Annotated in this window: 60 protein-coding genes, 3 tRNA genes and 1 pseudogene (1 of these 64 running past the window's edge); 27 read left to right on the plus strand and 37 right to left on the minus strand. The window is 63.9% G+C overall.

Annotated features, from left to right (window positions below; genetic code table 11):
- Window positions 1–645 precede the first annotated feature (645 nt).
- Window positions 646–1,818, plus strand: coding sequence for an acetylornithine deacetylase (gene argE, locus K408_RS0121985; protein ID WP_024340674.1), 1,173 nt, complete (start codon window positions 646–648; stop codon window positions 1,816–1,818).
- Between the two features lie 328 nt (window positions 1,819–2,146).
- On the opposite strand, the gene K408_RS0121990 is transcribed toward argE, so the two are convergent.
- A complete protein-coding gene (locus tag K408_RS0121990) occupies window positions 2,147–3,205 on the minus strand; it encodes a phosphotransferase family protein (RefSeq protein WP_024340675.1) in 1,059 nt (352 codons plus the stop codon).
- 139 nt (window positions 3,206–3,344) lie between these two features.
- Window positions 3,345–4,580: an acyl-CoA dehydrogenase family protein gene (locus tag K408_RS0121995; RefSeq protein WP_024340676.1), complete on the minus strand. Its 1,236-nt coding sequence runs from the start codon at window positions 4,578–4,580 to the stop codon at window positions 3,345–3,347.
- A 205-nt stretch (window positions 4,581–4,785) separates the two neighbouring features.
- Between K408_RS0121995 and K408_RS0122000 the strand changes: the two genes are divergently transcribed.
- Window positions 4,786–5,457, plus strand: coding sequence for a TetR/AcrR family transcriptional regulator (locus tag K408_RS0122000; RefSeq protein WP_024340677.1), 672 nt, complete (start codon window positions 4,786–4,788; stop codon window positions 5,455–5,457).
- A gap of 80 nt (window positions 5,458–5,537) precedes the next feature.
- On the opposite strand, the gene K408_RS0122005 is transcribed toward K408_RS0122000, so the two are convergent.
- From K408_RS0122005 to K408_RS44130, 5 genes and pseudogenes are all read right to left on the minus strand, one after another.
- Window positions 5,538–5,753: a hypothetical protein gene (locus tag K408_RS0122005; protein ID WP_024340678.1), complete on the minus strand. Its 216-nt coding sequence runs from the start codon at window positions 5,751–5,753 to the stop codon at window positions 5,538–5,540.
- Between the two features lie 184 nt (window positions 5,754–5,937).
- The gene (locus K408_RS0122010) at window positions 5,938–7,167 is read right to left on the minus strand and encodes a CaiB/BaiF CoA transferase family protein (protein WP_024340679.1); all 1,230 of its coding nucleotides are present in this window, start codon (window positions 7,165–7,167) and stop codon (window positions 5,938–5,940) included.
- 239 nt (window positions 7,168–7,406) lie between these two features.
- The gene (locus K408_RS42835; RefSeq protein ID WP_196232390.1) at window positions 7,407–7,577 is read right to left on the minus strand and encodes a hypothetical protein; all 171 of its coding nucleotides are present in this window, start codon (window positions 7,575–7,577) and stop codon (window positions 7,407–7,409) included.
- Between the two features lie 42 nt (window positions 7,578–7,619).
- Window positions 7,620–7,823 carry a hypothetical protein gene (locus K408_RS0122020; protein WP_028145980.1) on the minus strand — a complete coding sequence of 68 codons (204 nt, stop codon included), beginning with the start codon at window positions 7,821–7,823 and terminating at the stop codon, window positions 7,620–7,622.
- Between the two features lie 228 nt (window positions 7,824–8,051).
- Window positions 8,052–8,282 (minus strand): annotated as a pseudogene (locus tag K408_RS44130) (DUF2231 domain-containing protein); the annotation flags it as partial.
- 119 nt (window positions 8,283–8,401) lie between these two features.
- Here K408_RS44130 and K408_RS0122030 point away from each other — a divergent pair.
- Both K408_RS0122030 and K408_RS38440 read left to right on the plus strand, forming a co-directional pair.
- Window positions 8,402–9,265, plus strand: a complete 864-nt coding sequence (locus K408_RS0122030) for a formate/nitrite transporter family protein (protein ID WP_024340680.1) — start codon at window positions 8,402–8,404, stop codon at window positions 9,263–9,265.
- 93 nt (window positions 9,266–9,358) lie between these two features.
- A complete protein-coding gene (locus K408_RS38440; RefSeq protein WP_024340681.1) occupies window positions 9,359–9,565 on the plus strand; it encodes a hypothetical protein in 207 nt (68 codons plus the stop codon).
- Window positions 9,566–9,626: 61 nt separating this feature from the next.
- Here the strand turns inward: K408_RS38440 and K408_RS0122040 are convergent, their stop codons facing one another.
- The 10 genes from K408_RS0122040 to K408_RS0122090 form a co-directional block, all read right to left on the minus strand.
- The gene (locus K408_RS0122040) at window positions 9,627–10,322 is read right to left on the minus strand and encodes an ABC transporter ATP-binding protein (protein WP_024340682.1); all 696 of its coding nucleotides are present in this window, start codon (window positions 10,320–10,322) and stop codon (window positions 9,627–9,629) included.
- Window positions 10,322–11,071: an ABC transporter ATP-binding protein gene (locus tag K408_RS0122045; protein WP_024340683.1), complete on the minus strand. Its 750-nt coding sequence runs from the start codon at window positions 11,069–11,071 to the stop codon at window positions 10,322–10,324. Before K408_RS0122045 ends, K408_RS0122040 begins: the two co-directional genes overlap by 1 nt.
- The gene (locus K408_RS0122050) at window positions 11,068–12,366 is read right to left on the minus strand and encodes a branched-chain amino acid ABC transporter permease (protein WP_024340684.1); all 1,299 of its coding nucleotides are present in this window, start codon (window positions 12,364–12,366) and stop codon (window positions 11,068–11,070) included. The genes K408_RS0122045 and K408_RS0122050 overlap by 4 nt, the downstream gene beginning before the upstream one ends.
- On the minus strand, window positions 12,363–13,310 hold the full coding sequence (locus K408_RS0122055; protein WP_024340685.1) for a branched-chain amino acid ABC transporter permease: 948 nt from the start codon (window positions 13,308–13,310) through the stop codon (window positions 12,363–12,365). Before K408_RS0122055 ends, K408_RS0122050 begins: the two co-directional genes overlap by 4 nt.
- A 115-nt stretch (window positions 13,311–13,425) precedes the next feature.
- The gene (locus tag K408_RS0122060; protein WP_024340686.1) at window positions 13,426–14,658 is read right to left on the minus strand and encodes a branched-chain amino acid ABC transporter substrate-binding protein; all 1,233 of its coding nucleotides are present in this window, start codon (window positions 14,656–14,658) and stop codon (window positions 13,426–13,428) included.
- A gap of 272 nt (window positions 14,659–14,930) precedes the next feature.
- A complete protein-coding gene (locus K408_RS0122065) occupies window positions 14,931–16,196 on the minus strand; it encodes a TetR/AcrR family transcriptional regulator (protein ID WP_162250093.1) in 1,266 nt (421 codons plus the stop codon).
- Window positions 16,197–16,615: 419 nt separating this feature from the next.
- A complete protein-coding gene (locus tag K408_RS0122075; protein ID WP_155248566.1) occupies window positions 16,616–16,924 on the minus strand; it encodes a hypothetical protein in 309 nt (102 codons plus the stop codon).
- A 226-nt stretch (window positions 16,925–17,150) separates the two neighbouring features.
- Window positions 17,151–17,224: transfer RNA gene (locus tag K408_RS0122080), tRNA-Gly, on the minus strand.
- A 340-nt stretch (window positions 17,225–17,564) separates the two neighbouring features.
- Window positions 17,565–17,768 (minus strand): hypothetical protein, encoded by a 204-nt coding sequence (locus K408_RS0122085; protein WP_024340689.1) that lies wholly within the window; start codon window positions 17,766–17,768, stop codon window positions 17,565–17,567.
- 29 nt (window positions 17,769–17,797) lie between these two features.
- Entirely contained in the window at window positions 17,798–17,983 is a 186-nt protein-coding gene (locus K408_RS0122090) for a hypothetical protein (RefSeq protein WP_024340690.1), read from the minus strand.
- Between the two features lie 201 nt (window positions 17,984–18,184).
- Here K408_RS0122090 and K408_RS0122095 point away from each other — a divergent pair, with 201 nt between their 5' ends.
- Entirely contained in the window at window positions 18,185–18,565 is a 381-nt protein-coding gene (locus tag K408_RS0122095; protein ID WP_024340691.1) for a YciI family protein, read from the plus strand.
- Window positions 18,566–18,574: 9 nt separating this feature from the next.
- Here the strand turns inward: K408_RS0122095 and K408_RS0122100 are convergent, their stop codons facing one another.
- On the minus strand, window positions 18,575–19,165 hold the full coding sequence (locus K408_RS0122100) for a TMEM175 family protein (RefSeq protein WP_024340692.1): 591 nt from the start codon (window positions 19,163–19,165) through the stop codon (window positions 18,575–18,577).
- A 128-nt stretch (window positions 19,166–19,293) separates the two neighbouring features.
- On the opposite strand from K408_RS0122100, the gene K408_RS0122105 reads away from it, so the two are divergent.
- The 4 genes from K408_RS0122105 to ppk2 all read left to right on the plus strand — a co-directional run bounded on the left by K408_RS0122105 (window position 19,294) and on the right by ppk2 (window position 24,725).
- On the plus strand, window positions 19,294–21,351 hold the full coding sequence (locus K408_RS0122105; RefSeq protein ID WP_024340693.1) for an ATP-dependent helicase: 2,058 nt from the start codon (window positions 19,294–19,296) through the stop codon (window positions 21,349–21,351).
- 56 nt (window positions 21,352–21,407) lie between these two features.
- Window positions 21,408–22,388: an NADPH:quinone oxidoreductase family protein gene (locus K408_RS0122110; RefSeq protein WP_024340694.1), complete on the plus strand. Its 981-nt coding sequence runs from the start codon at window positions 21,408–21,410 to the stop codon at window positions 22,386–22,388.
- Window positions 22,389–22,484: 96 nt separating this feature from the next.
- Window positions 22,485–23,519, plus strand: coding sequence for an LLM class flavin-dependent oxidoreductase (locus K408_RS0122115; protein ID WP_024340695.1), 1,035 nt, complete (start codon window positions 22,485–22,487; stop codon window positions 23,517–23,519).
- 72 nt (window positions 23,520–23,591) lie between these two features.
- A complete protein-coding gene (ppk2, locus tag K408_RS0122120) occupies window positions 23,592–24,725 on the plus strand; it encodes a polyphosphate kinase 2 (RefSeq protein WP_024340696.1) in 1,134 nt (377 codons plus the stop codon).
- A 198-nt stretch (window positions 24,726–24,923) separates the two neighbouring features.
- On the opposite strand, the gene K408_RS0122125 is transcribed toward ppk2, so the two are convergent.
- Window positions 24,924–25,009: transfer RNA gene (locus K408_RS0122125), tRNA-Tyr, on the minus strand.
- 207 nt (window positions 25,010–25,216) lie between these two features.
- On the opposite strand from K408_RS0122125, the gene rlmB reads away from it, so the two are divergent.
- Complete coding sequence (rlmB, locus tag K408_RS0122130; RefSeq protein ID WP_024340697.1) at window positions 25,217–26,047, plus strand: 23S rRNA (guanosine(2251)-2'-O)-methyltransferase RlmB; 831 nt, start codon at window positions 25,217–25,219, stop codon at window positions 26,045–26,047.
- A gap of 262 nt (window positions 26,048–26,309) precedes the next feature.
- Here rlmB and K408_RS0122135 read toward each other — a convergent pair whose 3' ends face one another.
- Window positions 26,310–26,822 (minus strand): hypothetical protein, encoded by a 513-nt coding sequence (locus K408_RS0122135; protein WP_024340698.1) that lies wholly within the window; start codon window positions 26,820–26,822, stop codon window positions 26,310–26,312.
- Window positions 26,823–26,863: 41 nt separating this feature from the next.
- Window positions 26,864–27,349: a hypothetical protein gene (locus K408_RS0122140; RefSeq protein ID WP_024340699.1), complete on the minus strand. Its 486-nt coding sequence runs from the start codon at window positions 27,347–27,349 to the stop codon at window positions 26,864–26,866.
- A gap of 282 nt (window positions 27,350–27,631) precedes the next feature.
- On the opposite strand from K408_RS0122140, the gene K408_RS0122145 reads away from it, so the two are divergent.
- Together K408_RS0122145 and K408_RS0122150 are read left to right on the plus strand one after the other, a co-directional pair.
- Complete coding sequence (locus K408_RS0122145) at window positions 27,632–28,105, plus strand: hypothetical protein (RefSeq protein WP_024340700.1); 474 nt, start codon at window positions 27,632–27,634, stop codon at window positions 28,103–28,105.
- Between the two features lie 170 nt (window positions 28,106–28,275).
- A tRNA-Thr gene (locus K408_RS0122150) sits at window positions 28,276–28,350 on the plus strand.
- Window positions 28,351–28,389: 39 nt separating this feature from the next.
- Here the strand turns inward: K408_RS0122150 and K408_RS0122155 are convergent.
- Window positions 28,390–29,100, minus strand: a complete 711-nt coding sequence (locus K408_RS0122155; RefSeq protein ID WP_024340701.1) for a class I SAM-dependent methyltransferase — start codon at window positions 29,098–29,100, stop codon at window positions 28,390–28,392.
- Between the two features lie 153 nt (window positions 29,101–29,253).
- Here K408_RS0122155 and K408_RS0122160 point away from each other — a divergent pair, with 153 nt between their 5' ends.
- Window positions 29,254–29,445, plus strand: coding sequence for a hypothetical protein (locus tag K408_RS0122160; RefSeq protein ID WP_024340702.1), 192 nt, complete (start codon window positions 29,254–29,256; stop codon window positions 29,443–29,445).
- A 3-nt stretch (window positions 29,446–29,448) separates the two neighbouring features.
- Here the strand turns inward: K408_RS0122160 and K408_RS42205 are convergent, their stop codons facing one another.
- Window positions 29,449–29,715, minus strand: coding sequence for a hypothetical protein (locus K408_RS42205; RefSeq protein WP_155248568.1), 267 nt, complete (start codon window positions 29,713–29,715; stop codon window positions 29,449–29,451).
- Here K408_RS42205 and K408_RS0122170 point away from each other — a divergent pair.
- A complete protein-coding gene (locus K408_RS0122170; RefSeq protein WP_024340703.1) occupies window positions 29,714–30,088 on the plus strand; it encodes a hypothetical protein in 375 nt (124 codons plus the stop codon). The genes K408_RS42205 and K408_RS0122170 overlap by 2 nt on opposite strands.
- Before the next feature lie 292 nt (window positions 30,089–30,380).
- Complete coding sequence (locus K408_RS0122180; RefSeq protein ID WP_024340704.1) at window positions 30,381–30,635, plus strand: hypothetical protein; 255 nt, start codon at window positions 30,381–30,383, stop codon at window positions 30,633–30,635.
- A 25-nt stretch (window positions 30,636–30,660) separates the two neighbouring features.
- Here the strand turns inward: K408_RS0122180 and K408_RS0122185 are convergent, their stop codons facing one another.
- From K408_RS0122185 to K408_RS0122200, 4 genes are all read right to left on the minus strand, one after another.
- Window positions 30,661–30,903 (minus strand): DUF6719 family protein, encoded by a 243-nt coding sequence (locus tag K408_RS0122185; protein WP_024340705.1) that lies wholly within the window; start codon window positions 30,901–30,903, stop codon window positions 30,661–30,663.
- Window positions 30,904–31,138: 235 nt separating this feature from the next.
- Window positions 31,139–31,846, minus strand: a complete 708-nt coding sequence (locus tag K408_RS0122190; RefSeq protein ID WP_024340706.1) for an outer membrane protein — start codon at window positions 31,844–31,846, stop codon at window positions 31,139–31,141.
- A 262-nt stretch (window positions 31,847–32,108) separates the two neighbouring features.
- Window positions 32,109–32,504, minus strand: a complete 396-nt coding sequence (locus K408_RS0122195) for a hypothetical protein (RefSeq protein WP_035698425.1) — start codon at window positions 32,502–32,504, stop codon at window positions 32,109–32,111.
- Window positions 32,505–32,731: 227 nt separating this feature from the next.
- Window positions 32,732–33,076, minus strand: coding sequence for a His-rich protein BRANT (locus tag K408_RS0122200; RefSeq protein WP_024340708.1), 345 nt, complete (start codon window positions 33,074–33,076; stop codon window positions 32,732–32,734).
- Window positions 33,077–33,324: 248 nt separating this feature from the next.
- On the opposite strand from K408_RS0122200, the gene K408_RS0122205 reads away from it, so the two are divergent.
- Both K408_RS0122205 and K408_RS0122210 read left to right on the plus strand, forming a co-directional pair.
- The gene (locus K408_RS0122205) at window positions 33,325–33,867 is read left to right on the plus strand and encodes a tetratricopeptide repeat protein (protein WP_024340709.1); all 543 of its coding nucleotides are present in this window, start codon (window positions 33,325–33,327) and stop codon (window positions 33,865–33,867) included.
- Window positions 33,868–33,974: 107 nt separating this feature from the next.
- Entirely contained in the window at window positions 33,975–35,363 is a 1,389-nt protein-coding gene (locus K408_RS0122210; RefSeq protein ID WP_024340710.1) for a serine hydrolase domain-containing protein, read from the plus strand.
- On the opposite strand, the gene K408_RS0122215 is transcribed toward K408_RS0122210, so the two are convergent.
- The gene (locus K408_RS0122215) at window positions 35,350–36,918 is read right to left on the minus strand and encodes a S10 family peptidase (protein WP_024340711.1); all 1,569 of its coding nucleotides are present in this window, start codon (window positions 36,916–36,918) and stop codon (window positions 35,350–35,352) included. The two genes, K408_RS0122210 and K408_RS0122215, sit on opposite strands and share 14 nt — an antisense overlap.
- A gap of 249 nt (window positions 36,919–37,167) precedes the next feature.
- On the opposite strand from K408_RS0122215, the gene K408_RS0122220 reads away from it, so the two are divergent.
- The 3 genes from K408_RS0122220 (at window position 37,168) to K408_RS0122230 (ending at window position 39,199) form a co-directional block, all read left to right on the plus strand.
- On the plus strand, window positions 37,168–37,947 hold the full coding sequence (locus tag K408_RS0122220) for an NAD kinase (RefSeq protein WP_024340712.1): 780 nt from the start codon (window positions 37,168–37,170) through the stop codon (window positions 37,945–37,947).
- 99 nt (window positions 37,948–38,046) lie between these two features.
- On the plus strand, window positions 38,047–38,592 hold the full coding sequence (locus K408_RS0122225) for a response regulator (protein ID WP_008549760.1): 546 nt from the start codon (window positions 38,047–38,049) through the stop codon (window positions 38,590–38,592).
- 28 nt (window positions 38,593–38,620) lie between these two features.
- Window positions 38,621–39,199 (plus strand): Hpt domain-containing protein, encoded by a 579-nt coding sequence (locus tag K408_RS0122230; RefSeq protein ID WP_024340713.1) that lies wholly within the window; start codon window positions 38,621–38,623, stop codon window positions 39,197–39,199.
- 136 nt (window positions 39,200–39,335) lie between these two features.
- Here K408_RS0122230 and K408_RS0122235 read toward each other — a convergent pair whose 3' ends face one another.
- From K408_RS0122235 to folE, 4 genes are all read right to left on the minus strand, one after another.
- Complete coding sequence (locus tag K408_RS0122235) at window positions 39,336–40,511, minus strand: DUF2336 domain-containing protein (protein WP_024340714.1); 1,176 nt, start codon at window positions 40,509–40,511, stop codon at window positions 39,336–39,338.
- Between the two features lie 201 nt (window positions 40,512–40,712).
- Window positions 40,713–41,732, minus strand: coding sequence for a transglycosylase SLT domain-containing protein (locus K408_RS0122240; RefSeq protein WP_245265907.1), 1,020 nt, complete (start codon window positions 41,730–41,732; stop codon window positions 40,713–40,715).
- A gap of 191 nt (window positions 41,733–41,923) precedes the next feature.
- The gene (gene hisI, locus K408_RS0122245) at window positions 41,924–42,346 is read right to left on the minus strand and encodes a phosphoribosyl-AMP cyclohydrolase (protein ID WP_024340716.1); all 423 of its coding nucleotides are present in this window, start codon (window positions 42,344–42,346) and stop codon (window positions 41,924–41,926) included.
- Window positions 42,347–42,373: 27 nt separating this feature from the next.
- Window positions 42,374–43,063: a GTP cyclohydrolase I FolE gene (gene folE / locus K408_RS0122250; protein WP_024340717.1), complete on the minus strand. Its 690-nt coding sequence runs from the start codon at window positions 43,061–43,063 to the stop codon at window positions 42,374–42,376.
- A gap of 237 nt (window positions 43,064–43,300) precedes the next feature.
- Here folE and K408_RS0122255 point away from each other — a divergent pair, with 237 nt between their 5' ends.
- Window positions 43,301–43,756: an iron-sulfur cluster assembly scaffold protein gene (locus K408_RS0122255; RefSeq protein WP_024340718.1), complete on the plus strand. Its 456-nt coding sequence runs from the start codon at window positions 43,301–43,303 to the stop codon at window positions 43,754–43,756.
- Window positions 43,757–43,882: 126 nt separating this feature from the next.
- Here K408_RS0122255 and K408_RS0122260 read toward each other — a convergent pair whose 3' ends face one another.
- Window positions 43,883–44,767 carry a COG3904 family protein gene (locus K408_RS0122260; RefSeq protein WP_024340719.1) on the minus strand — a complete coding sequence of 295 codons (885 nt, stop codon included), beginning with the start codon at window positions 44,765–44,767 and terminating at the stop codon, window positions 43,883–43,885.
- Between the two features lie 229 nt (window positions 44,768–44,996).
- Here K408_RS0122260 and yidD point away from each other — a divergent pair, with 229 nt between their 5' ends.
- Both yidD and K408_RS0122270 read left to right on the plus strand, forming a co-directional pair.
- The gene (gene yidD, locus K408_RS0122265) at window positions 44,997–45,329 is read left to right on the plus strand and encodes a membrane protein insertion efficiency factor YidD (protein WP_024340720.1); all 333 of its coding nucleotides are present in this window, start codon (window positions 44,997–44,999) and stop codon (window positions 45,327–45,329) included.
- 86 nt (window positions 45,330–45,415) lie between these two features.
- A complete protein-coding gene (locus K408_RS0122270; protein ID WP_024340721.1) occupies window positions 45,416–45,622 on the plus strand; it encodes a hypothetical protein in 207 nt (68 codons plus the stop codon).
- On the opposite strand, the gene K408_RS0122275 is transcribed toward K408_RS0122270, so the two are convergent.
- Entirely contained in the window at window positions 45,623–46,837 is a 1,215-nt protein-coding gene (locus K408_RS0122275) for a hypothetical protein (RefSeq protein ID WP_024340722.1), read from the minus strand.
- Window positions 46,838–46,839: 2 nt separating this feature from the next.
- Window positions 46,840–48,207, minus strand: coding sequence for an APC family permease (locus K408_RS0122280; protein WP_024340723.1), 1,368 nt, complete (start codon window positions 48,205–48,207; stop codon window positions 46,840–46,842).
- Between the two features lie 326 nt (window positions 48,208–48,533).
- Between K408_RS0122280 and K408_RS0122285 the strand changes: the two genes are divergently transcribed.
- The gene (locus tag K408_RS0122285; RefSeq protein WP_024340724.1) at window positions 48,534–49,871 is read left to right on the plus strand and encodes an alpha/beta hydrolase; all 1,338 of its coding nucleotides are present in this window, start codon (window positions 48,534–48,536) and stop codon (window positions 49,869–49,871) included.
- Between the two features lie 62 nt (window positions 49,872–49,933).
- On the opposite strand, the gene K408_RS0122290 is transcribed toward K408_RS0122285, so the two are convergent.
- Together K408_RS0122290 and K408_RS0122295 are read right to left on the minus strand one after the other, a co-directional pair.
- Complete coding sequence (locus K408_RS0122290) at window positions 49,934–50,302, minus strand: hypothetical protein (protein ID WP_024340725.1); 369 nt, start codon at window positions 50,300–50,302, stop codon at window positions 49,934–49,936.
- Window positions 50,303–50,392: 90 nt separating this feature from the next.
- A complete protein-coding gene (locus tag K408_RS0122295) occupies window positions 50,393–51,565 on the minus strand; it encodes an MFS transporter (protein WP_024340726.1) in 1,173 nt (390 codons plus the stop codon).
- A gap of 186 nt (window positions 51,566–51,751) precedes the next feature.
- On the opposite strand from K408_RS0122295, the gene thrS reads away from it, so the two are divergent.
- The 3 genes from thrS to K408_RS0122310 form a co-directional block, all read left to right on the plus strand.
- A complete protein-coding gene (gene thrS / locus K408_RS0122300; RefSeq protein ID WP_024340727.1) occupies window positions 51,752–53,794 on the plus strand; it encodes a threonine--tRNA ligase in 2,043 nt (680 codons plus the stop codon).
- A gap of 93 nt (window positions 53,795–53,887) precedes the next feature.
- Window positions 53,888–54,451, plus strand: coding sequence for a nitroreductase family protein (locus K408_RS0122305; RefSeq protein ID WP_024340728.1), 564 nt, complete (start codon window positions 53,888–53,890; stop codon window positions 54,449–54,451).
- Window positions 54,452–54,514: 63 nt separating this feature from the next.
- Window positions 54,515–54,854, plus strand: partial view of a serine hydrolase domain-containing protein gene (locus K408_RS0122310; RefSeq protein ID WP_024340729.1) — the start only. It continues 929 nt past the right edge of the window; the window shows 340 of its 1,269 coding nt (coding positions 1–340); the start codon lies at window positions 54,515–54,517; its stop codon lies beyond the right edge, outside the window.

Genomic DNA, 54,854 nt, shown 5'->3' on the forward strand with positions numbered 1-54,854 from the left:
GCCTCACCCTCTGAAATGAAAGAGGGCGCAGGGAAGACCGGGAGCCCGCTGGCACCCGAGGTCCACTGTGCGGAATCTGCGTGGTGAGAAGCTGCACAGCGGCATACAGGTGTAGCCAGGACATCCCGGCCTTCCCTGCGCAGTGGTTGGAACGGCTTATGTCGTGCTCTCCCCGGGGAGCGATGCACTATTGCCCCCGTCGCCTTGCGGATGGCTGGTGCGCGCGTCCGGTCGGACCGCCACATCACCGCAACACTTGGCGCACAGACCCCGGGCGCCAGGACCACACGATTTTGCCGTACGCAGATGGCACCTGTCGCATGCGCGGCGAGCTTGCTCACGGTCTCCCGCCCTGCAAATCCGTTCGCGCCAACGCCATCTGCGTCCACCGCCGCCCGGCCCGCGTTCGTGACGATCGCGATACGCCCCTCTTCCTTGGGCCGGGTTGCGGCGATTCATACGTCTTTTCCGAATTTCGGTAAAGCGGAATCTTTCCGACTTCGAGCATTGACCGACCGCTGGCGTGTTTTGCCCGACAGGCACCTCGATATCTTGTACGACCTGTGTTGATTTGCCCGACCGGGCGCCACATTGGTATGGTGCCTGCAAGCGCTTCAGCCGCCATTTCCTCGACAGAATGAGACAATGCCAAGCTCAAGACCCGATCGCATCCGAAAGCTCCTCGCCGACCTCGTCGGCTTCGACACCATCAGCGACCGCACAAACCTGCCCCTGATTGCCCATATCGAAAGCTATCTCGCCGGGTTCGGCGTCAAGGGTGAGCGCATCGTAGACGAGACCGGGCAGAAGGCCGCTCTCTGGGTCACAATCGGGCCGGAGGACCGGCCGGGCTTCGTGCTGTCCGGCCATACCGACGTGGTGCCTGTCGTGGGCCAGGACTGGAGCCATGATCCGTTCAAGCTGGCGGAGCGGGACGGCAAGCTCTATGGCCGCGGCACCACCGACATGAAGGGATTTGTGGCGGTGTGCCTCGCCATGGTGCCGGAGATGGTGGACGCTAGGCTGAAGACGCCGATTCATCTGGCGATCTCCTATGACGAGGAGATCGGCTGCGTCGGCGTGCGGCCGATGCTGCGCGAGGTCGCCAGGAAGAAGGTCAGGCCACTCGGTTGCTTCGTCGGCGAGCCGACCCAGATGCAGGTCATCATCGGTCATAAGGGCAAGCACGGCGTGCGGGCCACGTTTCGCGGGCTCGCCCGCCATTCCTCGATCGCGCCGGAGGGCGTCAATGCGATCGAATATGCCGCCGAGCTGATCGTCGAAATCCGCCGCCGCGCCATGGCGCTCGCAGCCGCGCACGCGACGGACAGTCTCTACGACGTTCCGCACTCGACGCTGCTCACCAGCATCGTGCACGGCGGTGCCGCGCTCAACATCGTGCCTGATACCTGCACGGTGGAATTCGAGTGCCGCGGCATCGGCATCACCGAGTCGCGCGAGGTCACCGATGCAATCGTCGCCTGGGCCAAGGCCGAACTCGAGCCTGCGATGAAGGCAAGGAATGCGGAGTGCGGCATCGCATTCGAGGAGATCCTCGACTACCCCGCGCTCGACACGGAAGCCGATGCTCCAATCGTCACCCTGGCCAAGAGCCTGGCGGGACGCAACGACCACGCCAAGGTCGCCTTCGGCACCGAGGCGAGCCTGTTCGCCGACATCGCCGATATCCCCTCCGTGGTGATCGGCCCCGGCTCGATCGCACAGGCGCATACGCCGGACGAGTTCGTGGAGATGGCGGAGCTGGAGAAATGCGGAGGCTTCGTGGAGAGGCTGATCGCGCATTGCGTGAAGAGCTGAGCGCCTCCCGTCATTGCGAGGAGTTCCTGCGACGAAGCAATCCAGACTGCCAGTAGAGGGCACACTGATTGCCTCGCGGAGCCTGTCATCGGGCCGCGCTTCGCGCGGACCCGTTGGCTCGCAACGACGGTGGAATGAGTCGCCTCATCACCGCTGTCATGCCCGGCTTGACCGGGGGCGTCCAGCGGGCCGCGGCGTCTCGATTCAAGCACTGGCGTCTCTGAAATGCGGGATTGCTCGCCTTCGCGGACAATGACAGCGAAGGTGTGGGAATGACGCAGCTCCCCATATGCAAAAGGCGCGGCCACCGGCCGCGCCTTCGTCATTTCTACACCGCGCCCGCCTTCTGCGCATATTCCCACGAGGCCTTTGACAGCGGCACGGTGCGTTTGGCGGACTCCAGCGCCTTGGCGTTGGCGGCGGTGCCGTCGCGGACGCGGCCGGCGATGCCTTGGGTAATGCCGGCAAGGCGGAACAGGTTGTAGGCGAAGTACCAGTTGAGATCTGGCACCGTCATCTTGGTGACGTTGCAGTAGATCTGCGCGGCCTCTTCCAGGCTCGGGATGTTGAGCGCCTTGAGGTCGGCGCCCTCGAGGCCCGGCATGATCCACTGCATCAACAGATAAGTGAAGTCGGCCATGGGATCGCCGAGGGTCGACAGCTCCCAGTCCAGCACGGCCTGCACGCGCGGTTCCGTCGCGTGGAAGATCATGTTGTCGAGGCGATAATCGCCATGGACGATGGAGACGCGCGCCTGCTCCGGCACCGTCTTCGGCAGCCATTCGGCCACCTTCTCGAACTCGGGAATGTGCTGCGTCTCGGATGCGCGATATTGCTTGGTCCAGCGGTCGATCTGGCGTGCAAAATAATTGCCGGGCTTACCGAAATCGCCGAGACCGATGGCGTCGGGATCGAACATGTGGAGCTTCGCCAGCGTCTCGATCTTGCTGGTGAAAATCTTGCGCCGGTCGTCCGGCGCCTGGCTCGGCAGCGTCGGATCCCAGAACACACGGCCCTCCTCCATCGACATGATGTAGAAGGCTGCACCGATGACGCTGTCGTCCTGGCAGAGTGCATAGGCGCGCGCGACCGGAAAGCCCTGCTTTCCGAGCGCAGCGATCACGCGATACTCGCGATCGACCGCATGCGCCGACGGCAGCAGTTTGCCGAACGGCTTTCTGCGCATCACGTAGGAGCGGTTCGGCGTGTTGAGGCGATAGGTCGGGTTGGATTGGCCGCCCTTGAACTGGAGCACGACCAGGGGGCCTTCAAAACCTTCGACATGCTCGCGCATCCAGGCTTCGAGGCGCAGCTCGTCGAAACGATGCCGCTCCTCGACCGGCTTGGTACCCGAGAACTCTTCGTCTTTCCTGACGCCGTCCGCCACAGTGACGCTCCCTCTTCAGTCCTGACCATTTCAGGTCGAGCATGATCCTAGTCGGTAACCGCTGACGCACTTGCGTCAAGCGGTCACCGGATCATGCCCTCTCATTCGTCAAGCCGGGAGCGCCTCCAGGCTCTCCCGTCTAATGACCGGGAGAGTTTGCATACTTCCGAACCTCAAGTCTGGCAATGGCGCGGTTATGCACCTCGTCCGGACCGTCGGCGAGACGGAGCGTGCGGATGTGGGCGTAGTCCTTGGCAAGGCCCGCTTCGTCCGAGACGCCGGCGCCGCCAAAGGCCTGGATCGCCTCATCGATGATCTTCAGCGCCATGTTGGGCGCCGCGACCTTGATCATGGCGATCTCGGCCTGCGCGGTCTTGTTGCCGACCTTGTCCATCATGTCGGCGGCCTTGAGGCACAGGAGGCGGGTCATCTCGATGTTGGTGCGGGCTTCGCCGATGCGCTGCTCCCACACGCTGTGCTCGACGATCTTCTTGCCGAAGGCGGTGCGCGAGGTGAGACGCTTCACCATCTTCTCCAGCGCCTCCTCGGCCTTGCCGATGGTGCGCATGCAGTGATGGATGCGACCCGGACCGAGGCGGCCCTGCGCGATCTCGAAGCCGCGACCCTCCCCGAGCAGGATATTCTCCTTCGGCACCCGCACGTTCTCGAGCAGCACCTGCGCATGTCCGTGCGGCGCATCGTCGAAGCCGAACACCGGCAACATCTTCTCGACCTTGATGCCGGGGGTGTCGAGCGGAACCAGGATCTGCGACTGCTGCTGGTGCTTGGCCGCCTTGAAATCGGTCTTGCCCATCAGGATCGCGATCTTGCAGCGGGGATCGCCGACGCCGGACGACCACCATTTGCGGCCGTTGATGACGTAATGATCGCCGTCACGCTCGATGCGGGTTTCGATGTTGGTGGCGTCGGAAGACGCAACCGCCGGTTCCGTCATCAGGAAGGCCGAACGGATCTCGCCGTCCATCAGCGGACGCAGCCACTTGCGCTTCTGCTCCTTGGAGCCGTAACGGATGAACACTTCCATGTTGCCGGTGTCGGGCGCGGAACAATTGAACACTTCCGAGGCCCAGGTGATGCGGCCCATCTCTTCCGACAGCAGCGCATATTCGAGATTGGTCAGCCCCGCGCCGCGGAATTCGTCGTCCTCGTGCTCGGACGGCGGCATGAACATGTTCCAGAGGCCTTCCGCCTTCGCCTTCTTCTTGAGGTCTTCCAGGATCGGGATGACTTTCCAGCGGTCGCCACTCTTGTCCTGCTGGTCGTAGATCGGCACCGCCGGGCGCACGTGCTTGGCCATGAAGGACCGCACGCGGTCGAGCCATTCCTTCTGCTTGGGGGACATATCGAAGTCCATGGGACGCTCCTCGCTTCTTTCAACAGACACTCTTGCGCCGGATTGTCCTCCCGCTCCGCGCTACCCGCAATGGTCGAGAGTGCGGGCGCTTCTGACCAAGCCGCGAAGTTGCGACCGAGTCCGAATGCGGATTGACTTTTCCGGCCTTCAAACGATAGTTTCATACAACTGTTTGATTTGCAACTCCTCCCCTCCGGGACATTTCATGGCCAGCGATCACACCAGGTCCGCCATTCTCGCCGCCGCCGAACGGCTCTACGCCGATCGCGGCTTCGGCGACGTGACGCTGCGCGACATCGTCGCGGCTGCCAATGTCAACCTGGCCGCGGTGAACTATCATTTCGGCTCGAAGGACGAGTTGATCGCGGAATTATTTGTCACGCGCTCGATCGCCACGAACCGCGAGCGCCTGCGCGAATTGAAGGCGGCGGAGGAGCAAGGCGGCGGCCGCGCGCCGATCGAGGCGATCTTGCGCGCCCTCGTCGGTCCGACCTTGCGCGGCTGCCTCGGCCCGGAGACCCAGCGCTCCACCGCCGCGCGCTTCATGATCCGTGCCTCGATCGAATCCGTGCCGCCGATCCGCCGCATCAAGAACCGCGAGATCGACCATTTGCGCAAATTTGCCGGCGCGATGCGACGGTCCCTGCCCGATCGGAGCGAGGTCGATATCTATTGGGGCCTCAACTTTGCGCTCGCGATGGCGCATCACACCATCCGCGAGAGCGAGCGACTGACGAAATTGTCGGAAGGCAAATGCGATCTCGATGACGTCGAGGACGTGGTCGCACGCGTGGTCAGCGTGGCGACGATGGCGCTGACGGCGGGAAAGGGCGAGGCCAAAGCCCCCGCGCGCGCACTCGCACGGGACGCGCGCTGATCAATGAGCCCGGTCGAAAGCCGGCGCGAGGTCAGTTCGGCGTGGCGGAAAATGCCTGAATCTTGCGGCTAACGCGGCGGCTAGACCCGCTGCGGCATCTCCTCGGCCTCTTCCTTGGCGAGCAGCAGCAGCATCTCGATACCCATCTCGCCTTCCTGCGGCGAGCGGATGAACTTTATTTCGTCCGCGCTCTGCCGCAGCGCGGCAATGATGGCGACGGCCTGATTGGCGGTGGCCGCCTCGGTCGCCAGAATGGACTTCTGGTCCTTGGCCTGGAACCCGATCGTGTAGGACATTCGCTTCCCTCCCGAACTCAAGTGCAGGGATCGAATCAGAGTCGCGCGCGAAGCGGAAGCCTGTGCGACTACGGACCGGGATTATCTGGGGATTGCGCGCAAGCTTCACGCAAGCCCCGGCATGCGGGCGTCCTGCACGACCAGGCACATTCCCCGGCGCTCCACGGGAGAGGCTAGGAACGCGCTAGATGATCCCCAGCTGCTTCAAGGCCGCGATCTTCTCCGCGTCAAAGCCGAGCTTGCCGCCGAGCACCTCCTGCGTGTGCTCCCCAAGCAGCGGCGGCGCGCGGTACTCCTTGATCGGCGTCTCCGACAGGGTCAGCGCATTGCGGACCAGCGACAGATCCGGCTCGAAAGGATGTTTGACCTTCACGCGCATGCCGCGCGACTGAACGTGCGGATCGGAGAACACCTGCTCGAAATTGTTAATCGGACCTGACGGCACGCCGGCCTCCTCCAGCTTCTCCAGCCAGTAAGCCACCGGCTTCTTCAGGAACAGGCCGGCGAAGATGGCCATGATCTCTTTGCCGTGCACGACGCGGTCGTTGTTCTTGACGAAGCGGGGATCGTTCGCGAGCTCCGGCTCGCCGAGCACGGCGCAGGTGCGCTGGAACTGCCCGTCGTTGCCGACCACCAGCATCAGCTCGCCATCGGCGCAGCGGAACACACCGGCCGGCATCCCGCCATTGCCCCAAGTGCCGCGGCGCGGCGGCGTCTTCCCGTTGACCAGATAAATCTGCAGCCAGTGCGACAGGGATGCGATGACGGTGTCGAACAGGCAGACGTCGATGTGCTGTCCCTGGCCGCCCTTGGCGTCGCGATGATAGAGCGCCGATAGGATCCCGATCGAGGCATTCATCCCGGTCATGTAGTCGACGATCGACGGGCCGACCTTCATCGGGCCCTCACCCGGCTCGCCGTCGATATGGCCGGTGACGCTCATCAACCCGCCCATCGCCTGCAGGATGGCGTCGTATCCGGCGCGCGGCGCGTACGGGCCGGTCTGGCCGAAGCCGGTGACCGAGCAGTAGATGATGCCGGGATTGATCGCCTTGATGGTCTCGTAGTCGAGGCCGTAGCGCTTGAGATCGCCGACCTTGTAATTCTCCATGAAGACGTCGGCGTCCTTGGCGAGCTCGCGGACGATCGCCTGCCCTTCCGGCTTGGCGATATTGACCGTGACCGACTTCTTGTTGCGGTTGGCGCAGAGATAGAACGAATTGTTGTTGTTGGCCTTGCCATCGGGGTCATTCAGGTAAGGCGGTCCGAAGGCGCGCGCGTCGTCGCCGGTGCCCGGCCGCTCGATCTTGATCACCTCCGCGCCGAGATCGCCCAGCATCTGGGCCGACAGGGGCCCGGCAAGCACGCGGGTGAGGTCAAGGATCTTGATGCCTGAAAGCGGCAGGGCCGACATGTCGATTTCCTCCGGAGAACTGATCTTGGCGCGGCGGCGAGGCCGCAGGCCGCGCTTCCTGCGGATACACTATTTCGAAAGTGCGAGCATTGCACTGGCGGTATGCGGCCATCTCCGGCCGCCTCAGGGGGCCGTTGCCGTCCGCGATTTTCCGCGCCGCGAATATTGCCTGAGCGGCTCAGATTGCCCCGGCCAAACTTTGAAAAACCAGGCAGGGTTCGAAAAAGACAGCGCCCGCCTCAAGCGGTATGGCCGGGATCGACGTGCTTCGGGGTCTTCTTGTCGCGTTGGGGCGTCATCTTGGCAGGATCGGGCGCGCCAGGCACGCCGCGCGGACCGAGCTGGTCGCGCTGCATGTCGTCCTCGGAGCGGGATGGCTCGATGCCGTTGGGCTCGCGGGGCTTGGTCATTGCGGCCTCCTTCTTGCGAACGCTATCCGCCGACTGGGCACTCTACACACCCAGCGCGTTATCGCCGGCTTCGCGGCCGGGCACGCTGACATGGACCTCGTGTCCCTCACGGAGGGCCAGTGATGCCGCGGCGACTGCCGACTCGAATGCGGCTTCCTTGGTGGCGTACCGGCTCCTGACGTCGCCGTCATGCAGCACGCCCCATTCGTCCTGTACCGGCACGATGGCGTATTGAGCGAGACCCATTGTCCTCCTCCTGGCTTGGGCTTTAACTGTTCCGAACTCCCAACGCGGGACCGGGCTTAACGTTGCGTCAGCCGCGGATGCGCTGCCTTCACCCGCCACAACGTGTTGCCGCTGTCGTCGGCAACCAGCGGCGCACCGGTCTTGTCGATGGCGACGCCGACGGGGCGTCCGCGCCCGGACCAGGCGGCTGCCGATGAAGTCAGTCAGCCCCACGATGGCGGCGAGCACGCCGAAGATGACACCGACCACCAGGAGCCAGGCGGAAAAGTCCGCCCACATGATCTCGGCGCTCGCGACATAGGCGATTTCGGCCGGCAGCGCCCCGATGAAGCACGCAATCGGGATCGGCACCAGCATCGGATGGATCGGATGGCCTGCGATTGCGCCGTGGAGCGCACGCGCACATCCTTTTGCACGATCGGGCTCGTGCAACTTTCGCTGCCCGAGCCGCCAACTCATGCATCGGGTGAAGGTTCCTTCGATCTCTGCATTGCACAACGAGCCAACCACATGTTCGGGAGGAACGGAATGGCACGCCCCGAAGTCTTGGACTCAATCATCCTTTCGGAGACCGCAGCGTGGATCAGCCTGGCGACGGAGCCTCCTTCAGTCCTGCATCCAAGCTCGACGGCGTCTCGCGGCGTCAAACCAAGCAGGTCGAATCCCAGAGCCGGCCGAGCGCCGCGCTCATCCATGAAACGATCCGCGCAGAGGGCGAGCAGGAATTGGAGCGGCGCTGGTGGGCGATCGTCCTCTCCGGTCTTGCCGCCGGGCTGTCGATGGCCCTGTCGCTGATCGTTCAGGGCGCGTTTCACGGGCTGATTTCGGATGATGCGACGCGGCGCCTGGTCGCTCCGCTCGGCTACACGGTGGGCTTCCTCGTCGTGGTGCTGGGACGGCAACAACTGTTCACTGAGAACACGCTGACGCCGATCCTGCCGCTCTTGCACAACCGGGACCTCCGCACCCTGGCAAGCGTGCTCAAGCTGTGGTTTCTGGTCCTTGCTTCGAACATCGCAGGAACCTGGGCGATCGGGTCGGTGCTCGCCCACACCAGCATCTTCGAGCCGCGCATTGTGGACGCCTTCGTCGACCTCAGCCGGCATACGGTCGAGGGGACGTTCTCGACCACCTTCGTCCGGGCCATCTTCGCCGGCTGGCTGATCGCCTTGATGGCCTGGCTTCTTCCGGCGGCGAAGGAATCACGCGCGCACATCATCGTCATAATGACCTATGTCGTCGCGCTCGGCGGGTTCTCGCACATCGTCGCAGGCTCCGTCGAGTGTGCCTTCCTGGTGCAGAGCGGCCGGGCATCCCTGGCCCAATACGCCTCGGACTTCTTCATGCCGACACTGCTCGGAAACATTCTCGGCGGAACGACCCTGGTTGCGCTGCTGAACTACGGACAGGTCGCAGCGGAAATCGACGATCACAGGGAATAAACCCGCCCGAAAGGTGCGATTTGGTCAGGAACGATAGGCGCGAACCGGGCTTGCCTCAACAATCAACATGCGACCACAAGCAGGATCATTCATATGAGCGTGGAGACCAAAAGCCCATTCGACAAGGAACCGGCGGAAGGATCACGTGACATCATCGACCGCGAACTGCAGCGCGCTGACGATTCCGAGAAAAACAAGGTCGATCATCTCCCCGGCGTGAAGGTCAGCGGGCAGCCGCAAGGTGGTGCCGTCGACCGTGCGCGCGAGGAACGCGAGCAAGAGAACGCGAAGCAGAAATAGCCGATCGATCGCAGGCTGCGCTCGGCTCCAACTCTGCATCGACGTGCGGATACGCCCGATCTCACACTTCCAGCCATTGCGCGCGAACGTCGCCGTTCGACTTCAGTTGCTCGGGCGTCCCTTCGAAGACGACGCGACCGTGTCCCATAACGTAGACCCGGTTGGAGATCTTCATCGCAATCGACAGCTTCTGCTCGACGAGGAGAATCGCGACGCCGGCGTGCGCAATGCGGGCAATGAGATCCCCGACCTGCTGTACGATGAGCGGGGCAAGACCTTCGGTCGGCTCGTCGATCATGATGAGATCGGGGTCGCCCATCAGGGTCCGGCAGGTCGTGAGCATCTGCTTCTCGCCGCCTGACAGCACCCCCGCAGGCGTGTCGGCCCGCGCGGCAAGATTGGGAAACATGTCGAGCATGTCCTGAAGCTGCCATTTGCCGGGACGTCGCGTGTCCTTGATACCGAGGAGCAAATTCTGGCGAACGGTCAGACCCGGGAAGATGTCACGATGCTCCGGCACATAGCCGAGACCGAGACGCGCAATCCTGTAGCTCGGCAGCCCGGCGATGTCCTTGCCCTTGAAGCGGATCGTGCCTTGCGGCGCGACCTCGCCCATGATCGCCTTGACCGTGGTCGAACGCCCGACACCATTGCGGCCGAGCAGGCTCACGACTTCGCCCGAGGCGACATCGAGGTCGACGCCCTGGAGAATGTGGCTCTTGCCGTAGTAGGCGTGCAGATCCCTGACCTCGAGCATCAGTGCGCCTCCTCGCCGAGATAGGCTTCCTTGACCTTCGGATCGCGCCGGATCTCTTCCGGCGTGCCCGAGGCAATGATGTGGCCGTAGACCAGCACGGAAATTCGATCGGCAAGGCCGAACACGACGCTCATGTCGTGCTCGACGATCACGAGCGTCTTGCCTTCCGTCAACCGCCGGATCAGCGCCACCGCACGGTCGGTTTCGGCATGGCTCATGCCGGCGGTCGGCTCGTCCAGCAACACGACATTGGCACCGCCGGCGATGGTGATGCCGATCTCAAGCTCGCGCTGCTCAGCGTAGGTCAACAAGCCCGCCGGAACATCGCGCCGGTGCGTCAGATGGATATCGTCGAGTATCTGAGAGGTACGTTCGCGCACCTCAGGCAGGCTGTCGACGTTCTTCCAGAACGCGTAACGGTGCCCCGTCGCCCACAGCACGGCACAACGGACGTTCTCCCAGACCGACATGCGGGAGAACACGTTGGTGACCTGGAACGACCGCGACAGGCCGCGCCGGTTGATCTCGAAGGGCCCGAGACCGGAGATCACATCGCCGTTCAGTCTTACCTCGCCCGAACTCGGCCTGATATGGCCGCTGATCAAGTTGAACGTCGTCGATTTGCCGGCACCGTTCGGACCGATGATGGCATGACGCTCGCCTTGCGCGACGCTGAGATTGAGGTCCCGGATAATACCGACGTTGCCAAAGCGCTTTTCGACAGCGTTAAGTTCGATGGCTGCCGTCATGCCAGATACCCCCGGTCGCGCGCGATCGTCGCCGCGCGATCCCAAGCATCGGCGACTCGTCGCCAGCTGAGGCGCGCCACGAAGAAGCCGACGACGATAAGGATCGCCGCACTCGCCCACGTCATCGGCGACGCCGGAGTGAAGGCAACACCGAACAGGTTGATGGGGCTGCTTTGGCCGCTATGGGTGCGCGCGATCGATTCGATCGTCAGGATCACGCCGCAGGCCAGCGCCAGGGTCGGCACCGCCGCGACGACATAGGACGGAATCACCGTCTGCAAAGTTCCGGCACGAGCCAGCGGCCGGTGCATCATGATCAGGCCGGCGATGCCGCCCGGAGACAGCATCACGATGCCGATGAAGATAATGCCGAAATAGAGCTGCCACACGCCGGTGACGCTGGTCAGCCCAAGCTGCAGATATGTCACGAGGATCGCGCCAAGGATGGGGCCGAAGAAAAATGCGACGCCTCCGATAAAGGTCGAGAACAGCACGAGGCCGGACTGGATCGCGCCGAGATAGGCCGCGTTGGCAATCTCGAAGTTGATCGCAGCCAAGCCTCCAGCCACGCCGGCGAAGAACCCGGCAAAACAGAAGGCAATGTAACGGACCACGTGCGGATCATAGCCGATGAACTGGACGCGCTCGGGATTGTCGCGAACGGCGTTGCTGATCCGCCCCAGCGGCGTCCGGGTCAGCGCGTACATCGCGATCGCGGAGATCACCAGCCAGAACGCGATCAGGTAATAGACCTGAATCTGAGGACCGAAAGTCCAGCCGAACATTTTCGGCAAAGCCGTGCGGTCGGTCGAGATCCCGGACTCACCTCCGAACACGGAACGCAGGATCAGCGAGGAGGACGCTACCAGTTCGGCAATGCCCAGCGAGATCATCGAGAACACGGTGCCGGCGCGCTTGGTCATCACCCAGCCGATGATCATTGCGAAAGCAAGACCGCCGAGCCCGCCGAACAACGGTATGAAGGGAAGCGGGACCGGCCAGCCGTGCGAGACCACGGCATTCATCACATGGCAGGCCGCGAAGCCGCCGAGGCCGTAATGCACCGCATGGCCGAACGACAGGAGGCCGGTCTGGCCGAGCAAGATGTTGTAGGACAGCGCGAACACGATCGCGATGCCGATCAGGCTGAAGGACGTGAGCGAGCCGCCGGAGGAGAAGATCATCGGCAGGAGGATCAGCGTAGCGATGCCGACCAGCCAGACGCCATAAAAGCGCAGGCTGTCGCCGGCGGACTTGCCTGAGATGTTCGATGCGGAAGTCGTCGTGGCGTTCATGACTCGCGCGTCCCCATCAGGCCCATGGGGCGTACGATTAGAATGATCACCAGCAGAAGATACGGCACGATCGGCGCCACCTGGGCGATCGTGACGTTCCAGATGTCGGTAAGCACGGAGGGGCCCGCCGACGGGTCCAGCGGACCGAAAGCACTCGCCAGCGAACCGTTCAACGCCACCGCAAAGGTCTGCACCAGGCCGATGACGAGCGAGGCGATGAATGCGCCCGGCAAGGAGCCGAGGCCGCCGAACACGATGACCACGAACAGGATCGGGCCCAGTGCCGCCGCCATATCGGACTGCGTCACCAGGGCCGGACCGGCGATCACGCCCGCAATTCCCGCAAGCGCGCTGCCGACGCCGAACACTAGCATGAACACGCGTCCGACATTGTGACCGAGATGTCCGACCATGTGGGGATGCGTCAGCGCCGCCTGCACGATCAAGCCGACCCGCGTACGCTTGAGCACGATCAACAGCGCGACGAAGATCACGATCGACACGGCCAGCATGAAGATCTTGTAGGCGGGATAGTTGGTCGAGAAGATCGTGAAGGCCGGAAAGTCGAGCAGCGCCGGCACGCGGTAGTCGACGGGGCTCCTGCCCCACATCATCGCCACGATTTCCTCGATCGCGAATGCGAGACCGAAGGTCAAAAGCAGCTCCGCGACGTGGCCGTGCTTGTGCGTGTTGCGCAGGCCGTAGCGTTCGACGGCCATGCCGATCGCGCCGACCAGCAGCGGTGCCAACAGCAGCGCCGGCCAGAAGCCGATCCATTTGGTGAGCTGAAAGCCGAAGAAGGCGCCGAGCATATAGAAGCTGGCGTGGGCAAAGTTGAGCACGCCCATCATACTGAAGATGACGGTCAGGCCGCTCGACAGCAAGAACAACAGCATACCGAACAACAGACCGTTCAGTGTCGATATAACGATCAGTTCAAGCACAGCATTCACACCTCTAGCCGGGACCGAGAAGGCCTCGGCGAATTCGTCGGTCCCGTCCGCGAACCACGACCTTCCCGCGGCCGCCGTCGGCCGCGGGAAGGCAAAGCTTAAGGGCTTACGGCCGGGTCATCTTGCAGGTGGTGGGAACCATCGTCTTGGACGTATCGATCTTGGAAACCAGGTGCCATCCCCAACCGGTGCCTTCCTCGTCGAACGGCTCGTTTGCCGCGAGCTTGCCGAAGGACGAGATGTAGATCGGCTGGAAGAACTGGTGATCATCCTTGCGCATGAGGCCCTCGCCACCGTCCAGCACCTCGAATTTGAGATCCTCGAGGGCAGCCGCGACCTTCACAGGGTCAAGCGAGTTGGCCTTCTCCGCCGCCGCCTTGAACATGCGCATCTCGTTGACCGCGCGGGGATACCACAGCGACATATTGACCTTGGCGCGGAATGCTTTCTCGAACTCCATTGCCGGCTGGTGGCCCGAATTGGCAAAGCCTTCCGTGATCTGGAATACCTGATGGTCCAGGCCGGTCTGCTTGATCGCCGTCGGACCGCCAGCGCCGCCGGCATAATAGGTATACCAATTGACCTTCAGGCCGGCATCGGCAGCTGCCTTGAGCAGCAGTGCAATGTCCTGGCCCCAGTTGCCGGTCACGACACTATCGGCGCCTGACGCCTTGATCTTCGCGATGTAAGGCGAGAAGTCGGTGATCTTCAGCAGCGGATGCAGTTCGTCGCCGACGATCTGGATGTCCGGCCGCTTGGCGCCCAGCATCTTGCGCGCATCGGCGCGCACGGACTGGCCAAAGGAATAGTCCTGGTTGATCAGGTACACTTTCTTGATCGCCGGGACATCCTTCATATAGCTGGTGAGCGCTTCCATCTTGATGTCCGAGCTGGCATCCCAGCGGAAATGCCAGAAGCTGCATTTTTCATTGGTCAGGCTCGGATCGACAGCGGCATAGTTGAAGTAAAGGACCTCCTTGCCGGGATTGCGCGTGTTGTTCTTGGTGATGAAATCAGACAGAGCAGCGGCCACCGACGAGCCGTTGCCTTGCGTGATATAGCGGGCGCCGGCATCAATAGCCTTCTGCGCCTGCACCAGGCTTTCCTGCGGGTTGGTCTTGTTATCAAGGGGCAGGATTTCGATCTTGCGTCCCAGTATGCCGCCCTTGGCGTTGATCTCGTCGGCCAGATACTGGAACGTCTTCAAGCCACCTTCACCGACGCTGGCGCCGCCGCCGGACAGCGGATCGATGTAGCCGATCTTGATGGTCTCCTGCGCGAATGCCGCTCCTCCGAGCACCGTCAGCGCTGCCGCCGCAGCAATTATGAGTTTTTGCATTCTGGCTTTCTCCCTTTTGGATGTTCTTGTTCCTTGGCGATCGAAGCTGCCATGCAACGTCGGTCGCGCCACCTTCGCTATCCCAAATATTGAATACTGTGTAAAGTTTTGACGCAAGCCATAATTGTGTCGTTAACACAAAGATTGTCGCCCCCTCCCCCTCATTGAAATTCAAGTCAACTTTTGTCCGCCTGCTCGTCCCAGCTTTTGTCGAACGATCCAGTTGAAGGACGTGGATCCTTCAACGGGCCGAGCTGGGCCGGATTGGCTGTTCAGGCCGAACGACGACGCGGCTTGAGCCCCGCGAGGAACAGCCGCGAAAAATGATCGGCGATCTGAATTGGTGACCAGCCCCGCACATCTCTGAACCAGATCGGGTACCAGTGGCTCATACCAGTCAAGACACGTTCCGCGAAATGCGTGTCGACCTTCCGGAAGTGCCCCTCGTCGATCCAACGTTGATGGTTCTTCTGGTCCTGGCCGATCGTTGCGAGCACCTGCTCCACATAGTGTTTTCGGTCAACGTCGTTGAGATAGTTGATGTTGTGGTAGGTCGCCTTGGGGCCGCATGGGGTGTCGTGCAGCATCAGCAACAGACGAACTCTCTGAACGATGTGATCAAACGCTCCAAGCCCCAGATCCTGCAAATGTTCCCGAATGCCGATCTCGCCGACGAGCCCTCTTTGCAGGCAAGCCAGCAAGAGACTCTCTTTTTCGCTGAAGTGATAATAGATGCCCGCGCGGGTCATCCCGGCTTCCGCCGCGATGCTCTCAAGAGACGTGCCCAATGCCCCCCTTCGATTGAAGCTGTCCGAAGCAATCGAGAGCATTCTGTCCAGCTTCGCGGCGCGCTTATTCAATCTCGAGCGAGCCTGGAGAAACGGCGCGAGACTCGGCGGTTCGGGCATGTCCGGTAAAGCGATATCGCGCCGATAGACTCCATGCGTGACGATGTCATCAATCGCATCAATCGCCTGTTCGCGCGTGTAGTAATCGCGCTCGGAGAGCCAGAACGGAACCCAGTCCAGGATGGAGATGAGAGCCACGGCGACAACGAGCGGCTCATCGCAAGCTATCGAGCCGTCTCCAACGCCTCGCTTCACAATATCGGCCAGCAGCGTGGCATTCTGCCAGCGCCTGGCGTGCACGTCATTGCTGTAAGATGGGGCCAGTGCATCGATGTCGGAAAACAGGATCATACGCTGACCTTCACGCCGCAGCCGGGCGCGTATGATGCGCCTGACGACCTCGAGCCCGTCGATACCCGCTTCGGCCGCCGTCTCGATCTCGTGCCTGTAGATCGCGAGCCCGCGCAGGTAGCAGTGATAGATCAGGTCCTCCTTGTCGCGAAAGTAGTGATAGAGCGCCCCCGGCACCGATCGAACCGACGCTGCAACCTGCTCCATCGTCACATTCGCATAGCTATGGCGGGCAAATAGCCTCGAAGCTGACGCGAGGATTTCTTCAGCTCGGTCCGACGGGAAGGCGGCAACTTGCAAGCTCGAATATCCTTCCTGATCGTGGATCGCTTCATGCACGAGCGATGTCCAGTAGCCCAAGTCGGGTATATTTTTACTATTAGATGAGGAGTTCGGCCAGTATCGTCCGACGATCGTCCCGGCCGGACCGCCGTGGGTGAAGCCCCACAGGCAGGCCACGGATACCGCGGCCGTTCGGACATCGAGACCAAGAGCTCATTCGAAAAGGGAGGATCATGCGATATCGACGGGCGCGAACTTCAGCGCGCTGAGGCTGCCGAGAACGACAGGATCGATCATCTTCCCGGTGTGAGGGTCAGCCGACAGGCTCGAGGCGGCGCGGTGGACCGCGCGCGGGAGGATCGCGAGCAAGCGAAAGAAAAGTGGCTGACGGCGCCCGAGCGAGCAGCTTGCCAGGAACCGACGCGAAGCTCCGCCCGGGTGAAGTTAGTCCTCGCCCCCGCAATTCCTGCGAGATATCAGGGAGCGTGTCTCAGACCCAGTTTTTCACGAACGTCGTCGTCATCGATCGTCTGGTTCAGACGCTCGCGGTTGCCGGCTTCGAAATCTTCAGCAAACGTCTCGAGCGTGCGAAACGCGTCACCAGCGCTCGGCGCCACATCGATGTGAGCAATCGACTGGCCGTTGACCCTGAGGTCGGCCTCTCCCCAAGGAGTAGTGTCAATCGTCAGCCGGTCGCCGCCGGCGGTCGCGGTGAAGTGCTGGACGGTGGACTTGGAGGTCGGCAGTGTGAGATCCGGCGTCCAGTCGATCGGCTTGTCGGTCATGTCATCTTCTTCCCAAGACACGGCCGAGAGATAGACGATCCTGTGCACGCAGACTTGACCTGGATCAGTTTCGCGTTTTCATCGGAGCGATCGGCCGTCGCAACGGTCCAAGCTCTGGACAGCGAACGTGGGGGCGACAAGGTGTGCCCACGGCATCCGTAGCGGCGATTCAATCCGGGAAACGGGCGGGACTTGCGGCCTCACCGGACATCGAGTCCGCGGGCCTTGGAGCGGGTGAAGGGAATCGAACCCTCGTATTCAGCTTGGAAGGCTGCTGCTCTACCATTGAGCTACACCCGCGTCGGCGATCCCCTAACACGGCTGGGCGGCTGTCTCAACTGCCCAGGAGGCCGCGTTTCGGCGTCCTCCACCCTGTTGCGAACCTGCCGCCGGTTCCTCCACACCCCGCCCCTTAACAGCGGCGCGGTTGCCACCTATATTGAGGACTTCCGAAACCAACGAAAGGAGGTGATCCAGTGTCTTATCTCAAGCGCTGTCACCTCGCTGGGATCGCCCGCTGAGCTTTGAGTGAGGCTTGGCATCGGGGCGCTCTCAGCCCTGGACCAGCGAGCAAGAAATCGGGCGCGACGGGGCCTCCCCGCCGCGCCTTTTCTTTGCTCTCGCCTTGATTGATGCCCAGTCAGCCGGCGCGAAGCCGTTCGCGCAGGGCGACGGCGGCGATCAGCATGCCGATGCACCAGGCTACGACTGCGCGGTGTGGCTCCTCCCCGAGCAGCACCGTGAAGATGCTTGCCAGAAGGCAGGGCGCGATGGCCTTGCCGGTCCGGCTCATCAGCGCGACCAGGAACGGTATCGCCGCGACCGATATTTGCAGGACGTTCATCTTCGAACGAACCGGTTCGTCGGAATAGCTCAGAAGCCGCAGATGTTGCGCGCGCGCGGGCGCTTGCCGCCCCGGCTCTCCGCGATCCGCTCGCCGCCGTTCTCGGCCGAGCTGCCATAGTAGCGGTGATGGCCGGCCTGATCGTGCAAATCGGCCGGAGCCGACTGTCCTGCCCGCCGCGCGTCGCAGATGATCTTGATGGTGTGACCCGACATTGCCGCCTCCAGCAAAGAACTTGTTGTTGTGGTCCATCAGTCGCGACCACTTTTGGCGGCGTTCACATGGCAAGCCCGCAATCGGGTTTCAGGACGGTTTCGTCGCACCCCCGGCAATGCAATATTTTCCGGTTCGGGTTTGTCGGCTTAGCCTCAGGTGCTACGTCCTTGGAGTCTGTCTGGCAAAACAACGAGGTGATGATGCTGTACGCCATCCTGGCCTATCACGTGGAAGACGAGGTCATGTCGTGGACGCCGGAGCAGGACGCGGCAGTCGTCGCCAAAGTCATCGAGGTTCAGGCACCCCTGAGGGAAAGCGGACAGTTCGGCCCGGCGGCCCGTCTGGATGAAACCCGGAAGGCCCGCACCTTGCGTGGCCCCGGGCCGGGAATAGTGCTGGACGGCCCGTTTGCCGAGACCAAGGAGCAGCTTCTGGGATTCCACCTGATGCAGTGCGATACCGAGGATGAGGCAATCGCAGCGGCGCGGAAGCTGCGCGCGGTCAATCCGACGGCGGTCTACGAAATCCGCCCGATCAAGCTTTACGTGCCGGCCGATGGGTTCGACGCGACGGAGGGGTGAACTGCCGCCCTACGCGTCCGGTCTGATCCGCGCACCGTAGAAGCGCTGGATCAGGAGCCCTGCAAAGGCGATGTTCCACAAGAAGGGCGCGACGTGCGGCGCGAACGCCGCAACGATCGTGCCCGGGATGAACACCAGCAGCGGAAACAGCGAGGCAAGCATCTCGTGCCGCCAGCTGCCCAGGATCGTCCACCACAGCCACGCATTGAGGCCGGCGATCGCGGTCAAGTGCAGGCCATAGAGCACGGCGACCGCGCTGCTCATGCCGAAATTGGTATACAGGCCGTTGGTCACCGGCAGCAGCACGATCGAGAGCAGGAAGAACAGATTGAGGATCACCGCGCCGCGGCTGCCGACGGGCTGGCGAGCCAGCCTCCGGTGATGGCTGATCCAGAACACGCCGGCGATAATGAAGCTGAGCGCGAAGCCGGCGAGCTTGCCGGAATAGACATGGGCGAGATCGCTCCAGTCAGGCGCGCTGGTAAACACCGCCGCCTTGGGCAGATCGTAGGCCAGCAACGTCATGGCGACGCCGAAAATGGTGTTGCTGAGCGATTCCAGCCGCCGCATCTCGAACTGGTCGGGCTTGAGCTCGGTCATGTCGGGTGCGCACTCTTCGGGCTGGAACTTTGGGCCGCCCTTCCCCTAAATCCTAACCTCGGGTTCGTCCAGCTGCATTGCGATTCGTGACGGGATGGCCGACTCTCGGCCTTTCACCGGGGCGATTCGTGGCGACATATCTGGACACGCTCAATGCGGAGCAGCGCCGCGCCGTCGAGCATGGCGTGACCGAGGGCTCGACCGTGGGCGCCCCCCTGCTTGTCATCGCCGGCGCGGGCTCCGGCAAGACCAACACGCTGGCCCACCGCGTGGCGCATCTGATCGTCGCCGGCAGCGATCCCCGACGCATTCTGCTGATGACGTTCTCCCGCCGCGCGGCAGCCGAGATGGCTGGCCGGGTCGAGCGCATCGCCCGCAAGGTGCTGGGCGAGAACAACGCCGCGATCATGCGCGACGCGCTCACCTGGGCCGGCACCTTCCACGGCATCGGCGCGCGGCTCCTGCGCGAATATGCCGAGCGGATCGGCGTCGATCCCGCCTTCACCATCCACGACCGCGAGGACTCTGCCGACCTGATGAACCTGGTGCGGCACGAGCGCGGCTTGTCGAAGACCGAGTCCCGCTTCCCGGCGAAGGGCACTTGCCTCTCGATCTATTCCCGCTGCGTCAACGCCGAGATGGAGATCGAGAAGGTGCTGGGGCAGCACTATCCCTGGTGCGCGGGCTGGGCCGCCGAGCTGAAAGGCTTGTTCGCCGCCTATGTCGAGGCCAAGCAGGCCCAGCACGTGCTCGATTACGACGATCTCCTGCTCTACTGGTCGCAGATGATGAGCGATGCGCTCATCGCCGGGGAGATCGGCGGCCGCTTCGACCACGTGCTTGTCGACGAATACCAGGACACCAACCGCCTGCAATCCTCGATCCTGCTGGCGCTCAAGCCCGACGGCCGCGGCCTCACCGTCGTCGGCGACGATGCCCAGTCGATCTATTCGTTCCGTGCCGCCACGGTTCGCAACATCCTGGACTTCCCGCAGAGCTTTTCGCCGCGCGCCGAGATGATCACGCTGGACCGCAATTACCGCTCGACGCAAGCGGTGCTGTCGGCAGCCAACGGCGTCATTGGCCTCGCCCGCGAGCGTTTCACGAAGAACCTCTGGACCGATCGCACCTCCGGGCAGAAGCCGCAGCTCGTCACCGTGCACGACGAGGCCGACCAGGCGCGCTACATCGTCGAAGCGGTGCTGGCCAACCGCGAGCAAGGCGCGCTGCTCAAGCACCAGGCGGTGCTGTTCCGCACGTCCTCGCATTCGGGACCGCTCGAAATTGAACTCACGCGCCGCAACGTCCCCTTCGTCAAGTTCGGCGGGCTGAAATTCCTCGATGCCGCGCATGTCAAGGACGTGCTGGCGCTGCTGCGCTTTGCCGAAAATCCGCGCGACCGCGTCGCCGGCTTTCGCGTCCTGCATCTGCTGCCGGGCATCGGCCCGGCAACCGCCCAGCGCGTGCTCGAGCAGATGGCCGAGAGCACCGACCCGCTTGCCGCGCTCGGCCGCCTCCCGGTGCCGGCGCGCACCGGTGCGGACTGGATCGACTTCGTCCGCATCATCGAAAATCTGCGCTATTCGGAATGGCCTGTCGATCTCGAACGCGTGCGGCTCTGGTACGAGCCGCACCTCGATCGCATCCACGAGGATGCCGAGACGCGCCGCGCCGACCTGATGCAGCTCGAGCAGATCGCGAGCGGCTATGCCTCGCGCGAGAAATTTCTGACCGAGCTCACGCTCGATCCGCCCGATGCGACCAGCGACAAATCCGGCCCCCCATTGCGCGACGAGGATTATCTGATCCTCTCGACCATCCATTCGGCCAAGGGCCAGGAGTGGAAGTCGGTGTTCGTGCTCAACGTCGTCGACGGCTGCATGCCCTCCGATCTCGGCGCCGGCACCAGCGCCGAGCTGGAGGAGGAGCGCCGCCTGCTCTATGTCGCGATGACGCGCGCCAAGGACGATCTCCACCTGGTGGTACCGCAGCGCTTCTTCGTCCATGGCCAGGCTGCCAAAGGCGACCGCCACGTCTACGCCTCGCGCACCCGCTTCATCCCCGAGCAACTGGTCTACCTGTTCGAGCGCACGGCATGGCCGAGGGCCGCGGCCGGCGCGGCGCGCACCGCGGCCCAGGGACCGAAGGTCGACATCGGGGCGAAGATGCGCGGGATGTGGCGGTAGACACAAGAGGCTGATATCGGCACCTGTCGGGATAACTCGAACAACAGAGGTCCGATATGAAAGCCGTCGTCGTCGAGCAATATGCCCCCATCGATCAAATCGAGCTGAAGGAAGTCCCTCGCCCCGTTGTCGAGCCTGGCCAGCTACGGATCCGGGTGGAAGCTGCCGGAATCGGATTCGTCGACGGCTTGAAGATCGAAGGACGCTATCAGACCAAGGACCCCCTCCCCTTCATTCCCGGGACGGAGTTCGCGGGAGTGGTCGCGGACGCGCCCGGCGCGCCGGGCGGCTATCAACCAGGCATGCGCGTGATGGGTATGACGCGATCTGGCGCGCTGGCCGAAGAGATCGTCGTCAAGCCCGAAGCACTCCATCCGCTGCCGGAGGGCGTCGCGGCCGAAGTCGCCGCATCGTTTCGCGCCAACTACCTGACGGCACTTTATGCACTAAGCGCGCGCGCATCGCTCTGCGCCGGCGAGCAGCTTCTCGTGCTTGGCGCGGCGGGCGGCACCGGGATCGCGGCCATCCAGATCGGCAAGCTGCTCGGCGCGCGCGTCATCGCGGCCGCGTCGACACCGGAGAAGCGCGAGTTTGCGCAAGCGCACGGCGCCGACGCCGTCATCGACTACACGCAGGCCGGCTGGCGCGACACGCTCAAAGAACTGACCGCCGGACGCGGGGCCGACGTGATCTTCGATCCCGTCGGAGGCGAGATCTCGGTGCAGGCTTTCCGGTCCATCGCCTGGCGCGGACGCCATCTGGTGGTCGGCTTTGCCGCAGGCACCATCCCCGCGCTGCCCTTCAATCTGCCGCTGCTGAAGGGCGGCGCTCTACTCGGCGTCGATCTCGCGCAGATCCCCCTGCGCGAGCCCGACGTGCAGAAGCGTCTGATGTCGCAGTTGACGGGTTGGCTCGCCGACGGCCAGCTGAAACCCGTCGTCGGCCGCATCTTTGCGCTGGACGACTTCCGCGATGCATTCAAGTCGATGCAGACGCGCGCTGCGCTCGGCAAGATGGTCGTGCGGATCGCGCGATAGACTTCGCAAACGGAAACCGAGCATTTCCGAATGCCGACTTGTGGCGCGGCTGCGGTCCATTAAGTCTGGCCGATCCTCCCACAGAGACCCTGATCGATGACTGCACCGCTTCAATTCGGATTGGACTCCTTTGGCGACGTCACCAAGGACGCCTCCGGCACGCTGCTTCCGCACGCTCAGGTGATCCGCAACGTCGTCGAAGAGGCAGTGCTGGCCGACGAGCTCGGCCTCGACTTCATCGGCCTCGGCGAGCACCACCGCGCCGATTTCGCGATCTCCTCGCCCGAGACCGTGCTCGCGGCGATCGCATCGCGCACCAGGCGCATTCATCTCGGTTCGGCCGTGACGGTGCTGAGCTCGGACGATCCGATCCGCGTATTCCAGCGCTTTGCCACGCTGGACGCGGTCTCCAACGGCCGTGCCGAGGTGATCCTCGGCCGCGGCTCGTTCACCGAATCCTTTCCGCTATTCGGCTTCGACCTGCGCAAATATGAGGAGCTGTTCGAGGAGAAGCTGGATCTGTTCGCCGCGCTCCTGTCGCAGCAGCCGGTGACCTGGGAAGGCAAGCTGCGCCCCCCGCTGCGGGATCAGCTGGTCTATCCGCCGGTCGAGACCGGCACGCTCCAGACCTGGATCGGCGTCGGCGGCAGTCCGCAATCGGTGGTGCGCGCCGCGCACTACGATCTGCCTTTGATGCTCGCGATCATCGGCGGCGATCCCGCGCGCTTTGCGCCCTACGTCGAGCTCTATCACCGCGCGTTCAAGGAGTTCGGCCGTCCGGCCCAGCCGATCGGCGTGCATTCGCCCGGCTATGTCGCCGAAACGGATGCGCAGGCGCGCGAGGAGCTTTGGCCCGATTACAAGGCGATGCGCGACCGCATCGGCAAGGAACGCGGCTGGCCGCCGATGGGCCGCGACGAGTTCGTCAGCGAGATCGAGCACGGCTCGCTCTATGCCGGCTCACCGGAGACGGTTGCGCGGAAGATCGCGAAGACCGCCAAGGTGCTCGGGATTTCGCGGTTTCAACTGAAGTACTCTGCGGGGCCGCTGCCGCACGAGAAGCTGATGCGGAGCATCGAGCTCTATGGCCGCAAGGTGGTGCCGATGGTCAGGGAGATGCTTGCCGGTTGATCCACGTCAAGTCGCACGGTCGGGGTGCCGCACTAGAAGAAGAATCCCCGTGCATCAGGACAGGCTCAGCGAATGGCACCTCCTTCCAAGACGTCCCCGCAGGCGCGCCGCCGCAAGACTCCCGGCAAAACCAAACGGCAGGTTCGATCGGCAGGCGCGCAGACGCCGGTCCTCGAGCTGACGCCGGTCGAGCGCTCTCTGGCCGCGCAGTCTTCCTCGGCCGCTCTGCAAACCGAGATGGCGGCACTCGACAGCGTCCTGAAGGGGCCGCCCGCACTTTCGCCGGATAGTGAGCCGGTGCAGGCCATTTTGACAGGCGCGGCGCCCGACGATGCCGAGCGCTTGCAGGCGCTGCTGGTCGGCAAGGAAGCCAAGCGCGCCAGGCGCACCACCAGCGACGAACTGGCGGACGATTGGCGGCTGGGCGGCTACCCCTACAAGTCGCGGATGTATCGCCGCGACTACGAGGAGCAGAAATTCGTCCTGCAGACCGAGCTCTTGAAATTGCAGAACTGGATGAAGGAGAGCCGGCAGCGCCTCGTCCTGTTGTTCGAGGGCCGCGACGCGGCGGGCAAGGGTGGCGCGATCAAACGGTTCATGGAGCACCTCAATCCGCGCGGCGCGCGTGTCGTGGCGCTGGAGAAGCCGAGCGATGTCGAGCGCGGCCAATGGTACTTCCAGCGTTACGTGCAGCATCTGCCGACCGCCGGCGAGATCGTGCTGTTCGACCGCAGCTGGTACAACCGCGCCGGCGTCGAACACGTGATGAGCTTCTGCTCGCCGGCCGAGTACGGCGAATTCCTGCGCCAGGTCCCCGAGTTCGAACGCAATCTCGTGCGCAGCGGCCTGCACCTCATCAAGTTCTGGTTTTCGGTCAGTCGCGAGGAGCAGCGCCGGCGCTTCAAGGAGCGCGAAGGCCATCCGCTGAAGCAGTGGAAGCTGTCACCGATCGACCTCGCCTCGCTCGACAAGTGGGACGACTACACCCGCGCCAAGGAATCGATGTTCTTCCACACCGATACCGCGGACTGCCCCTGGATCGTGATCAAGTCCGACGACAAGAAGCGCGCCCGTCTCAACGCCATGCGTTACGTGCTGCATGCGATGCCCTACGCGGGCAAGGACGGCAAGCGCATCGGCATGATCGACGATCTCCTCGTCGGGCGTGCGAACGTGATCCACGAACGGGAAGAGCACGCGGGATAGAAGGGATGACGGACTGGCAACGGCTGAGCCCGTCCGCCCATTCCCTGCGGACGGCGCGACAGCCTTCGTTCAGTTCGCGTGTTGACGATCTCGGTTGGCTTGCCTCAGTCCGTCTTGCCGTTCGGGCTTCGCCGGATACCACGCTTCGCCCTTCTGGCATCACTTAACTGCGCCACGCGTAGCCCGAAGGGCGAAGCGTGGTGGGGGAGGCAGGACTCGAACCTGCGAAGCCATGAGGCGGCTGATTTACAGTCAGCTCCCTTTGCCACTCGGGACACTCCCCCGCTCGACGGCAGCACAATCGGGCCGGACCTTGCCGGCGGACCGAAGACGGCCATGGAACGTGAAGGCCGCGACAACCCGGATCGGGGCGCGACCGGGCGCGTTTATGGGCGATGCGGTGGGGCAAAGTCAACCGAGGCAAGCAGCTAAAATCGCCCTCTCCGACGCCGAAATTGCCATATTCCGGAACCCATGACAGAAGCGAGCCCATGAAGGATCGAAAATTCGGCCCCAAAGGGTCTCGCGGGGGAACTAAGCCCTTCAACCGGCCGGGGAAATCGGCTGGCCGGCCGGCTTGGCGCGACCGCGAATCGCATCTCGACGGCCCCGTCATTCTCTATGGCTGGCACACCGTCACGATGGCACTCGCCAACCCTCGCCGCCGGATCCGAAAGCTGACGCTGACCGAAAACGCCGCGCGGCGCCTTGCGGAAGAGAACATCGAGACCCGCGTGGCGCCGGAGATCGTGCGGCCCCAGGAGATCGATCGGCTGCTGTCTCCCGACGCCGTGCATCAGGGCCTTCTGGCGGAGGCCGATCCGCTGCCCTCGCCGGACATCGAAACCCTCGAGCAGGAAGGCATGGTGCTGGTGCTCGACCAGATCACCGATCCGCATAATGTCGGGGCCATCCTCCGCTCGGCCGCAGCTTTCGACGTGAAGGCGATCGTCACCACCGCGCGGCACAGCCCCGAAGCGACCGGCGTGCTGGCCAAGGCCGCCTCCGGCGCGCTCGAGCTGGTCCCGATTGTCACGGTGCAGAACCTCGCCCGCGCGCTCGCCGCATTGAACGAGCGCGGCTTCCAGACCGTGGGTCTCGACAGCGAAGGCAGCGAGGACATCAGCGACGTCGCGCTGCGCGAGCCGCTTGCACTGGTGTTGGGAGCCGAAGGCAAGGGCCTCAGGCAGTTGACGCGCGAGACCTGCAGCGTTGTGGCAAGGCTTGATATGCCCGGCGAGATCAAGAGTCTCAACGTCTCCAACGCCGCCGTGCTCGCGCTCTATGTCGGCGCAAGCCGGCTCGGCCTGATGAAGCGCTAGCGCTTTAGGTACCCGCATATCCGGACGATACCATACTACGCCTGTTTTGCCCGACGGATCAAATCGAAATATCTCTTTTTCCGAAATCTTGAACTCAAACAACGAGCCAATGAGCGACGATCGCTCATGTCGGCCTCATTGCGCTTCAAGTCCTTGATTTCACTGTTCCCGGCTACTGTGCATGGGGTTGTTTTGAAGTTAAAGCAAAACGCCCGTCCGCATCATGCGAACGGGCGTCCCGCAAAACTCAACCGGTCAAAGATCAGTAATAGCGGCGCAGCACGCGGTGACCGCCATAGTAGTGCGGCGCGTGGCGATGGGCGTAGCCATGACGATGAGCATGGCCGTAGTGCGTGCGCGGCAGATAGCCGTAACGCGGGCCGTAGCCGTAGCGATATGGACGGTAGTACGGACGGCGATAGGGATAGGCGGCCGGCGGCGCGACCGCAGCGGCACGATAGCCATAGCCGTAGCCATAATTGGCGGGCGCGACGACGGCGTCCTCGCGGTAGGTCGGATAAGGCGCGAAGGCGCCCGGACCGGTGTAGGTCGGGCCCTGGTTGACGTAGTAATACTGCGTGGCCGGCTCGGCGAGACGCTCATAGGCGCCATAACCATAACCGTAGCCATACCCGTAACCGCCGCAGCCGGTGTTGCAGCCGGAATAGACCGGCGCGACGGGCGCGCAGGTGGTGAAGCCGCAGGCCGCGGCGGGCGCGGTGGCCGCGAACGTCACGGCAACTGCCGCAACCAGTCCCGAAATCATCTGACGCATTACTCTCTCCTGTTGATTTCCGTTTTTTCGATTTTCGTTTCTCAACCCGGCGGCCTGCCGGGCAGTTCTGTACGCGGCCGCGGCCGAGGCGGCCGTGGTCGCTCGTTGATCTCGGGCGCGTAGATCACCGGCGGAGAATCGACGGGCGGGTCCATCTGCGCAGGCAGCGGCGCAGACGACGCGCCCCAACTCTGATGGTAGCTTTCGGCGGGCTTGGGCAATTTACGGTTGGCGGGCGGCTCGACCTCGAGCCGGCCGTAGCCCGGCCGCAGGCCGAGTGTCGGATAGTAATGGCCGACGTGGTCGGGTTGCCGCTCGGCGATATAGCGCCCGCCATAGATCGTCGGCTGCACTTGCTGATTTTTGCCGAGGCCCCAGGTGCCTTCGACCACGCTGTAGGACGCGTCGATGTTGTTGATGATGATCGGCACGCCGGGGCGGCCGGGAACGACGATCTCGAAGCCCTCGCCGGCGAGCGCCGCCGCAGGCAGACCGATCAGAAAGGCGGCGAGCGTTACAGCACGCATGACGGGATCCCGGGTTGTCCGGCGACAAGCTAACCGATCGCGACGCAGAGAGGGTTAAGGCCTGCTCACCAAATTCCGGTAAGCCTAACGTGCGAGGATCGCCCGCTCCTCAAATGCTGCAAGACGAGCTAGCGAAGCGTTAACGCGCTGGACCTTGCAGGCGGAACAGAGTTCACGCGCTCACGTCCGTTTGACTGTTCGCCCGCGAAAATCCCAAGGTGCATCGGAACGTCCGACGCGGCCAGCGTTTAGCCCCCGTCAACAGATTGGGAGCGAAGAACCATGAAGATCAAGCTTCTCGGGGCTACGGCGGTTGCAGCGACCATGCTGGCGGGTTCTGCCATGGCGCAAGCGGTCGTCACCAATCCTGGCCGCTGCTCGGCGCAATTCCCGAATGCAAACTGCCAGAACCTCGGCCCCGGTAACCCATACACCGATGGCGGGTATCGCGATCGCCGCGCGTCCTATGGGCAGACCAGCGGCGGTTGGAATAATGATTGGAACAGGAGTCGCACCGGCTTCTGGCCGACCGACGTCGCGGCCGGCGTAGCCGGCGCCGCAATCGGCACCGCCGGCGCAATTGCCACGGCTCCGTTCCGCGCGTGGGACAATTCCTACGCCTACGACAATTCGTGGGACCGCGGCTGGCACAATCGCGGATGGGACAACCGTACCTATGCACAGCGCAACGGCTTCGTCTGCACGCCCGGCACCTACTTCAGGGGCGAGGACGGCCGCCGTCACATCTGCCAGTAAGGCGGCTTGAACCGAACACGACCCATCAGGCGGCCCGCGAGGCCGCCTGATTCATGTCTTGCGACAGCGGCTTTCCGGTTCTGGCACTTTCCAATCAAGTCTGGTATTGCGACGCGCATGGGAGGACGGTCCCGGCGCGAGCCGACTTCTGCCTCCGCATCTCAAGCTTCGCCGGCTTAGCTCAGCGGTAGAGCAGCGGTTTTGTAAACCGAAGGTCGGGGGTTCAATCCCCTCAGCCGGCACCAGCTTTGACGCCGTTTCAATCCGAAGCCTTCAGCGCGCAGCTATGTGCGGCTCTCGGGTTTCGCCTCCGGCAACTGATCCAGCCGCCAGAGCCCGAGGCTCTTGTCGCGCCATCCGCCATCGCCCTCCTCGCACCGCTCGTTGATCGAGGCGTGCGGCGCCTGCCATTCGAACGGCGCCTTCTCCATGTTCAGCGCCCGCCAGTCGCCGTCCTCGCAATCCTGATTTTGCTCCCATTCGGGAAAGGTGGTTGCGAGCAGAAAGCGCGCGCCGCTCGCACGAAAATTCCTGACTGCGCGAGCGATGTTGGCGAAACTGAGATGCACCAGACAATCGCGGCAGAGAACCACGTCCGCGCGCGGCAGCGCATCGCGCGTGATGTCGCCGACAATAAACCGGGCGGATGAACCGGCACCTTCAACGCGCCGGCGATTGGCCTCGATCAGCGACTGCACGATGTCAACACCGGTGTAATCGACATCGAGTTCGAGCCGGCCGATCCATCCCGCATCGCCGCAGGGCGCATCCAGCAGCGAGCGCGCGCCGAGCCGTTGCAGCAGCGGAGGAAACGCTTCCCGGATCGCGCTGGTTGCGGGGTCCTCCGAACCGAGGCCAGACACCGAAGTGGCTGCGCCCCAAAGGTTGGTACGCTCGATGCGCTCGAACCGGGCGGCGAGATCGAGGCCCGCGAAATTCTCGCGGTCGGCGACGAAACGTTCGTGCGCGAGCACGGGAGGTCGATGGGAGATCATCGGACGAGCCTCATGCGAAGTCGCCAGCCAGTGTAACAGCCCATACGCAGCGTCCTGAATCGCCAAACGCCGTCGATCGATGAGACCGTCCCGGAACCAAAGACGTGCATCGCTCGTTCTCGACCCATGCGGATCAGGGAAGAAAATCGAAACATGTTTCTGCTGACGGCGGTGGCGCTGTGCTGTAGCGCCGTGGCCGGCACGGTCGCGATGTTCGAACCAACGCCAGCACCTCTTCCTGCAAAGCAGGTCGCCCAGCGCATGGCGATCGAAGCCTCCGCCCAGACGCCGGTCCGGGTCGTCGGCGCGCCATTCGAACCCAATGTCAATCCCAGCGAGCGGTAGCGCTCACCTCGGCGAAGCCTTCGTGCCCTCCTCGGGCCGGCCATAGGCACGCGCCAATTCTTCGACAAACGCGATCACCTCCGCCCGCTTCTCGCGCGGCAGCGACAGGAACGCACGGATGAGCCTCAGGCCCGCCGCCTCGTCCGACCGTTCTTCTCCTGCAACCATGCGCTTAATGTCGGATACCCGGGAAAAATATGCAATCCCTTGCAAACCTGCTTGATTCAACGCAGCCGCTTTGCTCGAATAAGAGCGGCTGAGGTGGATCATGAAATGGATCAGGGAGCGCGACGCACTGATCGCGCAGACACTCTCCTTCGTCCAATCCATGACCGGCAGGAAGGATGTCGTCCTTCAGCCGGAGACGCCAGCGGCTGGCACACCCATCTCGATGGACCTCATCGCCATGATGGCGGTCACCGCCGATATCGAAGCGCCACAAGAACCCCCTTCACCCCGGTCCACGCCTCCTGCCCTGCCCTGGGCGAGCGGCGATTTCCGCATCGAGATGCAGGCCCGCATCGCCAATTTCCGCAAGCACCAGGAGCGCTTCGAGCGCGAGCGGGAAGAATATTGCGCGGCGACCCTGACCAAATTGCGTGCCGCCCTCCGTGACGCCTCCGGCCGACCGGTCAAGAAATAACCCGCCCGGCTTACAGCCAGGACCACACCAGCCAGAGATTGGCCGCGCAGGCGCCGAGCAGCGCCAGCGTGAGCGGCAGAAGCATGTGTCCGCAGGACGTTTTCAGGTCGCTCGTCATGGCGGAAAACATCCGCTGATTCCGGCCGACGAGTCCCAGGGATTCTTTTTTCCGGGATTCAGGACTCGTTAAAGACTCAGGGCACGCCGTCCCGATCACGGCGCCGTGATCGAGCCCGAAGCCGGAACCCCATACGGCGCAAACTCGTTAACGGGCATTCTCGGAGCGGGAAAAATGCCCTACGCCCTATTCTGCAACGACGCCCAGATCAGCAAGGCCTATCCGAGCGAATCCGACGTCTGGAAGCTCGCGCAACGGAGTGGTCTCGTCGTGGACGTGGCGGCGGATGACGAGCGGGCCGGCCCGCGCCGGATGCTCGACAACGATTACGAGATCGCGCCCTGCCAGGCAGCACAGGGCGAGGACCCCGCCAAGAACAAGGCTGAGGCAGACCAGCAGTCCAGGATGGAGCTCGAACTGAAGTCTTGACGGGCTGGCCGAGCCGGAGCGGAGCTCAGGGCGTGGCCGCCGCAAGCGAGGCCTGCTCGCCCGGCATGGCCACGCAGGCCTTGCGGCGATGCAGCCCACGGATGGCGCCCGTAACCTTCAGGACCTTGCCCGACGGACACGACGCGTCCTTGACGAAGGCCACCTCATAGGGTGCCAGCATCAGAGGCTCGGATTTGAGGATTGTCTGTGCAGAGCACGGCAGGCAAAAGAAGCTCGAGAGCATCGCCGCCGACACCAAAATACGCATGTCCGTCGTCCCACCAGCCCGGTAATTCTCATATAACGCGTTCCGGAGCGCGAGTTCCCTACGTCGCAAAAATTATTTTTGCTTTACCCATGCCCCATGACGTCCGTGAGAAGGCGCGTCAGCTTCGTTTGCAAGCAAATGACGCGCCAGATGGTTCATACAAGGCGAATAAAGGTAGGCAAATGAAAGGCCGGCGGAGGCCGGCCTTTCATCGATCCTATGATTGCCGTCGGCATCAGTAGCGCGACGCCGCCGGGCCACCCCAGCCGAAGCGGTAGTTCACACCGACCTTGACGGTATGCTCGTCCTCCCGACCCCGTACGCCGACGACGTCGGCCGGGCCGGAGGTGAAGGTGGTGCTGCCAAAATTGTAGTACTGGTACTCAGCCTTGGCCGACCAGCTCGGGGCGAACATGTATTCAAGGCCGGCGCCGACGGTATAACCGTCCTTGCTGTTGCCGCTCGTGGTGAAGGCCTGAGGCACACCGGCGATGTTGACGCCGAGATTGTTGTTCCGCCAGGCATAACCGCCCTTGGCATAGAGCAGCGTCGGCCCCCAGGTGTAGCCGATACGGCCGGTCACCGATCCGATCTGGTCGGTGTTGGAGGTGACCTGCGTGCCGAGCGGGAAAGTGACGCCGTTGTTGTTGGTCGGCAGCCAGGAATACTGGGCCTCGATACCCATCACCCAGTTGGGTGCGAACTGGTAGTCGAAGCCGCCCTGCACGCCGCCCATGAAGCGGGCGTCGCTCGACTGGAAGCTGTTGTCGCCGGCAAACGCGCCGCCGACATGGCCGCCGATGTAGAACCCGGTCCAGTTATAGATCACCTGCGGGGGCGTGTAGGCCGGAGCCTTGGCGTAGGGGCGCGGCTGCATGTCTGCGGCTGCGGCCGGCGCGACCAGCGCAAGCAGAGCGGCTGCACCCAATAAAATCGACTTCATGATCATCCCCGTTCTTTCATTTGCGACACTCGGGAAACAACGTGGCGTGAATTGGGTTGCTTCGCGGCGATGCCGGAACGTTGATCGTTCGTTACTGTGACGGCGTGGCAACACTGCGAATTTGTTCCGTCACGTCGCCTGCGCAAGGCCGCCGCAACGATTTGTCGCAAGACGAAACCATCCCGTTCAAAGCTCGGCGACATGTGATCGAGCGGCCCCGGCTGCTTCTGCCTAGCACGAAGCCCTAAAGACGGGCTTTGTGCTACCGCGTCATCTTTTCCAGTTCCGGAAAGGGGGCGTAAACCGCACCGGCGCAGAGATCGCTGGTGCGGTCGACCACGCGGTCCGCCCGGCCGTTGACGAAGACCACGGCGCGTTCCCGCATGGCCTTGTAGCTGCCATCGGTCTCCCGCGGGGTGAAGTGCAGGCAGCTCACATAGAACTGCCGGCCACCGACCTCGCGCTGCACAGGTTCGGCCATGCTGGCATCGCGCACGCCGACCGGATTGTTGAGATAGGTCCGCATCAAGGCCAGCGTGTCGCTCCGGAAATTGTCGGGAAACGGCTGCGGTCCGCCCGCTTGGGTGCCGCCCATCAGCGTTGGGCGGTCACCATCGCTGCCGAAACATGCCGCAAGCGCCAGCGGCAACGCCAGGATCACCGCACATCTCGCCAATCTCCTCACAGGCCGCTCTCCGCTCGATCAGATCAGGAGACGTTCTAGCCCCAAGCCTGCTCGAAGGGAATTCGCTTGCCACGAAGCGAACAACGCACCGGCCGCCGCCGACGCCTCGCACTTTCGCACGAGACCTGGCGAACGGTCCGGGCCAGAAATCCGCGCGCGGCGGCGGGCAATGCAAGGATGCCGCCGCGCGGGACCGGTCGTCAGTTGCGCTTGTCGGTCGCTGCCGGCTTGGTCACGTCCGGCTTCTGTGACTGCTTGTCCTGATGGCGATGCTGGCCCACGGTCTTGTGCTCGTCGGGCGCAGCGTTGGTGTGAGCGTTCACCGCATTCGGCTTGCCGTCCATCTTGGCATCGGCCTTAACGTCGGCGGCCTTCGTGTCGGCCTTGAAGCCGGCTTCCGGCTTGACGGCAGTCGCCGCCTTGGGCTGGCTCTGGTCTGCCTTGATCGCCGGCGCGGTCGTGGTGGTCTTGCCGGCCTCGGCCGCGAAGGCCGGGGCTGCGAGCACGGAGGCTGCGAGCAAGGCTGCGGAAATGGTCTTCAACATGGAGGTCTCCTCTGGAATGATCTCGAGGCGGCGCCGTCTCGCCTGCCCTTCGACCGTGGTTGGGAGCCTAGGGGCCGCGCACTGAACCCAATCTGAAGCCTCTCGCAGGCTTCCGTTCATCTCGATGACGCGTTTGTCATCCGCAGGCGGGCGAATAGATCGTGCGAAGCGGGAATGTTTTTGCGCAACGGGTGTTCCGGTCTTCAGGCAATCGTGTAGGATCGCCACGTTCAGACGGGAGAATTTAGATGCGCAAACTCTCAATGTTTTTTGTGCCGGCACTCCTCGCCTTGGCGCTGGCGGCTGCGCCTGTACTGTCCAGCGCGTATGCGGCGGGCAGCGACGAGCCTTCGTCGCCGCCGAAATCGGACTCCTCGACCAAGAAGGGCAAGAAGAAGAGCTCTTCCGTCAGCGACCCCAAATTCCTCGCGACCTATCGTACCGCCTATGCCGCGATCTACGACAAGCACGATTACTCGGGCGCCATCGACCAATTGAAGTCGCTCAAGCGCGACGACGTCGCCGACGTCGCCAACCTGATCGGCTATTCCTATCGCAAGCTCGGCGACTATCAATCGTCGAAGGTCTATTACGAGCTGGCGCTGAAGGACGATCCGAACCACGTCCGCACATGGCAGTATTACGGACTCTGGCAGCTGGAGCAGGGCAATCGCGAGCAGGCGCAGTATCACCTCGACAAGATCGCCTCGCTCGCCGGCACCGACAGCTCCGAGTATCGCTCGCTGGCCGCTGCGCTCGACAAGCCGACCGGCGCCACGCTCGTCTACTGAAGCATCCAGTCTTCGGACCCCGCATACGGGCACAACCTGCCGGTTGTGCCCGTTCCGCGTTCTCGGCTAGGCTTCCTGCCTTCAATCTCCCTGCGAATTGGTGCGCGATGGACCCGTGGCTGCGACCCGCGATCGACTACATCGGCTCCTGGATCGAATTCCAGCTGGCGACACTCCAACAGCCAGGCGTCCTCGTCGCGTTCGCCTATCGCGGCGAGATCGTGGCCGAGCACGCGTTCGGTCTCGCCAACCTCGACACCGGCGAGAAGCTCACTTCGCGCCATCGCTTCCGCATCGCCTCGCATTCAAAGAGCTTCACCTCCGCCGGCATCATGAAGCTGCGCGAGCAGCGCAAGATCCGGCTCGACGACACGGTCGGGCAATATGTCGGCGGCCTGCATCCGCGCGTGGCCGAGACGACGATCGCGCAGGTGCTCTCGCACAGCGCGGGGTTGACGCGCGACGGCGCTGATTCCGGCCAGTTCATCGACAGCCGCCCCTATCTCAACGCCAGCGAGCTGCTTGCGGAATTGAAGCAGCCGGCCGCGATCGAGGCCGGCACGCGCTTCAAATATTCCAATCACGGCTTTGGCCTTCTCGGCCTCGTGATCGAGGCCGTGACGAAGGAGCCCTACCCCACCTGGATCAAGCGCGAGATCATTGCACCCGCGGGCTTGCGCGAAACCGAACCGGACACTCCGCTTCCCAGGGCCGCCCTGTTCGCGCGCGGCCACACACGGAGGCTGCCATATGGCGAGCGATGCGTCATCGCCGGGGACAATCCCGCCCAGGCGATGGCATCGGCTGCAGGCTTCGCCGCCACCGCGGCTGACACGGCCCGCTTCTTCGCGCAGCTTGCGCCCAATGCGAAGAAGAGCGTGCTGTCGGTTGCGAGCCGCCGCGAGATGACGCGCCACCATTGGCGCATCCCGCAGAGCTTCGAGGCCTACTACGGCCTCGGCGTCAATGCCGGCAAGACCGACGGCTGGGACTGGTTCGGCCATAGCGGCGGTTTCCAGGGCTACATCTCGCGGACCTGCTCCATTCCCGCCTGCGAGCTCGCCATCAGCATCCTCAGCAACTCCATCGACGGAGCGGCACCGATCTGGATGGATGGCGCGATGCAGATCCTGCGAGTCTTCCAGACCCGCGGCGCGCCCGATCGCCGCCTGCGCGACTGGACCGGCCGGTGGTGGACGATCTGGGGCGCGACCGATCTTGTCCCCGCAGGCAACCGCGTGCTCCTCGCCAATCCGCAGTTCAACAACCCGTTCATGGATGCCGCCGAGATCGAAGTCACCGGTCGCGATAGCGGCAAGCTGGCCTGGGCCGCAGGCTATTCCAGCCACGGCGAGCCGGTGCGCCGCGTTCGCAACAAGCGCGGCAAGGTCAGCGAGATCTGGATCGCAGGCGCCAACGTGAAGCCTGCAGCCGTGGTCGCGCGCGAGATCGCGCGCCGCTATCCGCCGCGCAAGCGCCGGCCTACTCCCGAATGAGCGTCTCGACCTCGCTCCGGAATGCCTGTCGCGCCCCCTCGCGCGAATAGAACATGTGGCCGCCGGGATAGACGACGAATTTCACGCGCTGCGTGACGAAGGCCGGCAATTGATCGAGCACTCGCTTCGTCCCGAAATAGGGCGTGGCGAGATCGAACAAGCCGTGCGCGACCAGCACGTTCAGCTTCCCATCGGTTGCGAGGATCTGGCGCAGCTCCGAGATCGACTGCGGCGGGTCGATGCCGCGGCCGAAATCCCATTGACCTCCCACCGCGCCGTTCAGGACTTCATAGGAGCCGCCGGGCCGCCAGTTGAGCTTGCGCGAGAGCACGTCAACCGCTGCGCTCGTCAGCGGCGCCTGAAGCGCATCGCCGGAGGGATCGCCGAAGCGCGAGTTGCTGGAATCCGGATAGGGATCGAAGCCACGCACCGAGGCATCGTAACGCCCCGTCACCTTGCCGTTCTTGCGGTCGAGCTCGCGGCGGAATTCGCTGACGTCGAAGCGGCCGGCTAGCCTGCGGCTGACGGCCTGATCGATGCCGGTGAGCTGGGCGACCTTGTCCGCGAGACGATTGGTCGCCTCCTTGTCCGCCTCGCCCTTGACGAGGTCGGTCAGGAACTCGCCGCGCGCGTAGGCCTCGACATCGGCGAGGTCGGCGCGCTTGACCGGTCCCTTGGCCTCACGGGCGACCGCGACATAGCTCGGCAGCGTCGCGACATATTGCAGGATGCTGGTGCCGGTGAACTCGCGGAAGTCAAACAATGGCGACACCAGGATCAATCCCCTGACGCCGACACCCTGCTGAAGCTGCAACTGGCGCACGACCTTCGGGCCGCGAATGCCGCCATAGCTTTCACCGGCAACAAATTTCGGCGACGTCAGCCGCTCGTGCTTCTCGAGCCAGCGTCGGATCACGAGCGCGATGGAATTGACGTCGCCGTCGACTGAGTAGAAGGATTTTCGCGCCTCCTCGCCGCTGGCGACGAAACGGCTGTAGCCGGTGCTGACGGGGTCGATGAACACGAGATCGGTGAAGTCGAGCCAGGTCTCTGCGTTCGGCTTCACCTCGGGCGAGGCCGAGGGCGACAGGGCCTCGCCGTCGAGCGGCAGCCGCCATGGACCGGCCGCACCGAACTGGAGCCACGCCGAGGACGCGCCGGGCCCGCCGTTGAACAGGAACGTCACGGGCCGGTTTGCGCGGTCGGCACCGTCGAGCTCATAGGAGGTCACGGCGATATCGGCCAGCGGCTCGCCCTTGCCGTCGAACACGCGGATCGAGCCGGCGGTGGCCGTGAAATTGAGAGTCCGGCCGGGCAGATCGAGTGTCTGCCTCGTGATCGAATCCGGCGGCAGCCGGTGCTGCTCGGCCGCGGAGGGCGAAGCCGGTGAAGCGTTTGGTGCGCCACCGCCGCGACCGCCCTTCTGTCCGCCCGGCGAGGCCGCCTCGGGGCGCGGCTGCGGCGTATCATCCGCGCGCGCAAAGCCCGCGAGCGCGAAAGCCGAGACCGCCAGCACCAGGCTCGCGCGGCGGAGCATCGGCAGATGCTTGACCATGATCGTTCTCCCTGCCCGGCGGTGACAACCGGTGCAGACTGCAGCCTAACGCGGAATTGCGACGGTTTGGGGGATCATTGGACTGGCGGGACTGGAGCGGCCGACCAGGTTCAAGCCGCTGCTCTCCTCAACTCCGGATGGACATCTCCGTTAGTTTTGCTGGTCGGTCATCCTCGACAATGCAGGCCCACCTCGTATAGACGGGCCCGGCGGAACTTTTCTCCAGCAAGGCGGCCCTGCCGAGAAGCCATGACCAAGCCCTCGCGATATGACCGGATCGCCTTCGTCGCCAGCCCGAGCAACGAGGCACAGGCCGCCTTTGGCCAGCTCACCAGGGACTATGGCAATTGCGACCCTGCGGATGCCGACGTCGTGGTCGCGCTCGGCGGCGACGGGCTCATGCTCCAGACGCTGCACCAGAACATGCGCACGGGCAAGCCGATCTACGGCATGCATCGTGGCACGGTCGGTTTCCTCATGAACGAGTACTCGACGCACGATTTGCGTGCGCGGCTCGCGGCGGCTCACGAATCCGAGATCAATCCGCTTCTGATGCGCGCGACCGATGTCAACGATCGCGTCCACCTGCATCACGCCATCAACGAGGTCGCCCTGTTCCGACAGACCTACCAGGCCGCGCGCCTGAGGATCCTGATCGACGAGCGCGAGCGCATGTCCGAGCTGATCGCGGACGGCATCATGGTGGCGACACCGGCCGGCTCGACCGCCTATAACCTCTCCGCGCAGGGACCGATCCTGCCGATCAACGCCGCGCTTCTTGCGCTGACACCGATCAGCGCCTTCCGCCCGCGCCGCTGGCGCGGCGCGCTGCTGCCCAATACGGCCTATGTCGTGATCGAGGTGCTGGAGGGCGACAAGCGGCCCGTCGCCGCCGTCGCCGACCACGACGAGGTACGCGACGTCCGCCGCGTCGAGGTTCTCTCGGACAAGACCATCTCGATGCGCATGCTGTTCGACCCCGGCCACAGCCTGGAAGAGCGCATCCTGCGCGAGCAGTTCGGCTATTGATCCGCCCGCCCGCATCGCCTCAAAGGGCCCGGCAGCAACCCTTCGTTAACTCCCGGCGCGATATGGTTAACGAAGGTTGACCGCTTTGGCCCGGGCGTCATGTTCCGTATCGATTTCAACAAGCTGCGCTTCCTCGTCTGCGACGACAATCCGCACATGCGCCGCATCCTGCGGACGCTGCTGCATTCGTTCGGCGCGCGCGAAGTCTACGAGGCCGAGGACGGGGCCACGGCGCTCGAAATGTACAGCCACTACGTGCCCGACATCGTCATCACCGACTGGGCCATGCCGATCTTCGACGGGCTCGAGCTCGCGCAGATGATCCGCCAACCGGAATCCAAGGGCAATCCTTACGCGCCGATCATCATGCTGACCGGCCATTCCGAGAAGCGTCGCGTCACGGTCGCACGCGATGCCGGCGTGACCGAATTCCTGGCCAAGCCGATCTCGGCCAAGGGCCTCTATCAGCGCATCCTCAACGTGGTCGCCAATCCCCGACCCTTCATCAAGACCAAGACCTATTTCGGGCCGGACCGCCGCCGCAACACCAACTCCGCCTATATGGGCCCCGAGCGCCGTGTCGGCGAGAAGCACGAGGTGCTGCAGCAGCCCTCACTGCTCGACAAGGCCCGTTCCTCAATCTAGCGCAACCTCTCCAGACGAGGCAGGCATCATGGCGAAGAACAGCGCGAAGGACATCGAGGTCAAGGCCTTCGCCACGCATCACGTCATCACCCAGCCCAATCCGCTGCGAAAGGTCCTGCGCCGCGTCGAAGAAAAGGACATGGACGATCCGGTCGCCCGCGCCGAGCAGGCGCTGGCAGGCCTGTCCGGCGAGTTCAAGGATTGGATGGCGATCGAGGTCCAGCGACTGTCCGCCGCCTGGACTGCGGTGCAGAAGGATGGCTTCACGAAGAAGCTGCGCGACGAGCTGTTTCACGCCGCACACGACATCAAGGGCGACGCGGCGACATTCGGCTTTCCTTCGGCCGCGGGAATTGCCGAAAGCCTCTGCCGCGTCATCGAGCACGCACCTGATCTGCAGAAGGTGCCGCCCGAGCTGTTCACGCACCACATCAATGCCATTCTCGCCATCGTGCACGAGAACACCAGGCTCGACACCATCAGCGTCTCAGCCGAGCTCAGCCGTCGCCTGCGCAAGGTCGCCGACGACTATCTCGCCCACGTCAATCGCGACCGGCCCGAGCATCTCGAGGTGATCCTGTCCCCGAGCATCGCGCCGGTGGAGTAGCAAGGCTCTCTCCTCTCGTCATTGCGAGCGCAGCGAAGCAATCCAGAATCCCTCGGCGGGAACAGTCTGGATTGCTTCGCTGCGCTCGCAATGACAGAATTTGCGTCTTCCCGCCTGCCCAACCGCGGGCTTTGAACTAGGCCGCAATCAGATCGTCATAGGCCGGGTCCATCGCCTCTTCCGCGACCAGCTCGTCGCAGAACAGCCTTGCCTCTTCACGCGCAGACTCCGTGGCGAAGCGGCGGAGCAGGACCATCAGCGGCTCGGTGACGCCGCGCTCCATCTCGCAATGGGTGAGCACGCGCTCGACCATGCGCCGGCGGAGCCGCACCGCACCGTCATCGCTGTCGACAAAACCCTGCTCGTGACAGGCATCGAGCGCAACCTGGAACGCCGCAAACGTCGTCTCGGGCAGCCCGGCGCGGCGCAGCAGCGCCTGCAGGCTGTTGCCGCCGCGGTCGTGCAGCAGCGCCGAGACGCGTGCCAGCGGCAGATCGGCAAGCTCGGCAAGTGCCGCATCGAACAGATCGAGATTGCTCGACAGCAGTGCACGCAGGATCAGTCCTGCGGTCAGCTGGCCGGTGACGCGCAGGTGACGCACCAGGCCCTGCATATCCTCTCCGCGGGAGCGTGCCGCGATGTTCATGGTGGAGCGGTCGCGTGCCTCGATCGTGATGCGGTCCGCGCGATCGGCGCTCAGCCAGTTCCGCGCCACCACGAATTGCGCCAGCATCTCCGAGAGCTTTGCCACCAGCGCTGCGCGCGTTGCCGCCGGCAGATCCTCCAGCACCAGCATCGCCTCGCGGATCGCGGCGAGATGGCCGTGGCGCTCGACGATGCGGTCCCAGGAGAACGGCGCCAGTTCGGCATGTGGGTTTTCGATCAGCTCCAGCGCGGCAGCCGCGCAGCCGACTTCGGCGATGGCGGCGCAGACCGATACCGGCAGCGCAATGCGGCGGGCGACCGCGCATTGCACCTCTTCGTTGCCGGTCGCAACGATGTCGACGAGATCGGCGTCGATCAGCAGCGGAGAATGTTCGAGGACGGGCAGCGCGACACTCGGCTGGTCTGCCGACAGCGCCCGCACGATTGCGGCCGGCGCTTCAAGGCTGCGGGCAAAGGCCTCGGCCATCGCCTGTCGCACCAGCGGCGAGGGATCGTCCAGGAGCATCAGAAGCGCGCCTTCGGCGGCGATACGGTCGTCTGCAGAAAGGTCCGAGATCAGCCAGGCCCGGGCCAGTGCCCGCGTTGCCTCGGCCCGCTCGCCGGCCGGCGCCGTTCTGATCCAATTGATGAACTGCCGAACAATCATCCTGTTTCCGGCTTACACAACAAACGAAATGGTGACCTCTCGCCACCTGCAATACAAAATAAACCACGACGCTTAACAAAGCGTTCACCATAACTGGCTGGTTTCATTGATGATTTGTTAAGGACAGGGGCGCCTGGGCTGCGTGCCGGACGTATCGCAGCGCCGCCTCAGGCGATGCTCCCCGCAGATGCGAGAGTGGCGTTAACTCGAGAACGTGCCGCTGCGATCGCTGAAGAGGTCGAGCGGCTGCGGCGGCCGAACGTCCGGCGTTGCCGAGGCAATTGACGTGAGCGAGGCGTTGTTGCCCCATAATTTCTGCACCGTCGCGGAGACCGGCTGCGTCGCATCGCCGGGCTGATAGATCGAACGAAACACCGGAGTGCTTGGAGCATTCTCGGCAAGCGTCTTCGACGTCGTCGCGCTGACGGGCGTCACCGCGCGCGTGTTCGGAAACGTCTGAAGATATGCGGCATTGTCGATCACGGGTGCGCTCGGCAGCACGCCGCTTGCGCTCGCCACCTCAGTGGTCGACGGCGTGCCGCCATACATCGCCATCGCGCTGCGGGTCACTTTCGAGTTGGCCGCGCTGGCGTAGCGCGCGTCGAGCACCGAATAGACCTCGGAGACGCTGCGGGCGCGGCCATCTTTCGCGTAGAAGATCGAGCGGTTTGCGGCAGCCGCATTGGGAAACAGCCTCGCGCCGACGGCTTGCGGATTGTCCTCGGCATTGGCGATGAGTTTTGCGGCTCCGCCGACGCCCATGAAATGGGCCATGTAGAGCTCGCTGTCGCTGGGCCTGCGGCCGAGAAGGCCGGTGAGCTTGAAGCTGTTCGACTGCGTCAGCGCCGCGGCCATGCTCGATGCCGCCTCCGGATCATCGCGCAGCTTCATGATCGACCGCTTCTTCACGGGATCATCGACGGTGTAGGTACCCGACGGCGTCCTGGTGATGGCGTCGGCGTAGCTGCCGTAGCCGAGCTGGGCGCCCGCCTCTTTGACGGTGCCTAGCCATGTCTGGTCGATGAACTGGTAGAGCCCCTGGGCGGACGAGGTGGGGGCAGCAGCCGTCGGATTGAAGTCCGATTCCATCTTGGCGGTGGTCAGCATGTACTGGAAGCTGACGCCGGAGATGTTCGAGGCCTGCTTGATCGCACCGGCGACCCGCGCGCGCGAGGGGTCGAGACCGGCCGTGTGCGTCGCACTGGAATTGTCGACCGACATGATGAAGTACCCGCCCCGTGCGGCGTTCCGCGGCGCCGGCAATTCGGCGCCCGTGTCGTCTCACCGTGAGACAGGTATGGTTAATGCGGAGTTAACTCAGCCATGCCCGTCATTCCGGGGCGCACCGCAGGTGCGAACCCGGAATTTCGAGATTCCGGATCGGCACTTCGAGCCGTCCGGAATGACGGAAGTCATTTCTTGTAGATCTCGCTCGGATCGAACAGCCGCTCGGCGTCGGCGAAGACCAGCTTCGCTCCGCCGCCCTCGGCCTCGACCTTGCGGTAGAAGCACGACCTCCGACCGGTGTGGCAGGCGGCGCCGATCTGCTCGACGCGGATCCAGACCGCGTCCTGGTCGCAATCGGTGCGCATCTCGATCACGCGTTGGGTCTGACCGGAGGTCTCACCTTTTCGCCACAAGGCATTGCGCGAGCGGCTGAAGTACCAGGCCTCGCCGGTGGCAACGGTCTTGCGCAGCGCCTCCTCGTTCATGTGCGCGACCATGAGCACATCGCCAGTCACGGCGTCGGTCGCGACGCAGGTCACAAGGCCTGCGGCGTCGAACTTGGGCAGGAAGGCAAGACCTTCCTCGATCTCATGGGAGTGAGCGGACACGACGACGTCGCCGATCTATTCGCGAGGTCAGCGCGTGCCTCGCACCAGGGACAGGAAACGGGCCTGCTCCGCCGGATTGTCGCGGAACATGCCGGTGAAGCGGCTGGTGAAGGTGGAGGCGCCATGCTTGGCAACGCCGCGCACCGACATGCAGGTATGCTCGGCCTCGATCAGCACGGCAACGCCGCGGGGCTTGAGAACCTCGTCGATGGCCGCCGCGATCTGCGCCGTCAGGTGCTCCTGGGTCTGGAGGCGGCGGGCGAAGATGTCGGTGAGACGGGCAAGCTTGGACAGGCCGACGACGCGCTCCACCGGCGTATAGGCGATGTGCGCCTTGCCGTAGAACGGCATCATGTGATGCTCGCACTGCGAGGTGAACTCGATGTCGCGCACCAGCACGAAATCGTCATAGCCCGCCGTCTCGCCGAAGGTGCGGTCGAGTACCTCGGCCGGGCACTGGTGGTAGCCCTGATAGAGCTCGTCGAAAGCCTCCACCACGCGGCGCGGCGTGTCGAGCAGGCCCTCGCGCTCGGTATTCTCGCCGATATAGGCGAGCAGCGTCTTGACCGCGGCTTCCGCCTCGGCACGAGCCGGGCGCGGCTGATCAGCGCGGACGGCGGCCGCGAGGAACTCGGCGGGGTCCAGCTCCGCCGGGCGGCTCTCGGGCTGCCGGTCGGAGGGCTTGTTGGGGCGGATGGATTTGATTGCAGCGTCCATATCGACTCCGTTCGACGGCCTCGCGGCCGGAGTGTCACCGGCAGACGGGGCGGGAAAGCCGCCGGACGCCTGAAGAGAACAGTTTCGGCGAAAGTCCGCAATCATTACGTCGGAGCCAACGCTCTGGATCACACCGCCGCAGCGCGGGACTATTTTTCCGCCAGTTCCATCCCTATATAGGCCCCTGGGTGGCGCCCGCCAAGGCCGATCCGGCGCCGCAGTGTTGGACTCCATCACATGCTGAACGACATTTATAACAAGCGGATCATTGAGCTGGCCGGGAATATTCCGCGCCTCGGGCGGCTTTCGGACCCCGATGCTTCCGCCACAGCCCACTCCAAGCTGTGCGGCTCGACCGTGAAGGTCGATCTCAAGATGAACGGCGACACGGTCACCGACTTCGCCCATGACGTGAAGGCGTGCGCCCTGGGCCAGGCGTCTTCATCCATCATGGCAAGTCACGTGGTCGGCTCGACTGCGAGCGAACTCCGCGAGTTACGGGAAACTGTTCGCAAGATGCTGAAGGAGAACGGCGCGCCTCCTGAAGGCAAATGGGAGGAGATCAAGTTCCTCGAACCCGTTCGCGACTACAAAGCGCGCCATGCCTCGACGCTGCTAACCTTCGATGCCGTGGTCGATGCGATCGGCCAGATCGAGGCCAAGGCCAAGCAGCCGGCCGCGGCGCAGGGCTGACCGCTCCTTTATTTTAGGCGCCGCACGACGCCTGGTGCGAAGATCACGGGGCGCGTTCTCAGGTGGGCGCTGGCGCGCCACAGCCCGCGCTCCGCGCCGGAATCACGGCCGATATTATTGAAGAGCTTACTTCTCCGGTGCCGGCGCCGCCACGCCGCCCGTCGGCACGACGGCCTCCGCCGTCTTGGTCGATTTGGACGGCTCCTGTTCCGTGGCGAATCTGGCTTGCGTCTTTGGCGCAAGCCCCGCCATTGCCGGCGCGGAAATGTCCATATGCGGGAGCACGTCAGCCACGAGATCGGTCGTGACCAGATTGGCGAGCTTGAGCTCACCAGCATCGAGTTCGTGCAGGTCTTCCCAGGGCGGGACACTGAGCGCAAGCGACAGCAGATCGCCGGTGCCGCCCATGTCGAATGTGTATTTGGCAAGGCGACCGATGTCGCGCTCCACGATCATCAGATCCTGCGCGCTGTAGCTCGCGGCCTTGGCATCATCGGCGCGGTCGCCCATCCAGATCTGGTGGACCCGGACATGTGCGGCCGCCGGCACGTATCGCTTCTTGCCGGCCAACAACAGGAACACGCACATCGATTCGCAATAGGCCTCTGGCGCGACAGCCGGCCGAGTCGACGGCCCGCCGCGAAGGCTCACGCCGACCGTGGTCGACAGTCCGAGGTTGCGGAAGCGGCGCCCAAGCGTGATCGCATCATTTACGGAACCGCCGCTGGAATCGAGCACCACGGTGGCGCCGCCGAGCTGGCGCCCGCGCGAAAACTCTTCGAATTCCCTGGGGGTATCGGCAGTGATGATGCCGACTGCGCTGATCCAGCCGCGGCAGTTCGGTTCGCAGGCGACCCAGTTGAACTTCATCGGCAGCTTGCGCTCCTCGAGCGCACTACCCGCTCGCGCCGACGACCCGAATGTCGCGACGGCGCCCGACAGCGCGACACCACAAACGGCGGCTCCTACCAGCAACCAGCCGCGAAAATTGAGCGACGTCAGAAGTTTCAAACTGGTCCCTTCCCCAAGCCCCAAGGCGATTCAGGTCAGCCCCGTTTTGCGTCCGATCAGTTTACACATGGACGTCACAAAAATGGTATCCGGGGGAATACAGATCGTCCATAGATACTTGCTGCACTGCTCCCTAAAAGCAGGCAGAATATGGCGCATAAACAGCAGCTTACCAGTTCCCTGCGCCGGAACCGTGCAACACCTCGCTCAAGGTCGCAGCAAAGCGCACATGAAGCACTCAGCCCGCGAGCATTGTTCCATTGAGAGTGCGCTCCGGCTGCCGCGCAGATTCGGCCGTGCGCTGATTTGGCTGTATCGCCATACGCTGTCGCCCCTGGTGGGCTACAACTGCCGGCACCTGCCGACCTGCTCCGTTTACGGCGATGAAGCGATCGAGCGGTTCGGCTTGTGGGCCGGAGGATGGATGACGCTCGCTCGCCTGCTGCGCTGCAATCCCTTCGGCACATCAGGTATCGACAACGTCCCCCTCACCGCGCCGAAGGGCGCTCGGTGGTATCTGCCCTGGCGCTACGGCCGCTGGCGCGGGGTCAATGCATCTTGACCTTGGCTGCGGTGCTCCTTGCGCCGCGATCGGAACAGGAACTTTCCGCTCGCGTTGTTTCGATGCTCCCACGGGAGGAAACAACGATGCGCTGGAAAATCAGCCCCCCTTTCCATTTCAGGCTCGGTCCGCACCTCAGTCATCGGCGACACGATCCCAGAGCCATGGACCTGCTCGCCATTGTCGCACTGCTCGCTCTCGTCGTCGCCTCAAGCTGGTATTTGGCGGACAGTCTTGCGACGCCGCCCAGCACGACGACGTTTATCGTGCCGAGCCAGAGTGTGCACTGGTAGCTATCGGAACCAATAGAAGCGCCCCTGTGACGGCGGGATGGATTCCGGTGGCCGCAGCCGCTTCGGGCGGGGCGGCTTCGGCGCCGGCTCGGCGGTGGAAGTGGTCTCCGCAGCCGGCGCGGTCTCGCTGCCCGGCACCTTCACCGCCAGCAGCAAGTTCGACTCGTGCATCCGCCAGCGATAGCCGACTCCGAAGTCGATCGGCTGAGCGCGCGTGAACAACTGGGCGTAGCGCTCCTGGTAGCGGCCGGGGAATTCGTCGATGGGGCCGAGATAGCGGCCGAATGGGAAGAACCGCCACTGCCGCGCATTGTAATTCGCGAGCGGAATGCCGGAATCGTCCTGGATGATCGTCGCACTGTTGGCGAGCAGCCAGTCGCGAACGACGGTGAAGTTGCCGGAGTGCAGCAGATAGGACGCGCTTTTGAGCAGGCTGTTGCCGGGCCCGAGCGTCTCGCAGAACTTCAGGAACCCTGCGGCGCGTGCGCCAGAATTGGAGAGGTCGGTCGAAAAATAGTACAGCGTGCGCGTTTCCCCATCGCTGCCCGCAAAGGTGATCCGGACGCCGCGCGTCGCACTACGTCCCGGATTGTCGTCGCCGACATGCAGCCCGCCCTTGTCGTCGAGCGCGACCATCTCGACATTGCGGATGGTCTTGCCGGAGCGCGCAAGGAAGACATAGAGGATCGGCAAGGTGCCGTTGACCTGGTTGGCACTCAGGTCGACCTTCATCTGCTTGGTGATGAAGAAGGAGAAGCTCAGGATGGAGCCGAGGGAGCGCTCGACGTTGTAGAGCGCGGCTCCGATCGAACCGCGCGACAGGCGCGTGAGGTCGGGCACGGCGCCAATCGGCTCCAGGGCGCCGAGCACATAGGTGCTCGCTTTGGAGTAGAACGCGTCGGCGTAGAGGAAATCCGGGCCGCTGAACATGTAGAACATGGTCGGCCGGGGCGCGGCGAGATTGACATCGGCCCAATTGCGTATCTTCGAGAGCTGGCGCTGCTCGAGCTGCGCGAATGCGCCATCGAAGAATTTTGCGTGACGCTGCCAGCCTGGATCCTTCGTGAGCGGCACCAGCGGCGAGTCGGCCGACGGCTGCATGCCCGCAAGGAAGCGCGCGGTGTCGTCGAAAGTGACCTCGGCGGCGTGCGCGGACGAAGCTGCCGCGGCGAAGAAGGCGAAAGCGACCGCCGCAATTCTCAAGAGTTCGACCATGTCTATTCGCGATGTGGTGAAGCGGCAGCGGCGACCGGCCGCCTGCGGAAAACGGCATAGATCAACAGGCCCGAGAGCATCACGAGCATCCCCGAGAGCGACTGCACCGGCCGCTCGGTCAAAAGGTAGTACATCATGAACGCGGTCACGAGCAGGAAAACGAACGGCGTAAACGGGTATCCCCAGGCCCGGTAGGGCCGCGGCAAATCGGGATTGGTGATGCGGAGCTTGATGACGCCGGCAACCGTGAAGAACGAGCAGAACAACAGCGCGAACTGGATAAAGTCGAGCACGGCCTCGAAGCTGCGCGTGAACAGCAGCAAGGTCGCGACCGCAAGCTGAAACAGGATGGCGTAGGCCGGTGCACCGCTCACTGATTTGCGCGAGAATGCGCGCAGAGCCGGTATGTCCTCGCCCATCGTCATCATCACGCGCGGGCCGATCCACATCATCGCGCTGATCGAGGAGATCAGACCGAAGCAGATCATCGCGCCGACGATCCGGCCGCCGAGGCTGCCGAAAATGGCGCTGCCGGCGACGCTCGCGACGTCGAGCTGCCCGGCAAGCGCGCCGACCGGCGTGGAATAGAGAAACACCGCGTTCAGCGCGACATACAGCACGAGCACGATGACCGTGCCCGCAAGCAGCGCACGCGGCAGGCTCTGCTGCGGCGTGTTCATCTCGCCGATGATGTAGGTCGCGGCATTCCAGCCTGAGAACGAGTACATCACGAAGACGAGGCCGATCGCGAAGGGCGCACTGACGATGTGGGCGAGGTCGCCCGGCTGCGGCGTGAAGGCGATCGGCTGCGGCACGCCGATGATGAAGCCGGCCACGAGGAAGGCGACAATCAGCACGACCTTGAAGATGGTCGAGATCAGCTGGAACGTCGCGGAGTGCTTGACGCCGGTCAGTTGCACGAGCGAGACCAGCCACACCACGCCTATGGCGAGCGGGATCGGCGGCAGATCGGGCACGACCGATTTGGCGTATTCGCCAAACGCCATCGCGGCAAGGGCGACCGGAGCCGCGAAGCCGACCGTCGCCGACACCCAGCCGGCGAGAAAGCCGAAGGCCGGATGATAGGCACGGCCAAGGAAATTGTACTCGCCGCTCGAGCGCGGAAACATCGCGCCCAGCTCGCTGTACGCAAACACCCCGCACAGCGCGACGATGCCGCCGACCGTCCACAGCAGCAGGATCGAGAAGCCCGACGGGATGTCCTTGACCTGGAAACCAAGGCTGGTGAAGACGCCAACCCCGATCATGTCGGCCACAACGATTGCGGTTGCAACCGGAACGGAGACTCCGGCCCCGCTCCCGGTCAGCCGGCCCGTCCAGGCTGCGGTTCCCGCATCTGATGCCGTCATCGGGGTCCTAACCTCAGGCCTCTCGCCTCGTGGGCCGGTCGTGCAGATTGGTCCAGTCAATTCAAGCAGGGTTAACAAGGGCTAAATGAGGCGAAGGCAGTCGGGTATTAAGACACCGTTTGCGTGCGCCTTCGGACGATGAGGCCGGCTCCGCCAGATGCATCCTGCTCCCCGTCCCCACAATCAGGACACGATCTCATGGTCAGCTTGAGCGTTCCGGATGTGGGGAATTTCTCCGGACGCTTAACGTCGCCTAAATGCCGGTCGGCTCAATTGTCTCAAGATGCGCCGACGGACTTGATGTCGTGGCTTGGGGTCATGGGTGGATGTTCGGGGCCGTTTCGACACTGAGAGCTGACTTTCGTGCCGACCGGACACGATCCGGTCGGCACGGTCGCGCGCTCCAAGTCGGCCTGATCTCAGCCTTGCTGCCATTGTCGCTGGCGCTGGGGCACTGCGGCAAGGCGCCCGATCCGACAGCGCTGGCCGCGCATTCGCAGGCAAATGTCCAGGTCGTCGCGAAAACCAATTCGCAGACCTCCAATTCACGAATGGCAAGCGGCGACACGTTCGAGGACCGCTTTCCGGCCCCGCAATTCAAAGAGCGCTTTCCCTCGGCGAGCGAGAGTTTCCTGCAGCGGCAGATGTCGGATTTCTCGCCCAAGCGCGCTGTCCAGCAACAACCGCCGGAGCAAGCGTCCTACAAAGTGGCTTCTCTCGAACCGCAGGTCCCCTACAAGCGTCCGCCGCGCGAGGACCTGACGACGCTCGTCAGCATGAAGTCGTCGGCATTTCCCTATTTCGGCAACAATCCCGCCTCGGACGCGCCCTTCCTCAACATTTCCAGGGGCGACCGCCGCGGCCACCGCAGCTATTCCGGGCGCGTCTACTGGCAGGACGAGACTTACAACGACAACCGCGTGCTCATGCACGTGCCCGAGCATTTCGACGTGCGTAAGCCGGGTGTGATCGTGGTGTTCTTCCATGGCAACGGCGCCACGCTGGAGCGGGACGTGCGCAACCGCCAGCTGGTGCCCAAGCAGATCACCGATTCCGGCGCCAACGCCGTGCTTCTCGCTCCGCAGATGGCGGTGGACGCCGCCGATTCCAGCGCCGGCAAGTTCTGGCAGCCGGGCGGCTTCAAACGCTTCATGGCGGAATCGGCCGAGCATCTCGCCCGCATCACCGGCGACCCCAACGGTGCGCGTGCCTTCGCCAACATGCCGATCGTGATCGTCGGCTACAGCGGCGGCTTCCTGCCGACGGCCTGGAGCCTGCAGGTCGGCGGCATCAGCGACCGCGTGCGCGGCGTCGTGCTGCTCGACGCCGTCTACGGCGAGCTGGACAAATTCGCCTCCTGGATCGAGAGCCACCGCTCCGGTTTCTTCGTCAGCTCCTATACTCGCCACACGGCACGGCGCGACCGCGAGCTCATGAGCATGCTGCGGCAGAAGGGCATCAGCGTGTCCGAGGACATGGACGGGCCGTTACAACCCGGCAGTGTGGTATTCGTCGAGACCGGCGAAGGCATCACCCATCGCGATTACGTGACGCGGGCCTGGACGCAGGATCCGCTCAAGGACGTGCTGGTGAAGATGTCGGCCACGCCCTCGCTCGCGCTTGCGCGCGTAGCCTCAACCAATCCATCCGCAGCGGGCCGTTAGGCGCTCTTGCCCACCTCGATCGGGGCGAGCCTTGGAGCGCATCGCGCTTGGGCTCGCGAACATCAGTTCTTGGGCAGCTTCGGAATGCTCTCGGCAAAGCCGTTGAAGCAGGCAAGCCGCTCGTCCTCTTCCTTGAAGAACCGGCAATCGGCGTAGCCCTTGGCCTTCGCGGGCTTCGGTTTCGGCGCCGGCGGGATCACGGCGTCGTAGCAGTTGAGGCGATCCTTGGTGCCGTCGTCGATCTCGAGACAGGCCTGGAGCCGGACGGCGATCGACTGCGGCTTGCCCTTCGATGCCGCGGCAGGCTTGGCCGCGGCCTCTTTGGGCTTGACCTGCACCAGCGGCTTGTCTCCGACCATCGGTGGCTTGTCGGCTTGCGCAAATGCGGAGGCTGAATAGAGCACCGCGGCAACCGCCAGAATCATCCTCATCTCAGTCAACTCTCTTTGGTCCCCATGACCGGCGTTCTAGCGCCCTCGCGCGCGGTTTGCCAAGCGCCTTGCGCACACCATGCGCGAGTGTCAGGACGTGGCAGCCACCGGACCGGGCCGGGTCAGGACCACCAGGATCAGCGCCAGCACGACGAAACCGACGGCGACGAAGCCGAGCGTGTGCAGGAGCTCGCGGGCAAACAGCAGGCCACCGACGGCGGAGCCGACCGCCTGGCCGATATAGAGGACCGAGGTATTGAGCGCGACGGTCGCCGATGCCAGCGGCGGCGCCGCTGCGACCAGTCGCACCTGCTGCATCGAATTGGTGGAAGCGAAGCCTAGTCCCCAGGTCGCGACCGCGACCGCCATCAAGACGAGCGAGCCTGCGCTCACCGCCCAGCCCGCGATCCCGGCAAGCAGCAGCCAGGTGAACAGCAACGAGGTGCGATAAGGCCCCGAGGTGTCGACGATGCGGGTGGCGAGGACGACGCCAAGGAATCCGCAGACACCGTAAAGCGCAAACACCATGCCGATCGCATCGGCACCGGCTCCAGTGAGCTTGTTGAGCAACGGGCCCATGTAGGTGAACACGACGAACTGCCCCGACATCTGCAGCATCGTGATCGCGAGCAGAAGCAAGATCGTCCTGCTCCGCCCGACTGCGGCCCACGTCTTCAGATCGACCGGTGCACCCTTCAGGCCCGCCGGAAGACGCAGCAGCAACAGCAGCAAGCTGATGCAGCCGAGCGCGCCGATGCCACCATAGGCCGCTCGCCAGCCATAGCGGCTGGCGATGAAGGTGATCAGCGGCAAACCAAGGGCGGCAGCCAGCGACCAGCCGAGGAAAATGTACGCAATGGTGCTGCCACGCCGTTCGGCCGGCACGATCAGCGCTGCCGTGCCTGCGGCCTGCGGCGTGTAGAGCGCGCCGACCGCGAGCATTGCGAGGCGGATGATAAGGAGGCTGGCGTAGTGGGGGGCGAAGGCCGAAGCGAGATTGCCGAAGGCAAGCACCGCAAGCGTTGTTGCGAGCAGCGTCCGCCGTTCGATGCGGCTGGTGAGCCAGGCCGTCAGCGGCGATCCGATGCACAGCGTCACCGCTCCGAACGTGATCAGGAGTCCAGCCGCATGGATGCTGACCTCCAGTCCCGTCGCCAATTCCGGCAGCATGCCTGCCGGCGCCAGCACGGAGCAGCCGGTGACGAGATTGCCGAGCATCAGGGCGGTCGGGGCGAAACGTCCGGCTGCGGGAGCTCTTTCCATGCAAATGCATGTACATCAGGCTTGCGGCCAATTGAAGGGCGCTGTCCGAAATAGTTGGTGCAAGGTCCCGGGTTTTGGCCGTCACTTTCTTGGAATTGCCGGATTGCGCGGACCGAATCGCCTGATATATCGCTCTTTCCCGCTTACCTGCGCTCGTTCGCAGGAGTGAGCCTCAGGAGAAAAGCAATGACCGACCAGCCCAAATCCGAGTCCGGCTTCCAGTACAGTCTCTCCAATCTCAAACCCGTGACTCCCGCTCCCAAGGTCACCCTCACCTTCCCCGACGGCGCCCAACGCCAGTTCGACAAGGGCATCACGGGCCTCGATATCGCCAAGGGCATCTCGCCGTCGCTGGCCAAGCGCACGGTTGCGATGGCGCTCGACGGCGCGCTCGCCGATCTCAACGATCCGATCGAGACCGACGCCAAGATCGAACTCGTCAATCGCGACGATCCGCGCGCGCTCGAATTGATCCGCCACGACTGCGCGCACGTGCTGGCGGAAGCCGTGCAGACGCTGTGGCCGGGCACTCAGGTCACCATCGGTCCCGTGATCGAGAACGGTTTCTACTACGACTTCTTCCGGAACGAGCCGTTCACGCCAGAAGACTTCGCAGCCATCGAGAAGAAGATGCGCGAGATCATCGCGCGCGACAAGCCCTTCACGAAAGAGGTCTGGGATCGCGAAAAAACCAAGCAGGTGTTCCGCGACAAGGGCGAGGCATTCAAGGTCGAACTGGTCGATGCCATTCCCGGCAGCGAGCCGATCAAGATCTACTACCAGGGCGACTGGTTCGACCTGTGCCGCGGCCCGCACATGACCTCGACCGGCAAGGTCGGAAATGCCTTCAAGCTGATGAAGGTCGCCGGCGCCTATTGGCGCGGCGATTCCAACAATCCGATGCTGACCCGCATCTACGGCACGGCTTTCGCCAAGCAGGAGGATCTCGACGCTTACCTCAAGCAGATCGAGGAAGCCGAAAAGCGCGACCATCGCAAGCTCGGACGCGAGCTCGACCTCTTCCACTTCCAGGAGGAAGGTCCGGGCGTCGTGTTCTGGCATCCGAAGGGCTGGACCGTCTTCCAGCAGTTGATCGCCTATATGCGTCGCCGCCTGACCGGCGACTACAACGAGGTCAACGCGCCGCAGATCCTCGACAAGGTGCTGTGGGAGACCTCGGGCCATTGGGGCTGGTACCGCGAGAACATGTTCGCGGCGCAATCGGCCGGCGACGAAGCCGAGGACAAACGCTGGTTTGCGCTCAAGCCGATGAACTGCCCGGGTCACGTCCAGATCTTCAAGCACGGCCTGAAGAGCTATCGCGACCTGCCGCTGCGCCTCGCCGAGTTCGGCGTGGTGCATCGCTACGAGCCTTCCGGCGCCATGCACGGCCTGATGCGCGTGCGCGGCTTCACCCAAGACGATGCGCATATCTTCTGCACGGAGGATCAGCTCGCCGAAGAGTGCCTGAAGATCAACGACCTGATCCTGTCGACCTACGCGGATTTCGGCTTCACCGGCGATCTCACGGTGAAGCTCTCGACCCGGCCGGAGAAGCGCGTCGGGACCGATGCGATGTGGGATCACGCCGAGCGCGTGATGGCTACCGTGCTGCGCGAGATCCAGTCGCAGAACAATCACATCAAGACCGAAATCAATCCCGGCGAAGGCGCCTTCTACGGGCCCAAGTTCGAATATGTGCTGCGCGATGCCATCGGTCGCGACTGGCAGTGCGGCACCACGCAGGTCGATTTCAACCTGCCGGAGCGGTTCGGCGCCTTCTACATCGACCATGACGGCGGCAAGAAGCCGCCGGTGATGGTGCACCGGGCGATCTGCGGCTCGATGGAACGCTATATCGGCATCCTGATCGAGCACTATGCCGGCAACTTCCCGCTCTGGCTCTCGCCGGTGCAGGCGGTGGTCACGACCATCACCTCGGAAGGCGACGAGTACGCCAAGGTGGTGATGGAGCAGGCACGGCGCGCCGGGCTCCGGGTCGAGATCGACCTGCGCAATGAAAAGATCAACTACAAGGTCCGCGAACACTCGCTGGCCAAGATCCCGGCGCTGCTCGTGGTCGGAAAGAAGGAAGCCGAGACGCACTCGGTCTCGGTCCGCCGCCTCGGCAGCGACGGCCAGAAGGTGATGACGACGGCGGAGGCGATCGCCGCCCTCGTGGACGAGGCGACCCCGCCGGATGTCCGGCGGGCACGCGGCGGCGTCTGATCCTTGAAACCCATCTAAATTCGCTTCCGGTTGCGGGCGTGCGTGCTTATCTCGGAGTGGCACGCCCGACGACCAGCCGAAGAGGATATCGCAGTGCCCGACGCCATCGAACTCCTGAAGACCCGCCGCTCCGTCAAGCCGCGCGAAATGACCGGGCCCGGTCCCTCGCCGGCCGAGCTCGAGACGATCCTCACCATCGGCGCGCGCGTACCCGACCACGGCAAGCTCGCGCCCTGGCGCTTCATCATCTTCGAGGGCGACGCCCGCCAGCGCGCCGGCGAGGTGATCGCAAGGGTCTTTGCGCGAAAGAACCCGGGCGCGCCGGAGGCCGACATCGAGACCGAGCGCAAGCGGCTCATGGACGCGCCGCTCGTCATCGGCATCGTGAGCTTCACCAAGCCGCATCCGAAGGTGCCGGCGTTCGAGCAGGAATTGTCGGCGGGTGCCAGCGCCATGAACATCGTCACGGCCGCCAGCGCGCTCGGCTACGGCGCATGCTGGCTGACCGGCTGGTTCGCCTTCGATCGCGACGTGCTTGATGGGCTCGGCCTCAAGCCTGACGAGAAGCTCGCCGGCCTCGTCCATATCGGCACGCCGACGAAACCGAGCGAGGACCGACCGCGACCGTTCCTTTCCGAAATTGTGACGCGGTTTTAGTCCAGGGCTTGTTGACGCCCGAAAGGTTGTGCGGCTTTGATCCCGGCGTGGGAGGAAGCCCGGATGCGACGGCGTGAATTTCTTGTCGGCGGCGCGATGCTCGCCGGCGCGATCGCGCCAAGCCGCGCTGTCGATAGTCCCGCCCCCTCGCCCGACGGGCTCGACCGTATCACCGCGTATTTCGACAACGAGGTGGGAAGCGGCCGACTCCCCGGCGCGGTGATCCTGATCCAGCAGCACGGCGAGCCGGTCTATCTGAAGAGCTTCGGCGTGCGCGACACCAGGACCGGCCTCGCCATGACGCCGGACACGATCTTCGCCATCCACTCCATGACCAAGCCGATCACGTGCCTCGGCGCGATGATGTTGATCGACGAGGGCAAGCTTGCGCTCACCGACCCCG

Origin of the sequence: Bradyrhizobium sp. in8p8 (assembly GCF_000426845.1) — a bacterium.
Classification (GTDB): Bacteria; Pseudomonadota; Alphaproteobacteria; order Rhizobiales; family Xanthobacteraceae; genus Bradyrhizobium; species Bradyrhizobium japonicum_C.

Bases quoted from the DNA above. Each gene is read 5' to 3' on its own strand.
- argE (WP_024340674.1), top strand. From the start codon at position 646: ATGCCAAGCTCAAGACCCGATCGCATCCGAAAGCTCCTCGCCGACCTC.
- K408_RS0121995 (WP_024340676.1), bottom strand. From the start codon at position 4,580: ATGGACTTCGATATGTCCCCCAAGCAGAAGGAATGGCTCGACCGCGTG.
- K408_RS0122000 (WP_024340677.1), top strand. From the start codon at position 4,786: ATGGCCAGCGATCACACCAGGTCCGCCATTCTCGCCGCCGCCGAACGG.
- K408_RS0122005 (WP_024340678.1), bottom strand. From the start codon at position 5,753: ATGTCCTACACGATCGGGTTCCAGGCCAAGGACCAGAAGTCCATTCTG.
- K408_RS0122010 (WP_024340679.1), bottom strand. From the start codon at position 7,167: ATGTCGGCCCTGCCGCTTTCAGGCATCAAGATCCTTGACCTCACCCGC.
- K408_RS42835 (WP_196232390.1), bottom strand. From the start codon at position 7,577: ATGACCAAGCCCCGCGAGCCCAACGGCATCGAGCCATCCCGCTCCGAG.
- K408_RS0122020 (WP_028145980.1), bottom strand. From the start codon at position 7,823: ATGGGTCTCGCTCAATACGCCATCGTGCCGGTACAGGACGAATGGGGC.
- K408_RS38440 (WP_024340681.1), top strand. From the start codon at position 9,359: ATGAGCGTGGAGACCAAAAGCCCATTCGACAAGGAACCGGCGGAAGGA.
- K408_RS0122040 (WP_024340682.1), bottom strand. From the start codon at position 10,322: ATGCTCGAGGTCAGGGATCTGCACGCCTACTACGGCAAGAGCCACATT.
- K408_RS0122045 (WP_024340683.1), bottom strand. From the start codon at position 11,071: ATGACGGCAGCCATCGAACTTAACGCTGTCGAAAAGCGCTTTGGCAAC.
- K408_RS0122050 (WP_024340684.1), bottom strand. From the start codon at position 12,366: ATGAACGCCACGACGACTTCCGCATCGAACATCTCAGGCAAGTCCGCC.
- K408_RS0122060 (WP_024340686.1), bottom strand. From the start codon at position 14,658: ATGCAAAAACTCATAATTGCTGCGGCGGCAGCGCTGACGGTGCTCGGA.
- K408_RS0122075 (WP_155248566.1), bottom strand. From the start codon at position 16,924: ATGACCGACAAGCCGATCGACTGGACGCCGGATCTCACACTGCCGACC.
- K408_RS0122085 (WP_024340689.1), bottom strand. From the start codon at position 17,768: ATGAACGTCCTGCAAATATCGGTCGCGGCGATACCGTTCCTGGTCGCG.
- K408_RS0122090 (WP_024340690.1), bottom strand. From the start codon at position 17,983: ATGTCGGGTCACACCATCAAGATCATCTGCGACGCGCGGCGGGCAGGA.
- K408_RS0122095 (WP_024340691.1), top strand. From the start codon at position 18,185: ATGCTGTACGCCATCCTGGCCTATCACGTGGAAGACGAGGTCATGTCG.
- K408_RS0122100 (WP_024340692.1), bottom strand. From the start codon at position 19,165: ATGACCGAGCTCAAGCCCGACCAGTTCGAGATGCGGCGGCTGGAATCG.
- K408_RS0122110 (WP_024340694.1), top strand. From the start codon at position 21,408: ATGAAAGCCGTCGTCGTCGAGCAATATGCCCCCATCGATCAAATCGAG.
- K408_RS0122115 (WP_024340695.1), top strand. From the start codon at position 22,485: ATGACTGCACCGCTTCAATTCGGATTGGACTCCTTTGGCGACGTCACC.
- ppk2 (WP_024340696.1), top strand. From the start codon at position 23,592: ATGGCACCTCCTTCCAAGACGTCCCCGCAGGCGCGCCGCCGCAAGACT.
- rlmB (WP_024340697.1), top strand. From the start codon at position 25,217: ATGAAGGATCGAAAATTCGGCCCCAAAGGGTCTCGCGGGGGAACTAAG.
- K408_RS0122135 (WP_024340698.1), bottom strand. From the start codon at position 26,822: ATGCGTCAGATGATTTCGGGACTGGTTGCGGCAGTTGCCGTGACGTTC.
- K408_RS0122140 (WP_024340699.1), bottom strand. From the start codon at position 27,349: ATGCGTGCTGTAACGCTCGCCGCCTTTCTGATCGGTCTGCCTGCGGCG.
- K408_RS0122145 (WP_024340700.1), top strand. From the start codon at position 27,632: ATGAAGATCAAGCTTCTCGGGGCTACGGCGGTTGCAGCGACCATGCTG.
- K408_RS0122155 (WP_024340701.1), bottom strand. From the start codon at position 29,100: ATGATCTCCCATCGACCTCCCGTGCTCGCGCACGAACGTTTCGTCGCC.
- K408_RS0122160 (WP_024340702.1), top strand. From the start codon at position 29,254: ATGTTTCTGCTGACGGCGGTGGCGCTGTGCTGTAGCGCCGTGGCCGGC.
- K408_RS0122170 (WP_024340703.1), top strand. From the start codon at position 29,714: ATGAAATGGATCAGGGAGCGCGACGCACTGATCGCGCAGACACTCTCC.
- K408_RS42205 (WP_155248568.1), bottom strand. From the start codon at position 29,715: ATGATCCACCTCAGCCGCTCTTATTCGAGCAAAGCGGCTGCGTTGAAT.
- K408_RS0122180 (WP_024340704.1), top strand. From the start codon at position 30,381: ATGCCCTACGCCCTATTCTGCAACGACGCCCAGATCAGCAAGGCCTAT.
- K408_RS0122185 (WP_024340705.1), bottom strand. From the start codon at position 30,903: ATGCGTATTTTGGTGTCGGCGGCGATGCTCTCGAGCTTCTTTTGCCTG.
- K408_RS0122190 (WP_024340706.1), bottom strand. From the start codon at position 31,846: ATGAAGTCGATTTTATTGGGTGCAGCCGCTCTGCTTGCGCTGGTCGCG.
- K408_RS0122200 (WP_024340708.1), bottom strand. From the start codon at position 33,076: ATGTTGAAGACCATTTCCGCAGCCTTGCTCGCAGCCTCCGTGCTCGCA.
- K408_RS0122205 (WP_024340709.1), top strand. From the start codon at position 33,325: ATGCGCAAACTCTCAATGTTTTTTGTGCCGGCACTCCTCGCCTTGGCG.
- K408_RS0122210 (WP_024340710.1), top strand. From the start codon at position 33,975: ATGGACCCGTGGCTGCGACCCGCGATCGACTACATCGGCTCCTGGATC.
- K408_RS0122215 (WP_024340711.1), bottom strand. From the start codon at position 36,918: ATGGTCAAGCATCTGCCGATGCTCCGCCGCGCGAGCCTGGTGCTGGCG.
- K408_RS0122220 (WP_024340712.1), top strand. From the start codon at position 37,168: ATGACCAAGCCCTCGCGATATGACCGGATCGCCTTCGTCGCCAGCCCG.
- K408_RS0122225 (WP_008549760.1), top strand. From the start codon at position 38,047: ATGTTCCGTATCGATTTCAACAAGCTGCGCTTCCTCGTCTGCGACGAC.
- K408_RS0122230 (WP_024340713.1), top strand. From the start codon at position 38,621: ATGGCGAAGAACAGCGCGAAGGACATCGAGGTCAAGGCCTTCGCCACG.
- K408_RS0122235 (WP_024340714.1), bottom strand. From the start codon at position 40,511: ATGATTGTTCGGCAGTTCATCAATTGGATCAGAACGGCGCCGGCCGGC.
- K408_RS0122240 (WP_245265907.1), bottom strand. From the start codon at position 41,732: ATGTCGGTCGACAATTCCAGTGCGACGCACACGGCCGGTCTCGACCCC.
- folE (WP_024340717.1), bottom strand. From the start codon at position 43,063: ATGGACGCTGCAATCAAATCCATCCGCCCCAACAAGCCCTCCGACCGG.
- K408_RS0122255 (WP_024340718.1), top strand. From the start codon at position 43,301: ATGCTGAACGACATTTATAACAAGCGGATCATTGAGCTGGCCGGGAAT.
- yidD (WP_024340720.1), top strand. From the start codon at position 44,997: ATGAAGCACTCAGCCCGCGAGCATTGTTCCATTGAGAGTGCGCTCCGG.
- K408_RS0122270 (WP_024340721.1), top strand. From the start codon at position 45,416: ATGCGCTGGAAAATCAGCCCCCCTTTCCATTTCAGGCTCGGTCCGCAC.
- K408_RS0122275 (WP_024340722.1), bottom strand. From the start codon at position 46,837: ATGGTCGAACTCTTGAGAATTGCGGCGGTCGCTTTCGCCTTCTTCGCC.
- K408_RS0122280 (WP_024340723.1), bottom strand. From the start codon at position 48,207: ATGACGGCATCAGATGCGGGAACCGCAGCCTGGACGGGCCGGCTGACC.
- K408_RS0122285 (WP_024340724.1), top strand. From the start codon at position 48,534: ATGTTCGGGGCCGTTTCGACACTGAGAGCTGACTTTCGTGCCGACCGG.
- K408_RS0122290 (WP_024340725.1), bottom strand. From the start codon at position 50,302: ATGAGGATGATTCTGGCGGTTGCCGCGGTGCTCTATTCAGCCTCCGCA.
- K408_RS0122295 (WP_024340726.1), bottom strand. From the start codon at position 51,565: ATGGAAAGAGCTCCCGCAGCCGGACGTTTCGCCCCGACCGCCCTGATG.
- thrS (WP_024340727.1), top strand. From the start codon at position 51,752: ATGACCGACCAGCCCAAATCCGAGTCCGGCTTCCAGTACAGTCTCTCC.